Below are 57,671 nucleotides of genomic sequence, written 5' to 3'. Positions count from 1 at the left end.
TGATAGGCTATTGATTCTTTTAAGACCTAGTAATTTAGGTTTTGCGCAGACAATGAAACATACATCAAAACAGCTCATAAGAGAGATTTAGATTGTATGTTTAAACTGCATAATTAAAAAAATATTTCTATCATTGTGCTATAACCAAACATAATTTATCGATGCAAAAAATCGCTCTCAAACTCCTGTTCCTATTGCTATGCGCTGGGTTAAGCAGTAGCTATGCACAAACCAAGAAAACAGTAAAAAAAGAATTTAAATTTGGCAAGGTAGACAATACCGAGTTTGAAACTAAAGCTTCTGGACCAGACTCAGCATCGGCAGCCATAAAACTGTTTGATGTTGGCAATTGCTACTTTGAAATTAATGCATCTACTGGCAGCTTCGTATATGTTTTCGAAAGACATCTTCGCTATAAAATTTTAACAAAAAGTGGTTATGATCTGGCCAACTTTAAGGTTAATTTATTTAAGCAAAGTAACCAGGCCAAGGAGGATCTTAATTACATGGACGCAGCAACCTACAATCTGGTTGATGGCAAAATTGCAGTTAGTAAGCTAAATAAAGATGCAAAGTTCACTGAGGAGTTTAATAAGAATTACGTCATCAAAAAATTTGCCTTACCCAACGTAAAAGAAGGTTCTATTATTGAGTTTAAATACAAAATTAAATCAGACTTTATTTTTACCCTTCGCGGCTGGCAGTTCCAGTCTAACATTCCAACTTTATGGTCGGAATATAATGTAAAGATTCCAGAATATTTTAATTACAAGCATAATACAAGTGGATATTATCCCATTCACCGTCCCATTCACGAATCGGTTAATGCGACATACATCAGTGGTATTTCGTCTACGGCCAATTATGACCAGTACATTGCCGAAAATGTTCCGGCCTTAAAAGAGGAACCCATGATCACTACAATGGATGATTACATTCCAAAGATATCGTTTGAATTAAGGGCAACAAACTTTCCTAATGACGTATATAGAGATTATAACGGGTCTTGGGGTCAGATTATAGCAAACCTTGATGCGGACGAGAACTTTGGGGCTTTCGTGTACCGAAATGCCTATGCCAAATCAGTTCTACCTGGAATCTTAAAAGGGGAAAAAGATTCACTAAGAGTTATTAATCAGGTTTTTGATTATGTAAAGCATAACGTGAAATGGAATGAAGAAAATGCGCTTTATACCACCCAAACAAATCCAAAAAATGTGTTTGAGAAAAAAACCGGTTCTTCTGCAGATATCAACCTTTCTTTGCTCAGTTTGCTTAGAGAAGCCAAAATTGATGCATTCCCCGTTTTGCTGAGTACAAGAAAAAACGGCGAGCACCCTGGATTCCCCGTAATTTCGGGTTTTAATAATGTGGTCCTACTAGCAAAAGTGGGCAACAAGATGTATTTGCTCGACGGCACTGATAAAGATCTTCCGATAGGCATGATCAATGAACAAAGTTTAAGTCATAAAGGATTTCTGATTAACATGAAAGGCCAGATTGGAAACTGGATTTCGACCGAACCGGCTACTCCAAATGAAAAAATATTTTCTTACACCTTGACACTCGATAAAGAAAATAAACTCAAAGGACTAATTAATATGTATTCGAAAGGATATGCAGCACTTGGATTAAGATCACGTTACAGAAAAACAAATAATGACACCGAGTTTATTAAAAACTTTAAGAAAGATAAACCTGGGTTAGAAGTTAAAAATTACACCATCCAAAATCTTGACACTTTAGATGAGCTATTAACAGAATCAATGGATGTGGAGATTGACGATAATGTGGAGGAAACCGGAAATCTAATTTATTTCTCGCCTCTTCTTTATGAACGAACAAAAGAAAATTTATTCAAACATGAGGAAAGAAAATTCCCTGTGGACTTTGCCTTTCCATTTAAAGAAACTTACCGAATTACGTTGATATTTCCTGAAGATTATGACGTAGATAAATTGCCTAAGGGCGGCATTTACAAACTCCCTGAAGACAAGGGAAGTTTTATGATCAATTATGTTGTTGAAGGAAAGACTATTTTGGTTAGAAGTAGCATTAGCATCAATAAATCTATTTACACATCTGAAGAATATTTTGATTTGAAGGAATTATTTAAGGCAATTGTTGAGAAACAGGCCGAACAAATCGTTTTGAAAAAGAAAGCATAATGAAACATCTATTAACACTATCTCTACTGATCTCTAGTGCTACCCAAGTTTTTTCGCAAGGCATTTACGATGTTGCTAAAATACCCGCAACATTAACCAAAGATGCCATTGCCGTTGTTAGAAATGAGACACAATATTTAGATATAAAAAGCCCAAGCGCTGCCCAGTATGATTATAAAGTTGCCATAACCATTTTGAATAAAGCTGGAGATGAATTTGCAGAGATGAATGAAGTGTATGATAAGTTCATGAGCATCAGCAACATTAAAGCAACACTCTACGATGCCTCCGGAAAAAAAGTTAAAGAATATAAATCAGCTGATGTTAAAGATTTTAGCATGATTTCTGATTTTTCAATCTTTGAGGATAACAGGTTAAAGTCGTTAAAATTTGTAAGCTTGGCATACCCCTATACCATTGAATATAGTTTTAGCAAAGATTTTAAGGGGTTATTATATTTCCCTTCCTGGGAAAATTTGAAAAGCTTTGGTGTATCAACAGAAAAATCGACTTACACTATTCAGAAAAATAAAGGTTATCAATTGCGATATTTAACCAGCACCAATCTTAAAACGGATTCCACCCTTGTTGGTGATAAAATCCAGTACAGTTGGAAGAGTGAGCATACCCCTGCAGTAGTGTCGGAACCATTGAGTACAGGCCTGGAAAATGTTTCTAGTTGGGTAAAGGTGTCGCCGAACCAGTTTGAATACGATGGTTCTAAAGGTGATTTTAGCAATTGGAAATCATTTGGCAATTGGATGTATGCCTTAAATGAGGGTGGCAATAAACTTCCGGAAGCAACCAAGGTGCTAGTGCAAAATCTTGTTAAGGATGCAAAAACGCCGCAGGAGAAGATTAAAATTTTATATAGCCATTTGCAACAGAATACCAGATATGTGAGTGTTCAGTTGGGAATAGGCGGCTTTAGACCTATTTTGGCAGAAAAGGTTGCCCAGGTTAATTATGGCGACTGCAAGGCGCTTTCGAACTACATGAAAGCCTTACTTAACGAAGCCGGCATTCCTGCAAATCTAATCGTAATTGGAAATGGCATGCCCAGTTTGAACCCAGATTACGCCAGCATGGGCCAAGCAAACCACATGATTTTATGTGTGCCGCTTAAAAATGATACTACATTTTTAGAATGCACCAGTCAGTACGATCCGATGGGGTTTATTGGCTACAGCAATGCTAACCGGAAGGTATTGATGATCACAGAGCAAGGCGGAAAAGTGATTAGTACGCCAGCGCTAATGCCTAAAGACAACTATCAGCGCAGAAAAACAACCATTAACCTGGCCGAAAACGGTACTGCAGAATTGGCTTTAAAATCCACTTACGGCAATGCGCAATTTGAAGAAAAATTCGGGATTACACTATTAGAACCAATCGACCAACGTAAGCGGATTATCGAAAATGCATCAGTTCCTATTGCCGAACTCACCAACTATAAGTACGTACAGGCTGATAAGGCTTTGCCTGTTATTACTGAAGAAATCAATTGTAAAACCAATCAGCTTTTTACTAAGTCTGGCGATAAAGTGTTTTTAACAGTAAATCAGATCAATAGGAGAGAAAATGTTCCATTAAAAGTAGAAAACAGGAAGACCAATTTTGCTGTTCCATTTGGCTATGATGATGAAGATGAGCTGGCCATTACTCTGCCGAAAGGATATGCCGTTGAATTCTTACCAAAGGATATTGCCGTTACTACAGAATTTGGCACTTACACTGCCAAATTTACTACCAAAGATAATACCATCATCTACACCCGGAAGCAGGTTATGAACAGTAAAAATTATCCCCCGGAGAAGTATAATGACTTTGTAGATTTTTACAAAAAAGTTTACCTGGCTGATAAACAAAAAGCTATATTAACGAAAACTTTATAGAGCAAGGTATACAGAATGATTACAGAAAACCATTATTTTGAAGGAAATGTTAAATCGCTTGGCTATGAAACTAGCGATGGAAGTTCTACTATTGGCGTGATAAATCCAGGCGAATACCAATTCAATACTGCAAAACACGAAATCATGAAAATTATCGAAGGGGAATTAACTGTTTTGCTCCCTGATGAAACAGCGTGGCAAAGTTTTAAAGCTGGAACAGCATTTGAAATTCCGGCTGATGCAACATTCAAGGTCAAAGCATCTGCGCAAGTAGCCTATTTGTGTCAATACAGGTAATAAAAATCTTATCTAGAAAGCTTATTGTGCAACAAATAAGTGTTTGCGCACAATAGGCTCTTCATAACTAACTACTTCTTCCCTACTACTACTTCAATAAAGTTTTCGGTAGTTAAATATTTGTTTGCCAAAGCCAAAATTTCCTCGGCACTAATATTTTTAACTTTCTCGATATAACGATCATAATAGTCGTAACCGAGGCCAAAAAAATGAATATTTTTAAATTTGTCGGCATGTGAAAACACATTCTCTAAACTTCCCAACATTGCACCCAGCATGTAATTTTTAACCAGTGCTAACTCTTCTTCACCAACCAACTCATTTTTTAACAATTCAACCTCTTTGTAAATTTCAGTTAAGGCTGCACTGCAAACCTCTGCTCCTACTTCTGTAGAAATAAAGAGGTAACCGGCGTCTTCTAATGAGGAAATTCCTGAACCAATACCGTAAGTATACCCTTTATCTTCGCGGATATTATTCATTAACCTAGAACCGAAATAACCGCCAAGAACTGTATTTAAGATCTGTAGCCCTGGAAAGTCTTCGTGCTTACGGTTAACGGCTATTTTGCCAATTCTGATGGCAGATTGCAAAGCATCGGCACGCTCATTAAAAACAATTTCCTTTGTTCCAATATCGAAAGTGAAACTATTTTTAGTGCAATTACTGTGTTCCCAATCCTTTCCAAAGTTGTCGTTCAACTGCTTGAAACCAGGCTCATCGAATTTGCCTGATACAACAATTGTACAATTGTTTGGCGCATAAGCCGCTTTAAAATAATTAACTAAATCAGCTCGATTAAGCTCGTCATAATGTCTTGCCTGAATATCTACCCCGTAAGCAGTATCGCCGAAGAGGGCATTAGAGAAAGCTTTACGGGCAAGTATATCATTTTTTTGCAGGTTAACCTGAAGCTTTTGTTTTTGGTTCTGTACGTAAATGTCTAGCTCTTGTTGCGGAAACTGGCTATCAGACAAGACGTCTTTAACCACTGGTAGCACCGCTGTTAGGTGTTTATTTAACGTGTAAAGTGTTACAGAAGATTGATCTTGAACATACTCGGTTTGAAAAAATGCACCATAGAAGTCTATCTTCTCGGCAATTTCTCTTGATGTAAGTTTACTTGTTCCATTGTTAAGCATGGCACTAACTGCTATAGCTTGCAAAGGTTTAGTTAAGTCCCAATTAACGTTGCTAAAGATAAATTCGATCCTCACCAAATCCTGTTCACCAGAATAAATGGTGTAAACCGGAACCCCATTATCAAGTTCACGTTTAGTAGGTTGGATAAAGTTTATCGTTGATACCTGCTTAAAATCAGGTGCCTGTTGTCTGTTAAGCATGTTCTTCTGTTAAATAATATAAAATTGATGAATTAGCTTTCTGGAAGGTTTCATTTGAAATTCTTTTGATATCTTCAGCAGTTACGGCTAAAAACTGATCTGTTTCCTTGTTAAGGATTTCTGCATCGCCCAGCAATTCGTAATAGGCCAGATTCATGGCTTTATCGAGCAAGCTCATTTCTGAGAATACCAACACCGATTCTACCTTATTTTTCACTTTCGTGAGTTCCATCTCTGAAACCAGATCTACCTTAAGTTTATTTAATTCTACCCAGATTGCTTCTTCTGCTGTCTCTATACTTACGCCTTCTACGAGTTTACCTTCTACAATAAATAATCCAGGATCTAAGCTGCTGGAGATGTACGCATTAATATCGCTAAACAACTGCTTTTCTTTAAGCAAGCTAGTATATAACCTAGCCGATTTTCCACGAGATAAAATATCAGATAGCAGATCAAATGCATAATAGTCCTGACTATGCCTTCCTGGCATTTTGAAGGCAAGATAAATCGCATTTAAGGGTACTTGTGCCTCTACCGTTTCGGTTCTTTGCTCCAGTTGTGGATCTTCCTGAACCAGGTTCCTTACATATTTCTCACCGGCTGGAATAGGCGCAAACCATTTTTCGGCCATCGCTTTCACATCAGCTGTTTTCACATTTCCACCAACTACCAAGATTGCATTCTGCGGCGTATAATGCTTATTAAAGAAAGCTTTAACATCGGCCATGGTTGCATTCTCAATGTGTGAAAGTGATTTACCGATGGTCGCCCAGCGATAGGCATGTTTCTTATAAGCAAGTGGACGAAGTTTTAACCACACATCGCCATATGGTTGATTTAGGTACCGCTGCTTAAATTCCTCACTAACTACGTTTCTCTGTGTTTCCAGGCTTTTCTCAGAGAAGGCAAGGCTCAGCATCCGATCACTTTCTAACCAAAATGCAGTTTCAATGTTTTCTGCTGGTAGGGTAATGTAGTAATTGGTAATATCGTTGCTGGTAAAGGCATTGTTTTCTCCTCCCACACGCTGTAAAGGCTCATCGTAACTTGGAATATTTACCGAACCACCAAACATCAAGTGCTCAAAAAGATGGGCAAAACCTGTTTTTTCAGGATCCTCATCACGAGCGCCAACATCATATAAAATATTTAAAACTGCCATAGGCGTTGTTGGATCTTCGTGAACCAAAACTTTTAAACCATTGGCAAGTGTAAAACGATTAAAATCTACCATATCAATTTTTAGAATCGTAAAGATATTAAAAATGATGGCACTGCAGACCGCGATTAAAGGGATTATCTCATTTAAAATCATCTAACGGTTTTTTTGACAAAGCGCAAACCATAGTGCTAAAACCTTCACGCCCTTTTAACTATCTTTGTACAATGAATACAGCCGATTTATTACAACGGGCCCTACATTTTGATTTTTTAACGCTTGAAGAAGGCATGCACTTATATCATCATGCCGATACGGCGTCGCTGATGTTTATTGCCAATGAGTTGAGAAAAATTCAGGTGCCAAGTGGCAAAGTGACCTGGCAAATAGATCGGAACGTAAATACCACGAATGTATGCATTGCCAATTGTAAATTCTGCAATTTTTTCCGCAGGCCAGGCCACGATGAAAGTTATATCACCGACATTGAAACTTACAAAGTTAAAATCGAGGAAACCTTCCGTTTAGGCGGAGATCAGCTATTGCTTCAGGGCGGGCATCACCCAGATTTGGGCTTAAATTTTTATGCAGATTTATTCAAAAAATTAAAGGAACTCTATCCAGATTTAAAACTTCACGCTTTAGGTCCACCGGAAATAGCTCATGTGGCCAAACTAGAAGGGATTAGCCATACTGAAGTACTCAAAACGCTTAAGGCTGCAGGCATGGATTCGTTACCTGGGGCTGGTGCCGAAATCTTAAACGACCGGGTTCGCAGGTTGATTTCCAAAGGTAAATGCGGCGGACAGGAATGGTTAGACGTGATGCGTGCTTGCCACCAGTTAGATATCACCACGTCGGCAACAATGATGTTTGGTCATGTAGAAACGATAGAAGAGCGTTTCGAACATTTGGTATGGATAAGACAAGTACAAAGTGAAAAACCTGCCGATGCTAATGGTTTCTTGGCATTTATCCCTTGGCCTTTTCAGGATGATGGCACTTTATTAAAAAGACTGAGAGGCATAAGCAATAATGTAACCGCCGACGAGTACATTCGTATGATTGCTTTAAGCAGGATCATGTTGCCAAATATTAAAAACATCCAGGCGAGTTGGCTAACCGTAGGAAAAACAACGGCGCAATTATGTTTGCATGCAGGTGCAAATGATTTTGGTTCGATTATGATTGAAGAAAATGTAGTGTCTGCTGCTGGTGCTCCACACCGTTTTACTGCCAGTGGCATACAGCAATCCATTCGAGATGCCGGTTTCGAACCGCAACTCCGCGGACAAAAATATAACTACCGTGATTTACCAGAGCATCTGGAAGAGCAGGTAATCACCTATTAAATGGCCCAAAAAATTTGTCTAATTGCGAAGATTTGCATGATAGCAAGTGGGTAAAAAAGTATCTATAAAAAGTTTCTGCTTATGCAGGAACTTTTTCCGTTTTTAAAGTATAATAACAACAAATTTAGCAGTTTTAAATTTGATTATCTACTCCGCTACTGTACTAATTCAAGATGTTTTGGGAGGCTTTCTACGGCATCAGCCTTTCCAGCCTCAACCTTTTTGCCTATCTTTGCGGCTTATTTATTTTACAGTATGATTTCAGTTTCTAATTTATCTTTACGATACGGCAAGCGCACTTTATTTGAGGATGTTAACCTAAAATTTACCCAGGGTAATTGTTATGGCGTTATTGGCGCCAACGGTGCAGGAAAATCAACCTTCCTGAAAATTTTATCTGGTGAGGTTAACCAAACTTCCGGAAGTGTAGCTTTTACTCCAGGCGAAAGAATGGCGGTTTTAAAACAAAACCACTATGAATTTGATGAGTTTACTGTATTAGAAACGGTGATGATGGGTCATAAGGAACTTTATTCCATTATGAAGGAAAAAGATGCCATCTACATGAAAGAAGATTTTACGGAGAAAGATGGCGAGCGTGCGGGAGAACTGGAAAATATTTTTGCAGAAATGGACGGCTGGAACATGGAAAGCAATGCAGCAACCATGTTAAGTAATCTGGGGATTACAGAAGACAATCATTATAAGTTGCTAAAAGAATTAGATAATACACAAAAAGTTAGGGTATTGTTAGCGCAGGCATTGTTTGGTAATCCGGATATTTTATTGCTGGATGAGCCTACCAACGATTTAGATATCGAAACCATTGCTTGGTTAGAAAACTTCCTTGCCGATTACCAAAATATCGTTTTAGTGGTTTCTCACGACAGGCACTTTTTAGACGCCGTGTGTACGCACATTGTAGATATCGATTTCGCTAAAATGAGCATCTATACCGGTAATTACACTTTCTGGTACGAATCTAGTCAGCTGGCACTGAAACAGCGCAGCGACCAGAACAAGAAAATGGAAGATAAGGTGAAGGAATTGCAGGAATTTATCCGCAGGTTTAGTGCCAATGCATCCAAATCTAAACAGGCAACTTCACGTAAAAAAGCGCTCGATAAAATTGATATCACCGAAATTAAGGCTTCAAGTAGAAAATACCCCGCTATTATTTTTAACAATACAGGACGTGATGCCGGAGATCAAATCTTACAGGTAGAAAACCTAGGTAAGAGCGGCAACGATGGCATTTTGTTCGATAAGGTAACTTTTATGGTTAACAAGGGTGATAAAATTGCCGTGCTTTCCCAAAACAGTTTGGCAACTGCAGCCTTTTACGATGTGCTTACCGGAAGAGATACCGACCATAAAGGAGAATTCAAATGGGGTGTTACCATTAGTACCGCAGATATACCCAATGATAATTCTGAATACTTTGCTGATAAAGATGAAAACCTTGTAGACTGGTTGCGTGAATACTCGGGTACCGATGCAGATGAGCAGTTTGTAAGGAGTTTTCTAGGAAGGATGTTGTTCTCTGGTGAGGAGGTGCTAAAAAATGTAAAGGTATTATCTGGAGGAGAGAAAATGCGCTGCATGTTCTCGAGAATGATGTTACAACAAGCCAACCTGTTGATGTTTGATGAACCGACCAATCACCTGGATTTAGAATCGATAGAGGCTCTAAACAATGGAATGAAGGATTTTAAAGGTACTGTGCTATTTACCTCACGAGATCATCAATTAACAGAAACTGTAGCGAATAGAATTATTGAGATTACGCCAAAAGGCACAATTGATAAATTAATGACCTACGATGAATACATAAATAACCCTGAAGTAGCCAAACTTCGCGAGGAAATGTATGCTTAATTAAATCTTTTTTTATAAAGTTAAAAGAGTTTTGATTTCATATCAAAACTCTTTTTCTTTATGTAGCTAATAAATAATTTTATGAGATGGTGGTACACATGCCTGATTTTTTTACTGCCCTTCTGCAGTTATGCACAAAAGAGCGATAGTACCCATACCCACTACCGCCTAATCAGGGGCGGCTTTGTGGAACATGTCACGAGTTTAAAATCGAATATCAGGGTGAAAAATGGCATGGCAAGAATCCAGTCGGGCAAGAAAATAATTGCTAGCGGATTGTATAAGGATAATGAGCGATACGGACGGTGGAGTTTTTATAACCAATTAGATTCTTTGGCACAGATATATAACTACACTACCAAGAAAGTTGAGTACAACCCGCCCAGCAGTACCATATATTTCGAAATTGATTCTTTGAAGCCAGGCGATAAAGTTATTCGAGCGATGAGGATCGGTGGGGATGATTATGGTTTATTTTTTTAAAAAAACAATTTAGCCCACCACAAGAGTTTGGAAAGTACCCCGGGGTGCATGAAGTATTGCTGGTTTTCTACGTAAATCAGGCTGGCAAGCTTACAAAATATGAGGCTGAGGTGGGTGCAGGTGATCTTAAGAAAATAATTTCGATGGACCTGAAAATCAAGGAGGAAGACTTCGCTTTTAAGCCGGCTCGATTAAATGGCAAATCGGTTCCAAGCAAATTAATTTATAAGAGTACGCTTACTGTAAATTAATTTTCAATTGTAGTGTAGCGTTTCGCTTTTGTTAATCGTTTTACAAGAAAAAAGAGTTAATGGCCATTAACCAATTTTGTTTATAAAATTGATTTAACTACACATGGAAACTAAAAATTATTTTGCCTCTACTACTAAATTTATATGCGCTTTCTTTGCCCTTACACTTCTCTTATCTGCCTGCAAAAAAGATTGGAATGATGATCCGATCGAAGCTGCAGGAATTGGATTTGTACATGCATCGCCTGGTACAGGCCCTTTGGATTTTGTATTAGACAATCAGAAAATCGGCACCTTTACCTTTAATAACGATCGCGGTTATTATGCAGCATATCCAGGAACCCGGCTAGTGGGCGTAGCAAAAAAAGATTCTCTTAAATATCTTACCAACGCCAACGCAACTTTTAAACAAGGCGGCTTCTATTCTATTTTTGTTGTAGATACACTAAAATCGACAAAACTATTAGTGGTTGAAGATGATTTAAAGGCACCAGAAACCGACAAAGCAAATGTGCGTTTTATTAATTTAAGTCCAGGCTCACCATCGTTAGACTTAGCAATTGAAGGCACGGCAACCCCATTATTCACAGCAAAAGCATTTAAGACCTTTACGCCATTTACCGGCATAATGCCTGCTGAAAGCTATACTTTTCAGGTTAAGGAAGGCAATACGGTTAGGGCTACCCTCCCAGGGGTGAAGATTGAAAAAGGGAAAATTTATACCATTTGGGCGAAAGGCTTAAGCAGTACAACAGATAGTACAAAATTTGCACTAGCCATCATGAATAATAAATAACAACCATCTACCTATTGATTATAGCACCATTCTGGAAACGGATGGTGTTATTTTCTTTAATTTTGTGCAATTAAGAATTGAAGATATTGGTTATAAGCTGATGACAAATTCGAGTAAATAGGCCTTCATCGCGTGATAAAAAAAATACTCAAATTTGAGGAAATTTTAAAGGGCTGCGTAAAAAACGATAAAAGCTGTAAAGAAATGATGTATAAATCATTCTATGGCTATCTAATGGGCATTATTTTAAGGTATACGAAGAATCTTTCAGATAGTGAAGAACTTGTGAATGATACTTTCATCAAAGTGTTTAAAAATATACACACCTTCAGGCATCCCAAAAATCCAGAAGAACTTCAAAAGTCGTTTAAAGGATGGATTGCCCAAATTGGTTGTCGCACAGCGATAGATAAAATTAGAGGTAACAAAATACAATTTTATGTAGACGACCTAGCGGAAGATGAACATCCGGCGAGTCAAGTTTCCGTAACTTCAGATTTGCATGTTAATGATATTATGAAACTACTTGATCAGCTGCCAGATAATCAGCGACTGGTATTTAACTTATACGAGATCGAAGGCTTTGCCCACGAGGAGATTTCCAGAATGCTCAATATCCCTGAAAGCTCTAGTAGGGTTTACCTAACAAGATCGAAAAGTAAATTAAGGAGCCTTTACCTTAACACAATGGTTTGTACATACAAAAAAAATGGATAAAGAATTAATTGAACATATCACCACACAACTTCAAAACCATGAGGAACCATATCCTCAAGGGGCATGGGAGCGTTTTTCTGAAAAAAAAGATGACAAACGCAGGGGATTTGTTTTATGGCCACTGTGGACGGCGGCTGCAATTCTGTTGATTTTTTCAGGAATATTTTTCTACAACAGCGATAACCAAGTGCCCAGCGTTGAGCTTGTAAAGAATGTGGGTAAAAAACCTACAAATGGAGAAATCCCCGTGGAAGGCGCCAAAGTTATCGAGAAAAGTGCCGCTGTTAAAATGGAGAACAGGATTGAAAGACAAGCTAATACCAAGAAACCGCTCGACGCTAATTACAATACGGAATCTCCTGGTACTATAGAAACAAAAATGAATGCAACAGAAGGCAATTTGCCAGATGCATTTGCATCCGTTTCAAGCAAATTTAACCTGGATAACAACATCACGAACATTGATCTGGCTAAACCTTTAAGTGCTAAAAGCATTGAACCGATGCTGCAGCATAACGAGCAAGCAAAACCACGTGTGCGTACGTTTGAAGACCTGTTAGCGATGGATAGTAAGCAAAATGAACAAAAAGGACAATTACCGAAACCGAGCAAAAATCAAAAATGGGAACAAGATGTTTATGTAGCGCCTGCTATGGGTAACGACAACAAGGTGAATATGAATTATGGCTTTTCACTATCTTATGCTATTGCCAACAAATTATCAATAAGTTCTGGGGTTTCTTATGCCTCGTTAAGTGCTACTCAATCTCAAAATGCATCGGCGCCGCAAAGCTTATCTGGCAGAAACCTCGAATCGGTTGATGCAAAGGTACGCGGCGTAAATATCCCATTAGAATTAAAATACAATATAAGTGATAAACTTTATACTGGCGTAGGGGTTTCTGCATTGGCAGTAATCAACAATGCGCAACAAAACACCTATCTGGCTAACGAAGTACAAACGTTCTCTTCGCCTACAACCAATGGCACGGCCGATCTAAAAAGTTATATCGTAACCGCCAAAACAACCGAAACACAGCCCGAATCGGCGATTGATCCTGACAAGTACATAGGCTTCTACAACTTTTCGCTAGGCTATAAACAGAAAATCTCCAAGAAAAATAATATTGCTATTGAGCCTTTTTTAAGGTTGCCGATGAAAACTTTTTCGAAGGATAATTTAAACCTAACGAATGGCGGTTTACGGTTGAAAATTGAATTCTAGCAATTGTAACAATTCTTTAACGAATGGCAACAGCCTATTTTAGTACCTTTGTAATTTACAAGACATACTGAAATGAAACAACTGGCTTTCCTTTTTTTAATATTTGTGGGATTTGCATCCCGGGCGCAAGAGCACGATCCGAGCGACCAGATGGACTCTCCAAACTGGGATGTTATTGGTGGCGTAAAAATTAAGACCGTAAAACCGACAGAAACCTACGCAATTTATAATCCAAATATTCAGAAATACGAAAACAAACCTTTTGAACTTTCTGGATACATTGTACCCATTAAAGATGGAATGAAGCAGACTAAGTTTATGCTTTCTACACTTCCGATTAACCAATGCTTTTACTGTGGTAAAAATGGTATCCCAATTATGGTGCTAGTAGAAATGGCAGAACCAATTAAATTTACCTACCTCCCCATCAGGGTGAAGGGCGTTTTAAAACTGAATAAGGGAAACGCCATGAATAACCCGCCTGTTGAACTAAATGCGGCAAAAATGTTATAAAACAAAAAATCCCGATAATGCATCGGGATTTTTTATATCAAATTATATAAATATGTCTTAGTGACCAGAATGCCCATCAGCACCATGCGCATGTCCGTGAGATAACTCATCTTGCGTCGCTTCGCGAACATTCAAAATTGATCCGCTGAACAACAAATTTTTACCTGCCATTGGATGATTTAAATCTACAGCAACATTTTCATCATGTACTGCAGTTACACCAGCCCTAAACTGGTTACCTTGGTTATCTTGTAGTGGAATAACATCACCCACGTTAGGCACTTCGCCACCAGCATCTGTAAACATCGATTTTGGAAGATCTGCAAAAGCACCCGGATCAATTTCTCCGTAACCGTCTGCAGCAGATAATTCAAAACTATATTCATCACCGGTTTTTAAACCTGTTAAATGTTCTTCAAATTTAGGCAACATCATGCCAACTCCATATAAAAATACTAAAGGGTTTTGCTCATCAGCTTTTTCAACAAAAACTTGCTGACCTTCTTCGTTAGTAGTGTGCAGTTCATAAGTTAATGCTACTACTGAGTTTGGTGAAATATTCATTCAAATTGTTTTAATGTAAATACGCTAATGCTTCCTCAACAGTGTTAACCGGTAACTGGCATACTTTATTTCGGCAAATATAAACTTTTGTTTCATTGCTTTGCTTACCTTTTAACAGCGGAAGGTTACTTTTTGTTCCGCCCAATGTAATCTTATTTGGAATATAGTGGCTACTTAGCTCTTGCTTTACCTTTGTACTTGCCTCTCCAGCAATGGCAATCTCGTTGATCCCATAAACTTCATTTAACAAGAGAATTGCCCAATTTGAATAGGCAGACCCATAGGCTTTTATTTTTGGATGAACGGCAGCTAACATTTCACTTGCCTTCTCGCTATAGCTGTCGATATCGAACAACAAGCCTAGTTTCTTTAAGTTAAGGGCCATGGTAGAGTTTGCCGCCGGAATAACATTATCCATAACTTCGTGTTTTCGTGCGATCAAATCTACGCTTTCGGCAGACGTGTAAAATAACATTGGCGATGCCTCATCAGAAAAATTCGCCAAAACATAATCTGTTAATGCTTTGGCTTCTTCAAGCCATTGCTCATTAAAATCGTATTCGTAAAGCGCAATTAAGGCCTCAATGTAAAAGGCGTAATCGTCTAAAAAAGCAGTAATAGAAGCTTTTGCATTTTTATAATTACGATACAAGCCACCATTAGGTTTGGTGAGATTTGATCCGATCAATTGAGCTGCAATCACTGCCTTTTCATAATATTCGGGAATATTAAGTACTTGTGCAGCATCGATCAAAGCTTTAATCATCATTCCATTCCATGCAGTTAGGCATTTATCGTCTAAACCCGGACGAACACGTCGATTACGAGCGGTTAATAATTGTTGATTGGCCTCAGCAACCCGATTGGCGAGCGTATTTGCGTCAATATTATATTTCCCCATTAAATCTGCATCCTCAACGGTTTTACGCAAAATATTGCTTTGCTCCTCCTCCCAATTTCCACTCTCCGTAACGTTGTAGTATTCACCAATTAAAGGTGCATTGCTTCCCAATATCTGATCGAATTCAGATTTATCCCAGATGTAAAATTTTCCTTCCACGCCCTCGCTGTCCGCATCCAATGCCGAATAAAATAATCCCTCTGTTGAAGTCATTTCCCTAAAAACCCAATCGATACTTTCGATAACAGTTTGTTTAAACGATTCGAATTTAGTGCATTGATAGGCTTCGGCATAAAGACTAATCAGTTGAGCGTTGTCGTAGAGCATTTTTTCAAAATGCGGGACATGCCACTTATCATCTACCGAATAGCGGGCAAAACCTCCACCAATCTGATCGTAAATACCACCGCGTCTCATTTCTTCCAAGGTATGGCATACTGCGGTGAATACTGAATCATCATCACTTAAAAAGGCATAGCGCAATAAAAATACCCAGTTGTTGGGCAGGGGAAATTTTGGTGCCCGGTTATAGCCCCCATAACCAATATCAAAATGTCTTTTCCAAGGGGTGATGATTTCTGTTAGGTGAGCCTGTGTATAGGTTTCTTGCGTAGCTGATGCAATTATGGTTTCGCTATCGCGGATACCAGCAGTTAATCGTTCGGCGTATTGAATGGCCTTATCTGGTTCGTTAGCCCAAAGTGCCGCTACATTTTCTAAAATATTAATCCAATCGTTTTTGCGAAAATAGGTACCGCCATAGATGGGCCGTTGATCTGGAAGGCAGATACAATTTAACGGCCAACCTCCGCTACCCGTCATCAGCTGAATGGCGTACATGTAAATTTGATCGATATCCGGGCGTTCCTCCCGGTCTACCTTGATGCATACGAAATGCTTGTTCATCACTTCTGCCACCTCAAAATTTTCAAAACTTTCCCGTTCCATTACATGACACCAATGACATGCGGAATAACCAATGCTCACAAGAATCAGTTTCTGCTCTGCTTTAGCTTTTTCTAAAGCTGCAGGGCCCCATTCGTACCATTCTACCGGGTTGTGTGCGTGCTGGAGTAAATACGGAGACGAGGCGTGAATTAAACTATTGGGTATGTTTTCCATAATGGTAAAGGTAAAAGGTTTAGCTGGTAAGCCATACTTTTTTCCAAAAGTTTAGAGATAATGCTAAATTAGCGCCAAAAGCCTTATAACTTTATCCGGCCACATTTATCATTTAATATGAAAATTACACATACCGAAATATACCGTTTTAGTATTCCGATGGAACCTTTCGTAATTGCCACAGGGACCATGCATTTTGCGCAGAACGTACTCATTAGAATTTACACCGATGCAGGCATCCATGGCATTGGCGAATGCTCTGCCTTTCCAATGATTGTTGGCGAAACGCAAGAAACCTGCATTGCCATGGCCAAAGATTTCGCCGCCATTTTGAAAGGTAAGGATCCAGTTGCTATTCCTGAACGGATGGGCGATTTGTTAGCCTATGCAGACCACAACCACACCATCAAAAGTGCTTTTGATATGGCGCTTTTCGATATCGCTGCCAAAAATGCTGGCTTACCACTTTACCAATTTTTAGGTGGAAGTAAAAGGACCATAGAAACCGATATGACTATCGGAATTGACAGTCCGGACGGAATGGCTGCTACCGCATTAAAATATCAACAGAACGGATGCCGGATAGTAAAAATCAAGTTAGGCAAAAATGTACATGACGATATCCAACGCGTTAAATGCATTCGCGAAGCATTAGGACCAGAAACTACCTTGCGACTAGACGCTAACCAGGGCTGGAGTTTTGATGATGCCTTATTTGCATTGGGCGAGCTGGAACAATATAACATTGAGTTTTGCGAACAGCCTATGCGTACCTGGTATGATGATGAGCTGCCAGCGCTAAATCTTAACTCACCAATAAAGTTAATGGCCGACGAAAGTTGCTATAACCATCATGATGCGAGGAAATTAATCAACAGCCAATCTACTACATACCTTAACATTAAATTTTCTAAATCTGGTGGGATTTTGGGAGCCCAAAAAATTCACGAGGAAGCATTGAAAACAGGTGTAAAATGTATGATTGGCAGCATGTTAGAGAGCAGAATTGCGCTAAGTGCCAATCTGCATTTCGCGCTGGCGAGCCCTAATGTGGCATTTTTTGATTTGGATACGGCGCTGTTAGGTCATTTGGTTGACCCTGTAGTTGGTGGGCTTACCTATAACGGTTATTTCTTGGATGTACCTGACGAGGTAGGAATTGGTGCTGAGGCCGATGAATTTTTCTTGGAAACTTGCGAAAGTTGGACGGTTTAGTCACCTAGCCTTTACCTCATCTTTTAATAAAGACATACGTTGTAAATGTACTTAAACAATAGTATTTCGCTATTTCACCAGGAGTTCCGCTAGCGCCGTACTGTCGCCATTAAAAGCATTGAAATCTACTACATGCCCAACGCCGTTGATTTTTGCCTTATCAGAATGTTGCCAAAACTTCCATTTGCTTTTGTCTAGCCGCAATTTAGGTTTGTAGTAATGGGCAATCCACAAAGGATAATCATCTAATTTCCCTTCGAGGTTATCTTCATAAAACTTTAATCCGGTATAGATAATTGGCCGCACCTGGGTTTTCATTTCAACATAGGTCAAAAAATCTGAAAGCTCCAGGCGCATTCTAAGAGGCGATACGCCATCTAAGGTTTCGATATCTACCACCGGTGGAAGATCTCCTTTTTCGATATTAACTACCTGGAGAAAAAATTTAGCTTGAGCCTTGCCACTTTTCTTTGGTCTGAAAAAATGGTATGCACCGCATACAATCCCAGCCTTTGGTGCCTCCCGCCAATTGCGCTGAAAGTATGGGTCTACCTGTAAGATGCCTTCAGTAGCCTTAATAAAGGCAAAACGCACCTTAACATCATCCTCTTCCATTAGCTTTACCTTTTGCCAGTTGATTTTACCTTGGTAATAAGACACATCAATTCCATGAATGCTGTAGTTTTTAGGGATCTTGATGTTGAAGCTTTCGTAACTTCGGTAGTTTGGGTCCTGGCCCCAATCTTTGATCCATCGCCAACCTGATACAAATGCACTCACCACATAACCATAATAAAATGGTGATAGCAGAATCAAAAGTAAACCTGCAATGGCGACTTTCCATTGCATGGGAAAAGGCTTCCTTTTCTTTTTACGAGTATTGGGCTTTCTTGCAGCAGGTTTCCGATTGCTGGCTATTTTTCTCTCTGGCGGCATAAAGTATTAGATTCCGCTAAGTTGGGTAAAATGTGGGTAAATAAGAAAATGAAGATACTGCCCAACTTACCAAAGTGTTGGGCAGAAATATGCCTGAACAGTTACCTTAGAGATAAACACCCTCCCATATCGCAATAAAACCGGGAAAAAGCATGTTTAGGGTAACAAGAAGCCATCCTCAAACGATCAGGCTAAGCCTGCTCAATTTCCTTCAAACTATTCATCTTCTTATACGCCAAAAAACCTTTTATATCTTCGAAGTGCTCGCGAACACGTTTATTGCCGAACTCGAAAACTTTCTGTGCCAAACCATCAAGAAAATCTCTATCGTGTGAAACCAAAATCAGGGTGCCATCGAAATCTCTTAAGGCTTCTTTGATGATATCTTTTGTTTTCATATCAAGGTGATTGGTAGGCTCATCCAGTATCAATACATTTACCGGTTCGAGTAAAAGCTTAATCATCGCCAAACGGGTTTTCTCACCTCCGGAAAGGACTTTTACTTTTTTTGTAGTGTCATCGCCACTAAACATGAAAGCACCCAGTAAATCTTTAATCTTAATGGTGCCATCGCTCAGCGGAATTTGATCTATCGTTTCGAATACTGTTAAATTTTCATCAAGCAAAGCGGCCTGGTTTTGAGCAAAATAACCAATTTTGGCATTGTGGCCCACCTTTAAACTACCTTCGAACTCGATCTCCCCCATTATCGCTTTGATCATGGTTGATTTACCCTCACCGTTTTTACCTACAAAGGCAACCTTTTCACCACGCTCAATAACCATGTTCGCTTTCTGGAAAACAACATGTTCGCCGTAAGCTTTCGTTAATTCTTCCACCATCACTGGATACTGTCCCGAGCGTGGAGAAGGCGGGAACTTTAAGCGCAAGGCAGAGGTATCGACCTCATCTATTTCAATGATCTCTAATTTTTCGAGCATTTTAACCCTCGACTGCACCTGTAATGTTTTAGAATAAGTACCCCTGAAACGATCTATAAATTCTTGATTGTCTGCAATAAAGCGCTGTTGCTCCTCATAGGCCTTCAATTGATGTAAACGTCTGTCGGCACGAAGTTGCAGATAATGGGAATACTTGGCTTTGTAATCGTAAATTTTCCCCATCGTAACTTCAATGGTTCGATTGGTGATATTGTCAACAAATGTACGATCGTGTGAGATGACCATAACAGCTTTGGCAGAATTTACAAGAAAATCTTCTAACCATTGAATACTTTCAATATCCATGTGGTTGGTCGGCTCATCTAGTAGTATTAAATCAGGCTTTTTCAATAATATCTTCGCCAATTCAATGCGCATGCGCCATCCGCCAGAGAATTCGGCTGTTTGACGCGAAAAGTCTTTCCTTTCAAAACCCAAACCTTTAAGCACTTTTTCAACTTCAGCATCGTAATTTACTTCTTCAATAGAATAAAATTTCTCGCTTAATTCAGATACACGCTCAATAAGCTTCATGTAATCATCACTATCGTAATCGGTGCGGATGGTAAGCTGCTCGTTAAGTTCATCCAGCTCCTGCTGCATGTGATTTACTTCTGCAAAAGCTTTCATGGTTTCTTCGAAAACCGTTACACGATCTTCTGTAAGTAAATGTTGTGGTAAGTAGGCAATTACAGCCTCTTTTGGTCCGGTTACACTTCCAGATGTAGGCTTTGACTGGCCCGCAATGATCTTCAGAATGGTTGATTTCCCCGCACCATTTTTGCCCATAAGGGCAATTTTGTCGTTTTCGTTGATAGAAAAAGTTACGTCGCTAAATAGCGTAGTTCCGCCAAAAGAAACGGAGATATTATTTACATTAATCACAGTGCTAATATTGAATTCGGCGCAAAGATAAGTCAAAGACTTAACAATAGCGACATGAAAACCAATGAACTACAATTATTGGCTTTGCCTATCTACCGTCATCCGATAAGGTATCGTTGTAAGGATTTGCGTGTGCATAATCGATTGCAGAAACCTTATAATCGGTTGGTGCAAAGCTTTTTGAAGTGCTCAATGCCATACCTAATTCGAAACGTGTTGGGTAAGGCGTTTGAAGCAAACTACCTGCCGGGATATAAGGAAAAGTTTCGAGGTAACTTTGCATTACATTTTGACTCACCCTCCTATTGATATATGCTCGGTTGAGTTGCGAAGTTTCGCGAAGACCCGCAGCGCCAAGTAACTCTACAGCACTGGCAACGGTTAAGTTGTGGAAGTTTTTAACCCTCACTTTTTTGTCTTCTACCACCAAACCTTTCATTAAACTTTGATCCTGTGTAGCTACACCTGTAGGGCAGGTATTGCTATTACACTCCAAAGCCTGGATGCAACCCAATGCGAACATCATTCCGCGTGCAGCATTGCACATATCGGCTCCTAAAGCAATATTCTTAATTAAATCGAATCCTGTAGCAACCTTGCCGGACGCAATGATTTTAATGTGTTGCTTCAGGTTGAAACCATTTAAAACGTCGTATACGAAAGCAACACCCTCACGCAATGGCATCCCAACAGAATTAGAAAATTCTTGAGGTGCCGCACCCGTACCACCCTCACCACCATCAACAGTAATAAAATCTGGGTAGATACCGGTTTCAATCATGGCCTTGCAAATGGCGTAAAACTCACTTTTCCTGCCGATACACAGTTTAAAGCCGACGGGTTTCCCCTCAGATAAGTCTCTAAGTTTTTGTACAAATTCCAACAATTCTATTGGTGTTGTAAATGCCGAGTGCGAAGGCGGCGACAGTACATCTTTTCCTTCGGGCACCAAACGGATTCGGGCTACTTCTGCTGTTACTTTTTTTGCAGGTAGCATGCCTCCGTGTCCGGGTTTTGCACCCTGTGATAATTTAATTTCGATCATTTTAACCTGATCTGCTTTGGCTCTTTCGGCATAGGCATCGTAATTAAATGTGCCATCATTGTTTCTACAACCAAAATACCCTGTTCCAATTTGCCATATTAAATCGCCATCAGGTTGACGATGATAATCGCTAATTCCCCCTTCACCAGTATTATGTGCGAATTTTCCCAGCTTTGCACCACCATTTAAGGCAAGAATAGCATTCTGACTAAGGGAACCAAAACTCATGGCCGATATATTATAAATGCTTGCTGAATATGGTTTTTTACAATCAGGGCCTCCAACTAATACCCTTGGGTCTGCATTGAGCTCGTGGTGTGAAATTGCGGCGATACTATGGCTTAACCATTCATATCCATTTTCATAAACGTTCAATTGAGTTCCAAAAGGAATAGTATCATTATCTTTTTTTGCCCTTTGGTAAATTAAAGAGCGGTTTAAACGATTGTAAGGGGTACCATTGGTGTCACTCTCTACAAAATATTGATAAACTTTTGGCCTGAGCTCTTCCATAAAATACCGCAGTCTGCCGAAAACGGGATAATTTCTCACAATACTATGCTTGGGTTGATAAAGATCGTAAATGCCCAGAATCACAAATGGCCCTGTGAAGAGAAAAGTCCACCACAAGAATGGATGATACAGCCCGAGCATAATGGTGAGGGCAATTAAAAAAGCAGCAATTGCTACGAAAGCTTTTCTCATAATCGATGTTTAGCGCATGTGAATGATGGCAAAGATATTAGTAATATTAAACAACTGGCACCATTAAATTGTTATTTTTACGCTATGCTTATCAAAATTTATCCAGAAAACCCGAATGAAAAAGCCATTGAGCAGGTGGTTGAAGTACTAAGAAAAGGTGGGTTAATCATCTACCCAACTGATACAGTTTATGGATTGGGCTGTGATATCACCAATCCGAAGGCAATAGAAAAGATTGCGAGAATAAGGGGAATCAAACCCGAGAAGGCCAACTTTTCTTTTATTTGCCATGACCTAAAGCACATTTCCGATTACATCAAACCTATAGACAATACGACTTTCAGGGTGCTAAAAAAAGCACTACCTGGTCCTTTCACATTCATTTTTAATGCCAACAATAATGTTCCCAAGTTATTAAGTTCGAATAAAAAGACAGTGGGTATTCGTGTTCCTGATAACAACATTGCCCGTTGCATTGTTAAAGAGTTGGGCAATCCTATCTTATCTACATCTATAAAGGATGATGATGATGTAATTGAGTATTCAACAGATCCGGAGCTTATCCACGAGAAATATGAACAACTTGTTGATTTGGTAATTGATGGCGGGTATGGCGATAATGAGGCCTCAACTGTAATTGATTGCACCAATAGTGAGTTCGAGATAATACGTGAAGGCAAAGGGAATATCGAAGATTTCTTGTAGCAGCAGTCGATCGTAGAAGATGATGAACGAAAATTCCGTATAAAAATTACGATTGACCAGATTTATTTTTCCACATTTAACTTAATTAACACTAAGTTAATCTAAGATTAAGGCTTTTGCACATACATTTGTTGTAAACAAAACAAATTATATGAAAAGACCTTTACTTCTCTTCTTATTTTCCCTATTTACGACCTATTTGTTTGCGCAGGTTACACTAACTACCTCGCCCTACAGACAGGAATTTAGTGATATAGGAACAACCGGACTTCCAATCGGATTCTCCGTGAGACTTGGCTCAAGTGCTAGCGCTCTGGGCACTTCGGCCACTTTTACAAACGCAACTGCTACCTGGAGTGCAACAGGTGCAGGATACAAGAATTTAGCTTCAGCAACTGCTGGAAATGCAGCAAGCACTACCGTCCAGGCTGCATCAGCTGATAGGGCCTTGGGTCTAAGGCAAACTTCTGCCACAGGATACGATCCTGGGAGTGCATTTCTCTTTCAAATTGCAAACACAACCGGAAAATCGGGCTTCAAACTAAGCTTTGATCTCCAGTCTCTAGATGCCAGTTCTACCAGAACAACCACGTGGGCAGTAGAATATGCTTTTGGTGACACACCAACGAGCTTTAATACAGCACCAACAACCGGAACTTTAACAACTGGCAACAGCACTTTTTCAAACAATGCCATCAATGTAGATTTTGGTGCAGCACTTGATAATAATGCAGGTTCGGTTTGGATTAGGATTGTAGCTCTTACTCCATCAACTGGCAGTGGCAATAGAGCCAGTACCGCTATAGACAACTTTAATCTTAGCTTCACCTCAGGTAGCGCAACGGTTCCAACTCTTGCAGCAAACCCCAACGCCATTGCATTTGGCAACCAAAATGCAGGCGCCAATTCTGCATCACAATCATATACCTTAAGCGGCTCAAATCTATCTGCAGGTGTGAGTGTTAACAGTACAGCTCCCTTTTTCATTTCGAAAGATAATACCAGCTTTTCCACATCGCTAACATATACTCCAGGTGAGGTAACCAGCGCCCCTTCAGTTTATGTGCGGTACAGCCCAACATTTGGCGGTGCATCTACCGGCAATATCATCAATACCAGTACAGGTGCCAACACGGTGAACGTTGGTGTTTCTGGCACAGGTTTATCAGCGATCTTAACGCTTGATAAATCCACACTAGACTTTGGTTCCCAAAACTCAGGAACAAACTCAGCGGCGCAAAGCTTTATGCTAAGTGCAACAGGTTTGACCTCAGATGTAAACCTAAGCTCGACCGCCCCGTTTTTCATTTCGAAAGATAACGTTACATTCACCAACACCCTAAGCTACACTACAGCAGAATTAGCTTCGGCCAAAACAGTATTTGCCCGTTTCACCCCTACAGCAGCGGTAACTTCAACTGAAAACATTAGTGTTACCAGTACAGGTGCAGCAAGCCTAAACATCTCAGCTACAGGAATAGGCACAAACCCACCTGCAGCGCCGGTGCATGTAGTTATTTCAGAAGTTTATGGCGGCGGAGGAAATACCGGAGCGAGCTATAAAAACGACTTTATAGAGTTATATAACCCAGCAAATACAGCTGTAGACTTAAGCGGTTGGAGTGTTCAATACTCGAGTGCTACAGGCACCGGTACATGGCAAAAGACAGATTTAACAGGCAGTATTCCAGCCAAAGGCTTTTTCCTAATTCAAGCTGCTGCAGGCACAGGAGGTACGGTAAACCTACCCACTCCTGACATCATCGGTACCTTAGCATTATCAGGTTCTACCGGAAAAGTAATTCTAAGCAGTGGAAATACCGCCTTAACAGGTGCAAATCCAACTGGCGCTACTATTATTGATAAAGTAGGTTTTGGGCCTACCGCTACCGGTTTCGAGACAACTCCTACACCAGTCATCTCCAATACCACTTCTATAGAACGTAAAGCCAGTTCGACATCTACCGCAGCAACGTTGGCACTTGGCGGAGCCGAAGAATTTAATGGCAATGGGTTTGATAGCGACAATAACAATGCAGATTTCGTTGTTACAACACCAAATCCTCAAAACAGCCTTGTAAAAGAACCAGTTGGTGCTAACCATCTCGTAATTTCTGAAGTATACGGTGGCGGTGGAAACTCAGGTTCAGTATATAAAAATGATTTTATAGAGCTATATAACCCAACACTTAGTGCAGTAGATTTATCCAACTGGTCTGTACAATATGCATCGGCAACAGGCACATCTTGGCAAGTAACCACTTTAAGCGGCACTATTGCACCAAAAAGCTTCTACCTTATTCAGCAAGCTGCAGGTACCGCAGGCACCACTAACCTACCAACTCCAGATAAAACAGGTAATATCGCTATGGCAGCAGGAGCTGGAAAAGTTTTATTGGCTAATGTTACAAGCGCACAAACTGGAACGCTTCCAACCGGAAGCCAAGTGATCGACTTAGTAGGTTACGGAACTACAGCAGTAGGTTTCGAAGGTACTGGACCAACCGCTGCACCAAGTGCGACTTTATCTGTTGAGCGTAAAGCATCCGCAGGCTCTACAGCCGTGACCTTGAGCATTGGGGGAAGCGAAGAATTTGCAGGTAATGGTTATGATAGCGATGATAACGCCATCGACTTCGTGATCAAAACAGCTAATCCACAAAATTCTACGGTAACAGAACCAGCTTCAACCTCAGGCCCTTATTTAAAGGCAACTCCGGCCAGCTTGGTTTTCAGCAACCAGGCGATTAATACTGTTTCCAGCGCAAAAAGCTACATACTATCGGCTGGAAATCTAACCAATACCACAACATTAACGGTAACAGGTCCGTTCTCAGTGTCGAAAGACAATACCATTTTTACCACGACAATTAATTATACCGTGGCAGAACTCTCAACAAACCAAACTGTATACGTGAAGTTTAATCCTGTGGTTACGGGTAATGCAATCGGTGCGATACAACATGCAAGTGCTGGTGCAACTACGGTAACATTGGCACTAAGCGGGCCAGCTATAGACCCTAACCAAACTGCTTTCAACTTTGAAAATTGCACAACTGTTGGAAGCCCGGCACTATCTGACGGATTCTACCAATATAGTGTTAACGGACCACAAACCTGGGGTTGCACAACCACCTTTGGTCATGATGCTAATGACCCTACAGGCACAGCCAGTACAGGCAATGCACTGCAAATTAATGGTTTCTCAAGTGGAAATATATTAAATGAAGATTGGTTGATTTCTCCAAAATTAAACCTCGCTACATTCAACTATGCAATTTTGTCTTTCTGGACTAGATCGGCATTTGCAGGGGATAAATTGCAACTGAAAATCTCTACAAATTATAGCGGTACTAGCGATCCATCCCTGGCAACATGGATAAACATTGATGGGAAATTTCCGGAAACAGCAACAGACAAGTGGACAAAATCTGACAATATCGACTTGACAGCTTATAAATCACTGCCAGTGTACGTTGCTATGGTGTATAATTCGACTACATCATCTGCAAGCAGGTGGACAGTTGATGATTTCGCTGTGATTAATTCCAGCACGCCACCTGCAGTTGATATTACGTTATCGCCTTCAAGCATCAATTTTGGTTTTCAGGCGCCGGGAACTACCTCAGCTGCAAATACTTTCAGCTTCTCTGCAGGGAATTTAACCGGCGATGTTACCCTAACCGCTCCAGCAAATTTCACGTTATCAAAGACGAGTGCTGGAACTTACAACAGCTCAATCACTTACGCTAGAGCAGATATTAACAATACGTCTCCAACTGTTTATGCTAAGTTTTCGCCAACAGCAGTAAATACCAGTTACACAGGAAATGTGTTAATAGCAACTACAGGTTCAGCAAATAAAATAGTTGCTTTCTCTGGAAATACTTTTGACGTTGCCAACACTTTAGAAGTTGTAAACTGGAACATTGAATGGTTTGGAAGCCCAGCGCAAGACCCATCAAATGATGTATTGCAAGCGGCGAATGTGAAAACCATCGTAAATAGTTTAAATGCCGATGTATATGGCTTCGCCGAAGTAGTGGATACTACGCTTTTCAAAAATACCGTGCTACCGGCTGGGTATGGTGTTGTATTTAGCGAGTTTGGTTCTTATGCCGATGATAAAAATGATGCTGATTATCCACTAGCACAAAAATTAGCTTTCATGTATCGAAGCGATCAAATAAAGCCAATTTCTACCTTGGGAATTCTACGCGATACCTACAACCCTAATGTTCCCTCTACCAGCGCTGATGGTTCAGCTTATAAAAATTGGTCGTCTGGTCGTTTTCCTTACATGATGCAGGCACAAGTAAAAATTAATAATAAGGTTGATACAGTGTACTTCATCGAAATTCACGCTAAAGCCAATACTGGAACAACCGCAGATCAAATCGACTCTTATTATAGACGAAAAAACGGAAATAAGCAATTGAAGGATTGGATCGATGCAAATCTAGCAGGTAAAAAAGTAATCATCTTAGGCGATTTCAACGATGTCCTGGAAGCTGATAAAACCATTGCGCCAATGCCGGGAACAGGAACCTCCTATGTTGATTTTACCCAAGATGGAGCTAATTATTTCCCAATTACGTTACCACTAAGCTTAGCTGGCAAACAATCAACCGCTGGTTTCCCTACAGTAATCGATAATGTAATCATTAGTAAAGATTTAAACAAAAACTATATTCCTGCTTCTGCAGAAGTGCTGGATGCAGTTAAAAATCTGGTGACGAATTACGCGAATACAACCACAGACCACTATCCTATCAAATCGCGATATTTGTTTGGGAATGGTATTCCCACAGTAGGCGCCATCGCTAACCAGGCCATTTGTTACACTCCAGTAAACCAAACAATTGCCATTACTGGAATTTCTGCTGGTCCGGAAACTAATCAAACCACTACAATTTCGGTTACAAGTGATAATGCAAATCTTTTTGATCTACTAACCGTATCTCCAAACGGAAACGATAAAGCAACAGTTACCTATCATTTAAAAGGTAATGTAAGTGGCAGCGCAAATATTACGGTAACTATAACAGACAATGGAGGAACTGATTTCGGTGGAGTGGATAGAATTTCCAAAACATTCAAACTTACCGTTACATCTACCGCCACAGCTACGATAGCTGGTTCAACAGCGGTTTGTTTGAATGGTACCAGGCCAACAATTACTTTCACTGGTGCCAACGGCACCGCACCCTATACTTTTACCTACAACATAAATGGTGGTGCAAACCAAACTGTTACGAGCACAAATGCAAGTGTAACCATTCTTGCCCCAGTTAATATTGCCGGGACATTCGCATACAATTTAGTAAATGTGAAGGATGCTAATTGCGGCCAAAACCAAACCGGAACAGCAACCGTAACCGTTAATGCTTTGCCGAGCATTTCTATTACCAATAACAAAGACCTAACTATTTCTAAGGGTGATGTAATTACCTTAACAGCTACTGGCGGCGTTCAGTACAGCTGGGTTGGCGCAGACATTACTTCGGGTCAGAATACTTCGGCAGCAACGATCAGACCTAAACAGAGCGGTATTTACAAAGTAATTGTAACGAATACTAGCGGCTGTACGGCAGAACAAAGTATTGCCATTACGGTAGTTGATGATTACAAATTAGAAGCCAGTACGCTTGTAACGCCGAACGGCGATGGCTACAACGATAAGTTTGTAGTTAAGAACATCGATTACTATCCGAACAATGTACTCAAGATTTTTGATAAAGCTGGCAGAATCCTTTACACCAAGCAAGCCTACAACAACGACTGGGATGGTACAATTAACGGCAGTCCGCTCGCCGAAGGAACCTATTATTACATTATTGATTTGGGCAGTGGCATAGGTACATTTAAAGGATTTGTAAACATTATTAGAGACTAATTACGGGAATGAAAGCAATTACAAGAAAGATAAAGCAAATAAGTCGTTTAGCGTTTCTATTTGCAGCGAGTATGCTTATTACGAGCACTGTTCAGGGGCAAATTTTACCTTTAAATGCGCAGTATTTTCAAAATAGATACTTGGTTAATCCGTCTATGGCTGGATTTAATGAAGGTTTAAATATCAATGGGAGTTTTCGCAAGCAATGGTCGAATATTCCAGGTGCCCCCCTAACCCAAAGCGTTACGGCCGATCAGCAGGTGGGCAAGGTTGGCTGGGGAATAAATGTTTACAACGAAAAATCTGGTGGTTTACAGCGAACCAAAATGGTAGGAACTTTTGCCTACCACCTTCCCTTAAATAGCGACGATCAGAAACTGAACTTTGGGATCTCATTTGGTGGAAGCCAGGACAGGTTAGATTTAGGAAGTATTCGCAACAGCGACATTAACGATCCTTCGGTTGCCCGTTTCAACGATCGGGGTTATTATTTCGATGGTGATTTTGGCGTATCTTATACCTCAAAAGGATTAACGGTTGAAGGAGCTGTGCCTAACATGCGTTCTGTATTTAGAAATGACGACTTAAATTTTGCAGACAAGCCAACTTTCTATTCTGCTATTGGATATAGATTTAGTTTAGGAACAGGAATCAATGGCGTAAGCCTGGAGCCAAAAGGTGTTTTTAGGGGAATTAAAAACTATAAAAACTTATGGGATGCCGGTTTAAACGCCAATTTCGCAAATGATAAATTATACGTAATGGCTATGTACCATAATACGCAAAACGCAACAGTTGGTTTCGGAATGAATTACAAGTCTACCTTGTATTTCATGGCGTACTATAATACGGCGACTTCAGCCATATCTGGTTATACTGATGGAGATTTCGAAATTAACCTCCGGGTAAATATCGGACGAAAAAATCCATAGAGTTTAGGATACGGGTTACACTGATTTTGGTCAATTCCACAGCATGCAAGCTTTAGCTTGCATGCTGTGGAATTTTTTTTAAAATTTTATTTTTTTGGAATAACAGGAAGTTATTTCTGCCCCAATCCTTATGTTTTTGCTATTTTTGGAACAATGGCAAAAATCATCAACCTCGAAGTATTTAAACGTTTTTTTAGATCCGGCCAAGTTGGCGGAATCATCTTATTGGTTTGCGTAGCAATTTCGCTACTCATTGCCAATACCTCATCGAAAGAAAGCTTCGAAACCTTTCTCGAAGTAAAATTGGGTTTCGGAACCGTGAATTACAGTATTCTTGCCTGGATAAATGATGCTTTAATGGCCATATTTTTTTTACTGGTTGGCTTAGAGATTAAGCGGGAATTGGTAGAAGGGGAACTGTCGTCTGTAAAAAGTGCCTCACTTCCCGTAATTGCAGCTTTAGGCGGAATGTTTATTCCGGCTCTTATTTATGCCTCATTTAACCGTGGAACCGCTAGTGCCAATGGTTGGGGAATTCCTATGGCAACAGACATTGCATTTGCATTAGCTATTATTGCTATGCTAGGCAAGAGCGTTCCTACAAGTTTAAAGATATTTTTAGCAGCTTTAGCCATTGTAGATGATTTAGGTGCAATCCTGGTTATTGCCATTTTTTATACCAACCAAATCCATTTTGAATATTTAGCGATGGCCGGGGGGATTTTAGTTTTATTGGTTGCAATGAACTATTTTGGCGTTAAGAAATTAGTATTTTATTTATTACCTGGAATTTTTCTTTGGTATTTCATCCATCATTCCGGCATCCATGCAACTATTGCCGGCGTGCTATTGGCATTTACTATACCAACCAACGAAAGTGATGAACTCTCTCCGTTAGAAAAATTGGAGCACGCACTTACCACACCAGTTAACTACCTAATAATGCCCATTTTTGCCCTGGCAAATACGAACATCACGTTTGAAAAAGAAATGCTCGCAGGATTAATATCGCCATTAGGTTTAGGAATTATAGTAGGATTATTTGCCGGAAAAACGCTTGGCGTAACCTTATTTAGTTGGCTGGCTGTTAAGCTAAAGTGGGCAGATTTACCAACGGGTGCAGGATGGAAACACATTGTTGGCCTGGGAATGTTAGCCGGTATAGGTTTTACGATGTCGATATTTATCGCCCTGCTCTCATTTAATGATTTGTTATTTGTATCTGAAGCAAAATTTGCAATATTAACTGCCTCCGTTCTATCAGGTGTAATTGGTTTCGTATTCTTGAAATCAGTTCCAGCTAAAGATGAGCAAGGTTTACCATCAACTGATTAAATAGGTATAGTTCATCGCCTTTGAGAATCACCAAGTGGTTTCAAAAAAGGGCGGCTTAGTTTTGATCCACGATCCGGCAACATTGTTCGCACTTATATCAACTTTAAAAAGAAAAAAATCAATGGAGGTAGCCAAACTTAAAGTTTATCCACTCCATTGATCTAAATTGAATTTCTAATCTATAATCAACTTTTAAACTCGCTCATAAAACGGCTTACATTTTCATCAATGTCACCATCTGCAATAGATTTTACAAACGCGGTTCCAATAATGGCGCCATCTGCGTAACTACACGCTTTGTCGAAAGTTCTCTTATCACTAATACCGAATCCAATCATGGTGGGATTTTTCAAATTCATATTCTTGATTCTGCTGAAATACGCTTCGGTTGTATCTCCAACCTCCAGATTTTTTCCTGTGGTAGCTGATGATGACAGCAGATAGATGAATCCATTGGTAAGGCTGTCAATTTTATGGATACGAGCTTCAGCAGTTTGTGGTGTAATTAGAAATACGTTGCTTAAATTGTGTTTTTCGAAACAATCCTGATAAAATTCTTCGTACTCGACCATGGGCAGATCTGGTACAATGCATCCATCAACCCCTACTTCAGCACAGGCTTTACAAAAGTTTTCTACACCAAATTGCAATACGGGATTAACATAACCCATTAACAATACGGGAATAGTAACATTTTTACGCAACTCTTTCAGTTGATCAAAGAGCAATTGAAGTGTCATGCCCTGATCTAAGGATTGCTTGCTACTTGCCTGGATCACCGGTCCGTCGGCAACAGGATCTGAATAAGGAAAACCAATCTCGAGCATGTCGGCTCCAGATCTTTCTAAAGCTTCTGCAATCTTTATCGTGTCTCCGGTATTTGGATAACCGGCTGTATAATAAATAGACAATATATTTTTTTTCTCTTTGAAGAGCTGTTTAATTCTGTTCATTGTTTTGCACAATATTTAATGTCACATTAGGCAGGATCACAATTCATCGAATTACCTGCCTTAAAGTCGAAATCTATAAATTAAAATATTTGATGTAGGTGTCTAAATCTTTGTCGCCCCTACCGGAAAGACAAACTACCACAACTTCGCCACCTTTAAAGGTCATTTTCTCGAGATATGCTAATGCATGTGCACTTTCTATGGCGGGAATGATGCCTTCAAGTTGAGTGCAGCGTAAACCCGCTTCCAAACTTTCTTCATCTGTTATAGAAACATACTGCCCTCGTCCAGTTTTGAATAAATGGGCATGTTGCGGCCCAATACCAGGATAATCTAAACCTGCAGAAACAGAGTGAGGTTCTACTACCTGCCCATCTATGGTTTGCATCAGGATGCTTCTACTGCCGTGTAATACCCCTTCTTTACCCAGAAAAGTTGTTGCTGCAGAAAAGCCGCTAGAAACCCCTTTACCTGCTGCTTCCACTGCAATTAACTTTACGTTTTCATCATCCATAAAATGATAAAACATACCTATAGCATTACTTCCACCACCAACACAGGCCAAAACATAGTCTGGCTGTGCGTTTCCTGTTTGCTCCAATAATTGTTTCTTAGTTTCTTCAGAAATAATTGATTGGAAAATAGCCACCATATCAGGGTAAGGATGTGGACCTACGGCCGAACCAATGATGTAATGGGTATCAACCGGATTATTAATCCAATCCCTCATGGCTTCATTGGTAGCATCTTTAAGGGTTTTGCTACCAGAACTTGCAGGGACAACCTTTGCACCGAGCATTTTCATACGAGCAACATTTGGTGCCTGACGTTCGATGTCTACTTCGCCCATATAAATTACACATTCCAAGTTCCGCAAAGCACATACGGTAGCAGTTGCAACACCGTGCTGACCGGCACCTGTTTCCGCAATAATCCGTTTTTTGCCCAACTTTTCGGCCAGTAGAATTTGTCCGATGGTATTGTTAATTTTATGTGCACCGGTATGGTTCAAGTCTTCCCGCTTGAGGAAAATGTTGGCCCCCAAACGTTCAGAATATCGTTTGGCCAAATATAATGGCGATGGACGACCTACATAATCTTTCATTAACTGATGGAATTCCTTCTTAAAATCAGCATCGTCAATAATTTTCAGATAGTTTTGACGTAATTCTTCTACGTTTGGATATAGCATTTCGGGAATGTATGCACCTCCAAAATCTCCGTAATATCCTTTTTCGTTTACTTTGTATTTCATATTTATATCAATAATCCACCTGTATAAACTGGTGCTAATGAACTGTAATTATATATTAGGCGGGAAGAAAGTTGTGCGCTTAGTTCCCAAATTGATCAATAATGCATAAACCTCAATTTGCTTGCAGGTTATCTACTTAAGAAAAGCTTCTTATAAATTGCTTAATCCGCTCAACGTCTTTCTGTCCTGGTTCAATTTCAAACCTACTGTTAATATCTAAGCCGAAAAGGCGCTCATCAGTAATTTGTTTGATCGATGCCGCATGTTGTAAATCTATTCCCCCACTCAAAAAATAAGGTTTTTCAAGTGTGTATCGACTCAAAATTCCCCAATCGAAGGTCTTGCCAGAACCACCATGGGTTTTTGTCTTGGTGTCGAAAAGGAAATAATCTACGTTATCTTCATAAACTGCTAGTTTAGCGAAGTCAAAATCTTCGGCTATCCCGAAAGCCTTAAATATTTCCAGTTGGCTAAAAGTATTTTTAAGATCTTGTACATCTTCAACGGTTTCGTTTCCATGTAATTGAACAGCCTTTAACTGATAAAGTTTAACTTTTTCCTTTATGGAACTTAATGCTTCATCAACAAAAACTCCAACCGTTTTTATTTCCTGCGGGATATATCTAATCAATTCTGCAGATACATTGCTGATAAATCTAGGCGATTTTTCATAAAAAATAAACCCCAAATAATCAGGTTTCAGCGCCGCAACTGATGCAATATTTGCCGCCAATGTCATCCCACACACCTTCAATTTCAGATTTTCCATCAGGCAACCAATTTTTTAAAACAGTTTAATGCCTTTTTACTGTTCAGGGATTCTTCTGCCTCATAGAAGCAATCTGCAAATGACGCATCTGGCTTAATGGTTTTGATGGCAAGCGCAGCATTGCAAAGTACTACATTATTTTGCACATCAGTAGCGCTTCCATCTAGCACATCCATAAAAATCTTCGCAGAAGACTCAACCGTATTGCCACCTTTAATATCGCTAACGGCAACCTTTTCAAAGCCCATATCGTTGAGGGTTAAAATTCCCTCGCCCTTGTTATTGAAGGTCTTTACATCGCAGGTAAGCGAAATTTCATCGTAGCCTTCTAAAGCATGCACAATGGTATAGCTTTTTGTGGTATCCTGATAAAGATAATTGTACAATCGAGCCAACTCTAAACTAAACACGCCAACCATTTGATATTTTGGCTGCGCCGGATTAACCATTGGGCCCAGCATATTAAAAAAAGTTTTGATACCCAGATCTTTACGTATTGGCGCAACAATTTTCATTGCCGGATTAAACAATGGCGCATGCAAAAAGCAAATGCCAGCATGATCTAAATTTCGTTTCAACACATCTTCATCGTTAGTAAACTGGTAGCCTAAATGTTCCATTACATTTGATGAACCACAGCCAGAAGAAACGCCATAATTACCATGTTTAGCGACCTTGTGTCCGGCGCCGGCTACTACAAAAGAAGAGAGTGTGGAAATGTTAAAAGTATCTTTTCCATCTCCCCCTGTTCCGCACAAATCAATCAGCTCGTAATCAGAAAAATTTGTTTTTACGCCTAAATCCAACATCGCATCTCTAAAGCCTTGTAGTTCATCAACAGTTATATTTCGCATAGCGTAAGCCGTAATAAAAGCTGCTATTTGTGATGAGTTGAACTCACCCTGCGAAATTGAAATCAATATATTTTTGGCTTCTGCTCTACTAAAGCTCTTGTTCTCGAATAAATGGTTTAAAATTTTTTTCATGTAAATTTTCACTTTGCTGTTGCGATAACATTTGGCTAACAGCGGCCAATAAAAAAAGGATTGCTTTTGGGGCAATCCTCTTAGTTGGTATAAAATATTTTTAAATATATAACAATAGAATTTGCCTAACGATTTACGTTATGCCACCACCAATTGTTATTTAAGTTTTTAATTATCATGTTTGTACAGAACAAATATTGATATACTTTTTTATAATTCCAAAATCTTTTATAAAATATATGGCTTTTTTCAGGAGAAAAGTACAGTTTAATGATGATTTGGGTTTCGGCTCTGCACCCGTGTTGAAAAACCAGCGAGTATTAAATATTGATGGAACACCTAATATTGAACGAACTGGCCTACCATGGTTTAAATTAGATGATACTTATACCCGCTTGGTAACCATGAGCTGGTCGCGTTTTTTCATCGTAATTTTAGTCGCTTATCTTATTGTTAATACTGCTTTTGCCATTACTTACAATTTAATTGGCATCGAAAACTTAAATGGCGCAAATGGTACAACTGCCCGCGATCATTTCTTTGATGCATTCTTTTTTTCCGCTCAAACCATTTCTACCGTAGGCTATGGGCATATTGCGCCGCAAGGCTTTCTAACCAGCATTGTGGCAGCTTTTGAGAGCATGCTTGGCTTACTGGCATTTGCATTGGCTACAGGTTTACTGTACGGACGCTTTAGCAGACCAACCTCCAAGATTTCTTTTTCCAGGAAAATGGTTGTTTCGCCCTTTCACGATCACACTGGGTTAATGTGCCGACTCGTAAATCTTCGAAGGAATGCTTTGATAGATGTAGAGGCCCAGATGTTTATTAGTTTTAACGAAACGGTTGACGGAAAGCTTAAACGTAGTTTCTACCCCTTACAACTAGAGCGTAAAAGCATAAGCATTTTACCTTTGAATTGGACATTGGTACATCCAATTACCGAAGATAGCCCTATTTATGATAAAACGCAGCTTGAGTTATCGGCTGCAGAGGTTGAGATTTTTATCATTATTAAAGCCTTCGATGAAACTTTTTCTCAAACCGTTCATAGCCGCACCAGCTACCAAGACGAGGATATCGAATGGAACGCAAAATTTAAGGTAATGAACTATCACAATGCTACAGGTAAAACGGTTATCGATTTCAGTTTATTCGATGCGATAGAAAAAACCACTATCGATGTATAATTCTTAAATAAGTGGAATATTTTAGGTGCCAGTTGTACGTTTAGGTAGCATTACAAACCTAGCGCAACTTTTAATTTGGTGTAACCGGTTTTACTAACTGGCAACCAAATATCCGATTTGAGCAATACAACGTAGCTATCTTTTTCTTTCAGCTCAATTTTTGTTACCTGAGCCAGGTTGATGATGTAAGATCTATGTATACGAATAAATTGTCCTGAATCTAGGGTCTGTTCGAAATAAGACATGGTTTTATTTTTGTAGAACACACCATCCACGGCATTTAACTTAACGTAATCATCATCGGCTTCTAAATAATCAATATCTCCGGTAGGAATAATTTTAATTACGCCATCTTTTTTTACTACTACCCTATTATTTTGTGCGGGTGTTAGTGCCGCTGCTTCTAAAACTGCTTCGGTGTTATCACTTCTTGTTATCCTCCCGGGAATTTTGTTCATTGCCAGATCAAACCTCGCCTTATCGATCGGTTTCAACAAATAATCCACGGCATTAACTTCAAAAGCCTTAATCGCGTATTCATCAAAAGCAGTTGTGAAAATCACAGCGGGCTTGTCCTCTACCAGTTCCAGCATTTCAAAACCACTAATTTTAGGCATTTGAATATCAAGAAAAATAAGATCTGGCTTATGTTGGGTAATGGCTTTTAATCCCTCGAAACCATCACAACATTCAGCAATAATCTCAACCTCAGGATGATCGGTTAGGTAAAACTTAACAATATCTCTCGCTAAAGGTTCATCATCAATGAGGATTGTTCTGATCATTTTTCTGTGGAATTTTTAAGGTGGTAATATATAAATTATTTGCTTCAATTTCTGTCTGCAATAACTGTGGATTGGCAAATAAAAGGTATAACCTGCGTTTAATAGCACTTAAGCCAAAACCTGTTCCCCCGGTTGCTTTCATTTCCGGGTCGAAAGGATTCTGTACCCTAACAGCTAATAAATGGTTTTCTACCGTGACGTCTATCTTGATGGTAATGCCTGAAGAAGTATTGTATAGACCAAACTTAATGGCATTTTCGATGATGGGTTGTAAAAGTGTGCCAGGCAAACAAAGGGTCAGCGTGTCATCAGCAACATTTACTTCAATATTCAAACGGTGGCTAAAGCGCACTTTTTCAATATCTAAATAAAGCTGAATGTATTCCATTTCTTCGGCAACGCTTACCCACACTTCATCGTCGCGCTTGAGCGTTCCACGTAAAAAAGATGCAAGTTTGGTAATCATCACCCCCGCTTCTTTGGGGTTAATCATTGTTAGCGCAAAAACCGAATTCAAACTATTAAAAAGAAAGTGAGGTTGTAGCTGATGTCTTAATTTATTTAGCTCTGCTTCTTTTGCCAGCGTCTTTGCTGCTGTTAAACGTTCGTGAGTTTCAGATTGTTCTTCTAACCTATACCACAATATATTGGCCAAGGCACACCATGCCAGACACATAAAAGAAATCAATCCACGAAAAGAAAAACTAAAGTTGTAAAAATCCTTATACTCCTTATAATCGTAGAAAATTGCTAGTAACGTATATTTACCAATAAAAATAATAACAAGCGTTAAGGCAAGGGTAATGACCAAAAAATACAAAATACGTTCGTTTTTTGGCTGATAGTATCCAAGCATATTGCTAATGCCAATACATGCTCCAGCAAGCAACAAATTACTAAATGCACTGTCTACAGCCGATATTAACCAAGAAAAGTTAATGACGTAATGCATGCCAACGGCACATAAGACAGTCCATGCTAGTGCGAAGGCAAGCGAGACTTTTTGTATTTGCGGAACAGATAATGGTCTTGTTGTCACAATGGCGAAGTTTAGTGTTGGTTAATGATATAAGCAGTTGGTGTGATGCACCAACCGCCTGATAATATACAAGCTTAGAAGCTTTTAATTTCTATACCCCCAAACATTGCAGTACCTACTAGCACGAGGGTTTTCTGCCTTTCTCCTATTGGCATAAAATGGGACCTTTTGTCTTCGACACTTCCAAAAATCGCTGTAACATTAGATTTAATAGCCCAGTCTTGTGGAACAATCAATTTGATGCCACCGAAAATAGCGGTTACATCTAGTAATGCGGTTTCTTCAAAATCGGCCTGCGTTAATATGATATCCGTTCCACCAAAAACAGCTGTTATATCTCCACCTTTAAAATTTTTGGAGTAAACCGTTTGATTATTGCCTCCAAAAACAGCAGTAACATCAATAACATCATTCGTATTTGCTTTTCTACTTTGTGCCTGCCCGCTTTCTATAGCAGTTTGTGTTGAGAAATCAGTTGGTGATGATTGATCTACAAAACTATTTTTGAACCCATTTTTCGGTCTTAATATTAGAAAACCACCAACAATCACCAATCCGAAACCCAATGCATATTTTGAAATATCAAAATCGAATCCCATTCTATCGATGGTGTTGTATACGCCAATTAAAACGATAACCAACCAACCAATGCCTTTAAAGTTTTTTCTAAAGCCCAAAAACAAGCCCAAAACAATTAGAAATGTCCAAAAACTAAAAATCCAATTGGGAATATCCAACCCAACATTATTTAATAAAAAACCCATCCCCACAAGTATGATGATGAGACCGCTCCAAACCCGTCCGCTGTTTTTGATACCGTTATTATTTAAATTTTCCATCTCTATTAAATTTAATAACCAAAAGTATTTATAATACCCTATGTTGCCCATATCAAGGAGGCATAATTTAGGTTAAACACGGTGAATCCAATCATTTTGTCGGTGAAATATTTTTCTTTATTTTGAGGAATGAAATGTTGTATTATTATTTGCTCATTATTGTTATCTATTGGCCTAAAAGCGCAGGATATAAACAAGCGTTATAAAATTTACGACGTAAGAAAGCAGCAAATGGTTACGATTGATGATATCGTTACCGACATGAAAAATGTTGATGTACTATTTTTCGGAGAAGAACACAATGATGCCGTAGGGCACCAACTGGAATTGGAAATTTTTAAAAAATTGAATGAAAAGTATCCATATAAAGTTGCGGCCAGTATGGAAATGTTCCAAACGGATGTGCAAGGAGTTGTCGATGAGTATTTAGCCGGCGTAATCTCTAAAGCAAATTTAATCAAGGAAGGTCGGGCGTGGTCAAATTACCAGGATTATAGCGATGTGGTAGAATACGCTAAAACCAATAAATTACCTGTTATTGCTGCCAATGGCGCCGGTAGGTATAGCAATGCAGTAACTAAGGGCGGATTAGGGGCATTAAAGGACTTCCCAAAATCATCTCATGCAAATTTGCCGCCTCTCCCTATTGATACCGCTACCGGGCGCTACTATGAAAAGTTTAACAGCCTGCTGGGTGGGCATGGTATGGGTACCATGAAAGTTTACCAGGCACAAAATTTCTGGGATGCGAGTATGGCTTGGTCTATCGCTAAATTTTTAACCGCTCATAAAGGTGTGAAGGTGTTTCAACTTAATGGGCGTTTCCATAGCGATGAAAAACTTGGCACGTTAGCTAAATTGAAACAATATCTGCCAAAAACCAGCATACTTAATATTTCTACTTTTTATGATGAGCAATTTGAAAAACCTGATTGGACGAAATTCATTGCATTGGGCGATTATATAATTATCACCGACCCTAGGGTTAAAAGAAGTTATTAAATAAAAAATCCGCAATAAATTGCGGATTTTTTATTTCTTATGCTCTTGCTTTTAGCAGATCTCTGATTTCTGATAACAGTATTTCTTCTTTGGTTGGTGGTGCAGGTGGCGCAGGAGCCGCAACTTCCTTTTTCTTTAAATTATTGGCACCCTTTATTATAAGGAATAGAACAAATGCAACAATAGCAAAGGATATTACTTGTGATAAAAAATTGCCATATTTAATTGCAGTGCCTGCAATAGTAAGCTTACTCAAATCTTCCAGACCAGCAGCCTTTAATGCTGGACCAAGCACGGCCGGCGTAATGATATCTTCTACCAGTGAACTTACGATTTTACCGAAAGCGGCACCAATAATTACACCCACAGCCAAATCGAGAACATTCCCCTTGACTGCGAAATCCTTAAATTCCTTAATAAAGCCCATAATTTTAAGTTTAGTTTATTTGTTTACGAAAATAACAAACATTAGAGTTAATACAAACGTTTAGCAAATAATTTAAACGGCAAGTAAATTCCATTTAACGGTATTCTAGCGATATCTGAAATGATTTGTTTATTTTTGCTTCAATTCTTGATATCATACTATGCTAAAGCAACATTTACAACAAAAACTACTGCAGAAATTATCTCCTCAGCAGATTCAATTTATAAAGTTGTTGCAAGTGCCTACCGTTGCTTTAGATACCCGCATTAAAGAAGAGCTAGAAGATAATCCCGCTTTGGAAGATCCCAGCTTGATGACTCAAGAAGAACCAAAAGGTGAATATGACGATCTAAACGAAGGACCTGAAGAATTTGAAGGCCCCTCTGAAGATACCAGTATGGATGAGTTTAACGTGGATGATTACCTCCAGGACGACAATACTAACGACTACAGCACAAATTATAATAACGGCGATGATGATGAGGAGAAGAAGGAAACCCCGATTGCGATAGAAAGTACTTTCTTCGAGAGCTTACAAGAGCAGTTGGATCTGGTTCCCCTCTCCGACCAGGATTTCATTGTGGGCAAACAGATTATTGGCAGTTTAGATGACGATGGTTATTTACGCCGTCCGCTAGGATCTATGATTGATGATTTGGCTTTCTCTCAAAATGTAATGGTTGAGGAGGAAGATGTTTTGGAGATGTTAAAATTGATCCAAAGTTTTGATCCTCCAGGCATCGGCGCACGCGATCTAAAGGAATGTCTTCTGATTCAACTGAAAAGAAAAGATCCTAACAACCCTATTATTGTAAAGGCAATGAACGTGGTTGAAAATTTTCTGGATGAATTTACCAGGAAGCATTATGATAAGCTGGAGAAAAGTTTAGGACTCGATAGCGAAGAGCTAAAAGAAGTTGTCAACGAGATTCTCCGCCTGAATCCCAAACCAGGAGATGCCAATCAGGTAACAACCAAACAAATGCAAATTATTCCTGATTTTCACATCAGCAATAATGATGGTGTTCTAATTCTGACATTGAATTCTAAAAATGCCCCGGAATTAAAGGTTAGCCGTTCGTACCAGGAAATGTTCGAACACTATGACAAAGCCTCATCAAAAGACAAAAAACTTAAAGAAGCGGTACAATTTGTTAAGCAAAAACTCGATTCTGCAAAGTGGTTTATAGATGCCATTAAACAAAGGCAACAAACCCTTTTAAAAACCATGAATGCTATTATGCATTATCAGTATGAGTATTTTTTAACAGCCGATGAGCGAAAAATGCGCCCGATGATTTTGAAGGATATTGCTGACAGAATTGACATGGACATCTCTACCGTTTCCAGAGTCGCTAATTCTAAATACGTACAAACCGAATTTGGTACTTTTTTGCTTAAATCATTTTTCTCGGAAGCAATCCAAACAGAGAATGGAGAAGAAGTATCTAACAAAGAAGTAAAGAAAATTCTGGAAGATTGTATTGGGAATGAGGATAAACGCAAACCACTGGCAGATGAGAAATTGACCGAAATTTTGAAAGACAGGGGATACAACATTGCCAGGAGAACCGTAGCTAAATACCGGGAGCAAATGAATATTCCGGTAGCTCGTTTGAGAAAAGAGCTTTAAACGCTTCGCAAATTTTTAACCCCTGTAATTGGCCTTCCTACCACATCTTAATATACGAAGGTACTTTGTAGATGTTATTAAGCAATAAACCCAAAACTATTTCGTGGCTACCATTACTTACCTGATTGAGCGTTGAGGTGGTAAAATCGTAAGAATAGGTTAAGTTAACAACCTTGCCGATATTGAAGCCTGCCATTGCCGAAAAGGAATCGTCTTTGCGGTAGCTTCCACCCAGCCATACCTTATCCTTAAAAGCAACTTTCATATTTAAATCTACCGATACCGGTGATGGTTCTACATACTTAACCATAACAGAAGGTATAGCGGCAATTTCATCATCAATAAAAAACTTATAACCCGCGGTGGCAAAGAAATGAGGAACTTGTTTTCCTTTGTTATAGCTTTCGTCTGCAGAGAAGCTTAATGTTTGAGGAAGGATTTGCTGTGCCGATACACCCGCAAACACACGTGCGCCATAAAGCCAAAGTCCTACACTCAAATCTGGCTTCACCTGGTTTATTAAAGCCCTGCTAAGTGCGGGGTCTGAAGGCGTATCGAACGTTAGTGCATTAACATCTAAAGAGATGCTCGAGATGCCTGCTGCTATACCTGCCGAAAGGTTAAAAGTATTGCTAAGTTGTATGTGGTATGCATAGGTAAGGTTCGCATCCAAACGCTTAATTGGCCCAGTTTTATCAAGCACTGCGGTTACGCCCATGCCATGGTGTGGTGGCGATGAGGTGTAATTTTGCATATAATTCCTATCCATAGGATTACCTGTTTGTTCTGGAAATGCGGTTAAGGCATTACTCCAAAGCTGATTATCGCCAAGCGCCCAGTTTGCAGAAACGAAAGATGTTTGTGGTGCATCCGTTATGCCAGACCATTGTTTACGATACCCTGTTTTAAAATCGATATAATTCTCTATACCCGAAAGTGCTGGATTAAGTAGGTATTGATTAAAAATATACTGCGTATACTGAGGTTTCTGCTGTGAAAATACAGACGTAGAAATTATTATTAACAATATAAGGATGTAATTTTTCAAGAGTTATCTGATTATGGTGAGTGGGCCAGTTACTTTTTTTCTTCCGTTTTTTGGATCGATAATATAATAATAAACGCCCACAGGTAGTGGCTCGTTTTGAAAATTACCGTCGAAAGGATTTTTGTAGCCATTGCTATAAAAAACCCTGTTTCCATTTCGGTTGAAAATTTCTACCGTAGCATTTGGATAAGTGTCTAAATATTTGATGTTCCAAACATCATTAAAATTGTCGCCATTTGGTGTAAAGGTGTTTGGAGGATTAAGCACCTCCAAAACCTTAACCATTACCGTAGAAACCGCCTGACAACCATCAGGATTGGTTGTTACGGTAAGTGTGTATTGGGTGTCTTGGTCTGGGCTTGCTATAGGATTTAAAACTTTATCGCTACTTAAACTTATAGAAGGTGTCCACTGATAGGATAATCCATTTCCTTCAGCAACAGCAGGAATTGTTACTTCCCCACCAGCAAGCATATAAACAACAGTACCTGCATCCACTATGGGTGATTGATTAACCAAAATGGTTTTAGTAATAGAAGCTGTACAACCATTATCTGCATTAAATGTATAGGTAATAGTGTGCGTACCAACGCCTGCTGCTTTTGGGTTAAAGATGCCGCTTTGCCCCATGCCTGCGCCATCACTTGTATATAAATCCGTACCTGGAATACCTGATGTTTCCCTAAACTGATTCAATTGAACGGTACCATCATTCTGGCAAACAGGCAATATTTCATCAGCTACTAAACTTGGTGAAGCTTCTACCGTTACCGTTTTCACGATAAAATCGACACATTTACTGCCAGAATAAGCTACAATTTTTACCTGAAAATCTTTTGTAGCAGGTAGGCCAAATGGTGTGTAAACCAAATCTATTTGATCGGGAATGGGATATTCGAAAGTCTGGAAGTTTTCTGGCTCGTTCAATAAGTCTTTGTAGACTTCAATCTTGACTACTTTACCAAAGTCTACTATAGAGGTATTTTTGATACTCACAGCGGCACTGCTACAAAGGGTATTTCCTGCTATTACCTCGAAATTTGCCTTAGGTACCGAACCATTTACAGTAAAAGTTTTTTGAATGAATGCGACACATCCATTCGCATTGGTAATTGTTAGCTTTACCTGGTAGTTGTCTGCAACGGTATAGGTATGGACACCGTTCACATCAGTAGAAGTGTTTTTACTTAAGTTTGCGCCAGAAAGATACCTATCGCCAAAATCCCATAAGTATGTTAACCCTGCAGTACCTCCAGAAACATCCTTCGCGGTGTTGGTGAAGGTGGCTACTGCATCTGTTAAACAAATATCCGGAAGCGTAAAATTGGCCGTTGGCAATTCGGTTACCACAATATCAAAAGTTTTTTCTTTACTTACACAATCACGGCTGGAAGTGGTTACTAACTTAATGGTATAAGTGCCTGCTTTGCTATAGGTATGTTTGGGGTTTTGCTCATTCGATGCGGGTGTACCATCACCAAATTCCCATCTCCAAGCCTTTATACTGTTTACTGATAAATTGTTGCTTATGGTAGATAGATCTTTTAAGTCAAATTCAGTATTGACACATGTTTCTTTTGGCGCAAAGAAATTCGAAACCGGAAGTGGATAAATTTCTATTTCTTTTTCTACAACTTCTGAATAACAGCCTGTGCCCGCTTTTACAAACAGAGCAACTTTGTAAATTCCTTCCTCTTTAAACTGATGCTTTGGTGCTTCTTCGGCAGAAGTAGTGCCATCTTTAAAGTCCCAAAACCAATCGGTAATAGAAAATTCGCTTGTTTTTGGGTCGCTATTATCGGTGAAAAGAACTTCAGATTCTGCACAACTATTTAATTGAGCTTTAAAATCGGCGACTGGCAATTCAAAAATATTGAACACATAATTGGTAGTCAAATCGCCGGTTGTGCAGTTGGTTGCGCTTGCTGGTACATGTGCAACAACTTCCAAATGATATTCGCCCGTAACAGTATAAGTCTTCTTAACAGGATAGCTATATACGTAAATGGTTTGACCATTATTATTCTTCACTTCCGGAACAGGATTGTTCACAACCTCTGGCACACCGCCGTCTAGCGTCCAGATGATACGATCTGGCTGATATGGCAAGTTTATCTTAAAGTCAAGCGCCTGTCCGATGCAACCGTTAGGGCTTTCTTCATTTCTTACTTCATTTACAACCGTTAAATAATTGTTCGATGACAAATTTGTCCCTGCGGAGTAAGCATAAGACTCAACCGAACCAAATCCATATGCAGTAGCATTAAACCCATCATCTGCTGTCAATGTTAAGCTTTTATCAAACACCTGTATTTGTGCGTAAGAATAGGTGCTATTACCCACGAGGGGCGTCCATGTTACCGACGGAGTGATGTTATTAATCTTAAAAGTACTGGCTTTATTTGTACGGATTAATACGTTAATGTACTTTACAGCAATAGACTCAAGGTCTGAAGAAAAGACCGTAACCGATTTTATACTAAATTCAACCGGATTTAAAATTACCATCTCCGGATCGCCGATGACTGTACCTCCGCTAGCAGATGAGCAAGCTTGCGTTAGAGAAAACTGTGCCACACTGATTAGTTTATCGGCAGTTATAAAAGTAGATAGTGTTATGAAGCCACTTTCGTGATATTCTCCTTTGTTAAGCGTAAATGTAAGACCATTGTATGTAACCTTAGTATTATTTTCCTGGGCAACAATACGAATGATACAACGCCGATCTTTAATGGGTACAACGCCATAGTTTCTTCCCCAGCTCACGGTTGGATAAAGTTGCTGATAAAGTGGGTCTAGCGATGTTAAGCATCCGATACTGATGGTAGACGAACCTGAAAAAGCCGAAAACCTTTTACAGGATGATTTAGCGGGATCGGTCTCGGCATAAACACCAGTTAAGTCTGATGAACCAGACATATATTCGTATACATCACCTGCTCTATCTAACGTGATTGGAATCACGCCACCGTCTTTCTCATGTATTAAGATACTAGTATTATCTTCTACTGCCATTAACACCATGTAATTTTTACCACCTGGTGTCTGCGTATAATTCATGGAATAATACGTCTGACCTAAAGTTTCGAATGGTAGAATTAATGAAGCCGCAGAACGGGCTCGGCCAAAAATATGTGCGTAAGCCGAAACTTTGGGCATACCATCTGTTACTTTGATGTGAATACCTCTATTGCTCAATAATTGGTTTGATTCGGCATCTTCGATATGGGCATTCGCCCGGGGAATATCAAACTGCACTGCAGTATTAGCCGGAATTGCCTTCATTTGCGAATAAGATCCACAGCTAACTGTAACTTCAGTATTAAATTTTGAAGTAACAAAAACGGCAAGCTGTGCCAAGTTATTTTGGCTTGGAACATGGGTCGGAAAAACTGCCCAGAAGTTTGTACCTTCATTAGATACATTCTGTGAATAAGCACGCAAAAAAAAGGAGAAAAAAATGATCGCAGCTATTAAAAAACCCCTTTTCATTATTTTGCGCCTAATTTAAACTGACCGTTCATTTCCCATTAAAATTGGTATGCAATATACTATTAAAAGCACACAACGAAAACTGATTTGCAAAAATTAGCAAATTGTATCAATAGAAATACCGACTTTCGTGTAATATAATGGGTACTTGATGTAAAGAATTACACAAAATAAAATATCTTGATATACATTTGAACGATTGCGAACTTTCGGAAGCTGCCATCGAACCTAAAAAACTTAATGGGCTATTTTTTAGCTTAAAACGGCACATTAATGTGCAACTAATTCACTTTCAGCAACAATCTCGATCTTAAACGCAATGTAGGCTAGACCAGTTTAAGTTGTTGATATAATTGAGATCAATATTTAAAAAACTGATCAGATCGATCTGGAAATTAACGGAGTAAAAACTTAGGATACTTAATATTCTTAGATCACATAGTTAATATGCAAAATATCGGTAAGTGATGTAATCAAATTCCGTCAGCGTATAAAAATCAATCTCCCTTCTCCTCTGAGGTATCTTCACCGTCCAAATGCTCTGAAAAATTTTTAGCTTTTTTATCTGCTAACGGATCATTCTGATCTTTCTCTTCCAAATTTTCATCCAGGCGATTATTCCAGTTATCCATTCCATCTACTGATTTTTCCTGATCTAATTTGCGGTTGTTGTTTTCCTGGGGCTGTGGCATAACGTTATCTTTATAGAATAACAAAACCCGCTATAAAAAGTTTAGGGCATGCCTACCATCAGGATCATTGAACAGTTTGAACTTATTTCTTTACAGGCTCATCCTTAGCCTCTTTAAATTCTTTTACACTTCGTCCTATTCCACGCATTAATTCTGGCAGCTTTTTCCCTCCAAAAATTAATAATATAACAACTCCTATTAAAATAATTTCTATTGCAGACATCTCTATATTTATTTTAAACAATATACATCAATAAATACAATTAAGTTTAGTAAAGATGAATAAGTTGTGTTTTATTTAAACAACCAATGCTTTAAGCGACCGAGTTTTGATCTTTGGAACAACCCCAAAACGCATGTAATTTGCAAAACCTTTAAGCTGTTTTATAGACTTAATTGCCTCATAACCTGCATATGTGGTTCTGATTTTGTTCAACAATAAAGTATCTGTTTTTAACATATCGCTTTCTTCCAGTAAACCTTTTGCCAAAAAATTCCTAATAAGTTCAGCCATTTGTCCGTTAGCATATAAATGTAACGGAAGTTTGAAGACTTCTTTATTTAATTTCTGGAATACCATATTAATCCAGTCGGCATCTGCTGTGCTATTTACCGCGATTATGCCGTTGTTTAGCACAACCGAATTTAAAAATTCCCGGGCTTTTTGCCGCGTAATAATCCCAGCATGTATACCGTCTCTCAGTGTATAATCTAATCTATCTGCACATAAAGACGGGATTGGCTGTTCTAAGATTTTGAAATTGCCATAAAGGATTTGATTGACATCGTAACCGTATCGGAGCAAAACATTTGGAATTTCTGAATTGTAGATTACCTCGGCAAAAATTTTCTCGTGATAATCTTCACCATCGTAATCAAACACATAATCGCCTACATGAGAAAAAGCCGTATGTGAGATATCATGCACTAATCCAGCAATCTGTTCTAGTTCCGAACCACCAAGTTTTTTGATTAGCATCGTTACGCCAATTGCATGCTCTAGTCTTGAATGGCAAAGATCGGGGTTTACAAGATAGATAGCGCCACTCTGATGAATGCCAGCTAAACGTTTCAATGCATCAGTCTCCAAAAGTTCTTCGAAAACTTTAGGGAATACCATATTACCATATAAAAAATCGTTTAGCTGAATCATAAGTGACGGGATTAATGAATCACAATAATACTAATTTTTTTAGTTTTAGCTATTAAAATAGTTGAATATCTTCATTGCAATAACTAAATATTTTAGGCAATAAAGTAACTTTCAAATATTATGAAAGCATTTATTACAAAATTGTGATTAAGAATTAAATGATTATAGAACAATGAAATCAATTATACGTTACTATTGTAAAAAGTAATTATATATGGCCACTGCTCAACAAATTAGAAAAGCTTATATCGATTATGTTTTAACACACGATGAAAGACCAAAGTCGGTATATAGCTTTGTGAAAAAACTTAAAATTACCGAAGCTGATTTCTATCAGTTTTTCTCATCATTCGAGCGTATCGAAAAAACCATCTGGTTTGAACTTACCTTCGAAACGATTTCCAGAATTAAAGATCAGGAGGTTTGGCTTCAATATTCATCGAGAGAAAAAATGCTTTCGTTTTTCTACAGCTACTTAGAGCATTTGAAGAGCGAGCGCAGTTTCGTTATTTATAGCTTGAAGAAAGAACAAGGAAAATTTTCTATGCCCAGTGTCCTTTCTGGCGTAAAGCCAATATTCGAAAACTTTTCACAAGAAATAATTGATGAAGGTTTAGAGAATGGAGAATTGGCTGATAGGAAATTTCTTACCAAACGGTATAAAGATGCACTTTGGATTCAGTTTGCATTCATCTTAAATTTTTGGGTGAATGATGAGAGTGAAGCGTTTGAAAAAAGTGATGAAGCCATTGAAAAAGGCATTAATGTAACCTTTGATCTTTTTCAGCACTCTCCATTAGACAATTTAATTGATTACGGGAAGTTTTTATCAAGAAACGGAAAGTTTAAAGAAAAGATGGGATTTTAATCATCTATGAAAGCACAAGAAAGTATTCCAACTACAAAAGTTGAGCGCTCTGCAAAATTTGTTAAAACAGGTTTTCAAATTGGCGGCAACTATATTAAACACTATTCAAAAAAGTTGTTCAACCCTGAAATGGATCGGGCACAACTTAATGAAGATAATGCTACAGATATTTACAAATCGCTAAGCGAACTTAAGGGTAGTGCCTTAAAAATTGCTCAGATGCTTAGCATGGATAAAAATATTTTGCCAAAATCTTATGTAGATAAATTTAGTCAATCGCAATATAATGCGCCACCGCTTTCGGGTCCACTTATTGTAAGAACGTTTACCAAGAATTTTGGCAAAACGCCAGAACAGATTTTTGATACTTTTAATTTAACATCCAGCAACGCCGCATCTATCGGACAGGTTCACCAGGCAACTTTAGATGGAAAAAAATTGGCTATTAAAATTCAATACCCTGGTGTTGGCGATAGTATTTCTTCTGATCTAAAGTTAGTAAAGCCTTTTGCATTTCGGTTACTGGGGATGAGTGAGCGAGAATTAAATATTTACATTAAGGAAGTTGAAGAACGTTTACTGGAAGAAACCGATTATGAACTTGAAGTAAAAAGATCTATCCAGTTTTCTGAGGATTGCAAAAACCTAGACCATGTTGTTTTCCCGAAATACTACCCGGAATTGTCTGGCAAGCGGATTATAACAATGGACTGGCTGGAGGGGCTACACCTGAAAGAATTTTTAAAGACTAATCCATCCCAGGAACTCCGTAATAAAATTGGTCAGGCACTTTGGGATTTCTACAATTTCCAACAGCACGAGCTAAGGGCTGTACATGCTGACCCACATCCTGGCAATTTTATGGTTACCCCTAATGAGGATTTGGGCGTTATCGATTTTGGTTGTATTAAAGAGATGCCGAATGATTTTTACTATCCATTCTTCTCGTTAATTTCTACCGACGTGGTAAATGATAAAACCAAAACCATAGATGCTTTTAGAAAGCTCGATATGATTCATGCAGATGATACCGAAGAACAGATTGAGTTTTATTATAAGGCATATAAAGAAATGATTAGCCTTTTTGCCAAACCATATACCAGTAAAGTTTTCGATTTTTCCAAGCCAGAATTTTTCGAGCAATTATATGCTTATGGTGAGAAAATTTCGAAAATGCCTGAATTTAAACAAGCCAGGGGTGTAAAACATTTTATTTATGTAAACCGCACAAATTTTGGCTTGTATCAAATTTTGCACGAACTAAAGGCTACCGTAAATACAGATACTTACGAACCTACTTTAAACAGGTAGTTAGGCATTCTTCTTAACTACCTCTACCATGTGGTCGATATCGAATGGTTTTTCGATATAATCATCGGCTTTGCAATCTTTAGCCTGCTCTGGCAGTTTATTAGATGTAGAGGTTAATACCGCGGCAACATCTTCAGTTTCCGGATCGGATTTTAATTCTTTTATAACTTCAGAACCCTTTTTCGATCCTTTAATGTGATCATCAACAATCACTACGTCGGGATCAATTTCATCGATTTTTTCGATAGGCTCGGTTGTTAGTGACGCAGTAACGTCAAATCCTTCATCCTCTAATACTTGATCCATTATATCTAGGATATCCTTATTATCCTGAACAAGTACGACCTTTTTCTTCATAAAATATTTCGAAATAAGTTTTAAATATAATAAAAAGAACAATTTTAATATCTAAGCTTGATTTATTTTACACAACGCTTAAAAAGTTTCATCTGTTTGTCTTGGTCTTTCCGCTGTTTGTCGAGTAAGATATCAAGATGGTATAAAAGCGGGTAACTCGCTGCAACGTTTTCTGCATGCCGTCGTCTTACTTAAAAAACAAAATCAATTAAACTGATTGTCAATTAGTTTGATAATTAAAACCGAAAACATTATGAAAACCTCAATCAAAACCCTAATCGCAACATCTCTTACTGCAATTGTATTGGCCACCTCATCGCTGTGTTCTTCTGCTTCTACGCTGCAACCTGAACCGGTTAAAACATCTGCGGTGAACAACTTTAGAAGAATCACCATCAAAGGAAATATAGAAGTAACTCTGATTCAGCGATCGACACCGGGGGTTACCTACGCGGAAGACAATTTTGGAACAGCGAGAATTATGCAAGATGGCGATTTACTCAAAATTACCTCATTAGATAATGAAATAACTAAGGTTGTGATTTACGTGAATGATATCTACAGAATTGAAGCATCAGATAATGCTGTGGTTAATACAGCGGGAAGATTGAACGCTAAATACCTACAGCTATTTTTAAAAGGTAATGCACACGCTGCTATAAATTGCAGTACTGAAGGCCTGTATACTGTAATTAAAGATCACGCCGATCTGAAACTTAGCGGTTCTACAGATAGCCATACCTTAATTATGAGCTCGACACCCAAGTTAACTATTGAGCGGTTTGCTGCGTTAAAGACTAACATCAGTTCCATAGAAACTTTAGCGCTCGAGGAGGAAATCGCAGCCAGAAAATAGGAAAAGCTTGCGCATACAAATGAAACTAAGCTTCTCAAATTCATGAGGAGCTTTTTTTATTGGTTTTATTTTTACGCGGTAGCGCACAAGTTCAGCATTTCTTCAGATTTGAATCATACATTTGCTACAATAAATCTAATCAAATGCGCAATGTTTTTTATAGCAGGTATGCTATTCTTTTCAGCTTTATTGTCTATTTCTTAATCGCTTCTTTTTTAGTAAGGTCGGCACTTTTTGCTTTGTCATTGCAACATGCCAGTTTTAGCATGATAGAGATCTTCAGATTTTATGGCATTGGATTTTTGTTTGATCTCGGTACAGCTTTGCTGTTAACTTCTATATATGCCGTATATTTATTATTGTTACCTGCAAAAGCAAATCGAAGTAAATGGAATAACGGAATAACCAAAGCACTGTTTTTTTTCTTCGTTTTAATTACCCTGTTTTCATTTTTTGCTGAAATTACATTTTGGCAGGAATTTGAGAGTAGATTCAATTTTATCGCTGTTGATTATTTAATCTATACTTATGAGGTAATCCACAATATCAATGAATCTTATCCGCTGCCAATTTTAATTGCAGTAATGCTATTAATTGCATTTGGCGTTAGTTTCGTGTTCATCAAATTACAATATTTTCGAAACAGTTTTCATGCTAATACAAGTTTTAAAAATCGGCTAACAACTTCACTATCGATCGTCGTTATTGCTTTATGTTTTGTGGCATTTATCAAAAATAATTTAGCAGAACAAGGAAATAACCGTTATGCAAATGAGCTTGGCAAGGCTGGCATTTATTCCTTTTTTGCTGCTTTTAAAAATAATGAGCTTAATTACCATGAGTTTTACAAACTTATTGATAATGATGATGCCTTTACAATTGTAAAAAGACAGCTAAATGAACCTGGAACAATGTTTAAAACTGGTTCTACCATTTTGCGAGATATTAAAAGTACAGAAATCCCTTACAAGCCCAACGTAATTATGGTTACGGTAGAAAGTTTAAGTGCCGACTTTTTAGCTCACTATGGAAACAAACAACAAATTACCCCACAATTAGATTCGCTTGCAGAGGAAGGTATTTTTTTTAGTAATATGTATGCCACGGGAACGAGAACCGTACGCGGCATGGAGGCACTTACACTTGCCGTTCCGCCTACGCCAGGCAGCAGCATTGTGCGCCGAATGGATAATGAAGGGCTATTTACTGTTGGCCATGTATTCTTAGACAAAGGATATACCAATACCTTTTTTTATGGTGGGGATGGGTATTTTGATAACATGAATCATTTTTTCGGGAACAACAGCTATAACATTGTAGATCGAGGGAGGAAACTGTTAAACGAAACGTATACCGGCACAAGAACATTGATAGCCGACCAAAATGTGACTTTCGAAAACGCCTGGGGCATTTGCGATGAAGATATTTTCAACGTAGTTATCAAAGATGCCGATGAGAAGTATAAAAACAAGCAATTGTTTAACGATTTCATCATGACTACCTCAAATCACAGGCCTTATACTTTCCCTGGAAATAAAATAGATTTACCACCCGGGTCTAGGGAAGCTGCTGTAAAATATACTGACTACGCCATTGGTAAGTTCATCGAGAAGATAAAAAACAAGCCCTGGTTTGAAAACACGGTTGTAATAATTGTTGCAGATCATTGCGCCAGCAGTGCGGGCAAAAATGAAATCGACATAGCGAAATACCAAATTCCATGCATGATTTTGAATTTGAGAGATAAGCCTGTAATGGAAATTTCGAAGATGACATCGCAGGTAGATTTGTTTCCAACGCTCTGGCACCTATTGGGATGGAATTACGAAAGTGAATTCTACGGTAAAAATGTTTTAGATAATAGCTATCAACCTCGTGTATTCTTAGGAACGTATCAGAAGTTAGGCTATTTGAAAGGTGATAGTTTGGTAATGCTTAGTCCGCAGCGGAAAGTAGAAACTTACCTATACAATAAGGCCAAAAATGAGCAGAAGCCTGCAAAATTCCCAAAATCTACTACAGATGAGGCAATCGCAAACTATCAAACTGCATTTGATTTGTTTAAGGATGGTAAGTTGAAAATAAAATAGGTGTTTTCGCTGAATCAAGCTATTTGTGCGCCGATATGGAATAGGAAAATCTTTTTAATGGAAGAAAAAAAAGCGATGGAGCCTATACCCCATCGCCTTAGTTAATTTTGTAGCATTTTAGCAATTTCTTTCTCGATTGACTGCAGTTCACCAGGTTTTAGTTTTTTATCAGCATCAATTTTATTTTCGAGATAACGAACGCCTACTCGAAGCGCTTTCAATCCTGAAACACCTTGCAATTCATCCAGTTCAAGTTGCTCCAGGTCATCATTCAACAAGCCTTGTACTTGCAAGTATTTGATGTACTCCATGTACTCTTTCGCCTCTTCGGGATTGAAGTACACCATCGAAATTTTATTTGGCTGCGTCAAACGCTCCTCAGTTCCTTTAATTAAAACCTTATCTATACGTTTCTTAACAACTTCATAGCGGATGTTATAGGCACCTTCTACGTCGAAACGGCGTTCATCATTTCTAAAACTAATGTCTATGGCATTAGAATGGATAAATATTAGCTGTGTGGTTTCCAGTGGCCTTGGCATCTCGCCAATTAAACTTTGCGATAAGCGGGCAATTTCGACCATTGATGTAAGCTGCCATAACCTGATGTTCTTGAGGTACAGCAAATCAAATGGCTTGTCTGGTGCTATCTCTTGTCCGATGTAGATATCATACTCTACTCCATCTGTTCTAAATTTCGCAAAATAGCATGGATACGAAGCCTGTAAGTTAAGCTGTGCTTTTTCCAAATACTGGCTCACTTCTGTGTTAATTAACTGCATGGACACTTCCAGCTGGCGACGATTGGCATAAGCCGCACCCGTTTCTGGAACAACTACCTCGAAATACTGATCTACAATAGGTGCAGTTTCTGGATAGTTACCTTTAATAATCGATAAAAATGGGTATACCTCGACCTCTAAAAATTCTTTTAACTGGTTTTCTTCGTTTGATGAAGCAAAGCTGCCAATTCTCTTAATCCAATCTTTGCAATTGAACAATAATTTACTTGTCAATTCTAAATTAACCGATTTTCGAATTGCTTTCAAAGCATCAATCAGACTTTTCAACATCACATTCAAATCGTCTTTAAGAGCCCTATTCCGTTCTGTTGTAGAATTACGAATATCAATGGCCCCGAACAACGGGTACATGTGTTTGAAGGTGACTGTTTCAATGTCTTTGAGCTTATTTTTGCTGGTGCTTTTTTGCAGAAAACGCCAAACAGCTTCATTAAATTTCCATTGAACCGATGGCTGCAGCGCTGTAAATTTGTCCATCAGCACTTCATCCATTTTCGCATCAAATTCTTCTATGCTGTATTGGAAAAGCTGTCCTATTAAAGGCATTGCGGGGCGCAACCTCGATAATACCTTATCATCAACAACTACTTCCTTGCTGGAATAAACCTCTAAAACACCAGCCAATTGCATGTTGTAGTAAATAGGCAAAACCGAATAAGAACAAACGCCTGCGGCTTTCAAAACCCGCAAAAAGGGATCTTTACTTATTTGATCATCATTGATCGAACTCACAAAAATTGCCCTGGGATTCTCTTTATACTTATCGACCAAAGAATAAAAGACCTCTTCTTCGAGGTTAGATTCCTTTGCCGAGTTGATGAGCATGCTCTGTGAAAACTCCTTATTATCGAAAACCAACTTGTTATTAACGGTAAGAAAAGGCATTAAACCAAATTCTAAGTTTCCATTTCCACTTAAGCTTTTTAGTGCCTGAATGACGTGGGCATAAGCCTCTGTTTGGTAATTATGGTTAACGAGTGCATCCCTTATACCATCAATAGCATGGTGTAAAGTTACATCAGTAATGGAGATGATGCTGAAACCTTCGAACTGGAAATTGTTTAAAGGCAAATTTTCAATGAGGTATTCCAGTTCATTATCGTCCTGAAAGTACTGACCAAGCTCTTCAAAATTAAGTTCAGGCAAATCTCCCTTATGCTTAATCTCGACAAATTTAGTATCGGTTTGGATGTTGTAATATTGAATGAGTTTAGTTTGCTCATCAACATGTCCATATATAATTTCATTTCTTAAAACAGACTTAAAATTATAAAACCGATCGAGAATGATGTTATAAATAAATTTAAGCTGTTTTTTCTCTACAGGCTCTGCATCTTTCGTTACTTTATTTTTAGGATCGTGATCTTTAAAAAATTTATAGAAGGCATTGGTACTAAAAAAGATCTGATCTGGGATAGGCGTACTTAAAGCCCAATAAAGATCATCCTCATCACCCATTAAAGGCGTTAAGATGGTAAAAATAAGCTCTAATGTATCTTTATACTTCGATAGCTCTTCAGCACTGATGCTATTCAAAAGAGCATCGTCTTTTTCGATTTTCTGCAATAAAAACCTGTAAAATTCAGACTTGACAGATTTTTCGGTTTTTAACCTATCTTTTAAATAGGCAACAAGTGGACTAAAAGATAAGAAAGATTCTACCTGGCAACCTATACATTCGTTTTTATGTATTTGTATTACGTTGGTATTCATTTGTATACGTTTTCTATAGGATAAAATTTAATGGTTAATATTTTAACACTTAATGATCAGGCAAAGATACTAACTCATTAAACCAACAATGGTCTGCTTAAGGTAAATCTTAAGCAGCCATCTTATATACTGTACAAATTTAGTACCTAAAATTTAGTGAGAGGTACGGATACCAGCCATCTGATGAATGTCCCATTACAAATCGAACAACTGTAAGTGATGCCGGCGCAAAATACACACCTCCACCAACGCCATGGTGCCAGGTTTGTGAAGCTTCGTCTCTTTTCCAAACCCGCCCAACATCGTAAAATCCAAGTAAACCCACTTGCCCCGGCAGTACATAGCTTACCAGGTCGCCAAGCCTTGCCCTAAGTTCTAGGTTATTGTAAAACATATGCTCGCCTGCAAATCTAAACTGGCGATAGCCCTGCAAATTCCCTTGTCCGCCAAGGTATAACGCCTGGTAAAATGCCGGTTTACCAATGGTTACACCACCTCCAAAACGATCGGCAAGGACAAAGTTTTTGCGTCCATCTAAATTTTTATAAAGCGATACGCTTCCGGTAAACTGGGCAATATCATTAGCATATTTATTTAAACCTTTGTATGCAAGCACTTTAAAATCGACGTAGCTACCTAACGTTGGTAATAAATCATTATCACGTGTATTGTTGGTAAAATTGATAATTCCACCGGCAAACATCTTTTCGTTATCTATTGTCAAACTATCAGATGAATGCAACAGGTCTGTTCTTCTAATAAATCTTCCATCATTATCATCGGCATCTAACTTATAGTATTGAAAAGACGGACCAAATGAGAAAGTCGATTTTGGTTTACGCCACCTGATGGCAGCATCTACCTGGTAAATGTTAAAGCGGGTTCTGTAATAGCGAATTTCATCACCACGTTCACTAAAACGGGTATCGTTTCCTAAACCGAAGAAATTTTGGGTATTGTTGGGTGCATAGGCATCGGCCTTTACCAAAATGTCTCCTTTACCCAACGCTTTTAACCACTCGCCCCTGTAGGCAAACCTAAATGCGCTTGTAGAAAATGAGTGTAGAAAAGAAACCGTTTGCGAATTGCCCCATGGCTGCTTCCGAAAACCAGGATTGGTCTGCTTATAAACCAAGCCCAATAAAATC

General features: G+C 38.8%; 46 protein-coding genes (1 of these 46 cut by a window edge). 23 read left to right on the top strand and 23 right to left on the bottom strand.

Annotation, left to right across the window (positions count from 1 at the left end):
* Positions 1 to 161 precede the first annotated feature (161 nt).
* Genes OQ268_RS10830 through ppnP form a run of 3 tightly spaced genes read left to right on the top strand, consistent with a single transcriptional unit; the run spans position 162 to position 4,360 of the window.
* A complete protein-coding gene (locus tag OQ268_RS10830; RefSeq protein WP_265856144.1) occupies positions 162 to 2,168 on the top strand; it encodes a DUF3857 domain-containing protein in 2,007 nt (668 codons plus the stop codon).
* Positions 2,168 to 4,063 (top strand): DUF3857 and transglutaminase domain-containing protein, encoded by a 1,896-nt coding sequence (locus OQ268_RS10825; RefSeq protein WP_265856143.1) that lies wholly within the window; start codon positions 2,168 to 2,170, stop codon positions 4,061 to 4,063. Before OQ268_RS10830 ends, OQ268_RS10825 begins: the two co-directional genes overlap by 1 nt.
* A 15-nt stretch (positions 4,064 to 4,078) precedes the next feature.
* On the top strand, positions 4,079 to 4,360 hold the full coding sequence (gene ppnP, locus OQ268_RS10820) for a pyrimidine/purine nucleoside phosphorylase (RefSeq protein WP_265856142.1): 282 nt from the start codon (positions 4,079 to 4,081) through the stop codon (positions 4,358 to 4,360).
* Between the two features lie 71 nt (positions 4,361 to 4,431).
* Here the strand turns inward: ppnP and OQ268_RS10815 are convergent, their stop codons facing one another.
* Both OQ268_RS10815 and OQ268_RS10810 read right to left on the bottom strand, forming a co-directional pair.
* On the bottom strand, positions 4,432 to 5,703 hold the full coding sequence (locus tag OQ268_RS10815) for a M16 family metallopeptidase (RefSeq protein WP_265856141.1): 1,272 nt from the start codon (positions 5,701 to 5,703) through the stop codon (positions 4,432 to 4,434).
* Complete coding sequence (locus tag OQ268_RS10810) at positions 5,696 to 6,940, bottom strand: M16 family metallopeptidase (protein ID WP_265856140.1); 1,245 nt, start codon at positions 6,938 to 6,940, stop codon at positions 5,696 to 5,698. The genes OQ268_RS10815 and OQ268_RS10810 overlap by 8 nt, the downstream gene beginning before the upstream one ends.
* A 152-nt stretch (positions 6,941 to 7,092) precedes the next feature.
* Here OQ268_RS10810 and OQ268_RS10805 point away from each other — a divergent pair, with 152 nt between their 5' ends.
* From OQ268_RS10805 to OQ268_RS10770, 8 genes are all read left to right on the top strand, one after another.
* The gene (locus OQ268_RS10805) at positions 7,093 to 8,217 is read left to right on the top strand and encodes a CofH family radical SAM protein (protein ID WP_265856139.1); all 1,125 of its coding nucleotides are present in this window, start codon (positions 7,093 to 7,095) and stop codon (positions 8,215 to 8,217) included.
* 255 nt (positions 8,218 to 8,472) lie between these two features.
* The gene (locus tag OQ268_RS10800) at positions 8,473 to 10,095 is read left to right on the top strand and encodes an ABC-F family ATP-binding cassette domain-containing protein (protein ID WP_265856138.1); all 1,623 of its coding nucleotides are present in this window, start codon (positions 8,473 to 8,475) and stop codon (positions 10,093 to 10,095) included.
* A gap of 81 nt (positions 10,096 to 10,176) precedes the next feature.
* Complete coding sequence (locus OQ268_RS10795) at positions 10,177 to 10,578, top strand: hypothetical protein (RefSeq protein WP_265856137.1); 402 nt, start codon at positions 10,177 to 10,179, stop codon at positions 10,576 to 10,578.
* A 44-nt stretch (positions 10,579 to 10,622) separates the two neighbouring features.
* The gene (locus tag OQ268_RS10790) at positions 10,623 to 10,829 is read left to right on the top strand and encodes a hypothetical protein (RefSeq protein ID WP_265856136.1); all 207 of its coding nucleotides are present in this window, start codon (positions 10,623 to 10,625) and stop codon (positions 10,827 to 10,829) included.
* A gap of 103 nt (positions 10,830 to 10,932) precedes the next feature.
* On the top strand, positions 10,933 to 11,625 hold the full coding sequence (locus OQ268_RS10785) for a DUF4397 domain-containing protein (protein WP_265856135.1): 693 nt from the start codon (positions 10,933 to 10,935) through the stop codon (positions 11,623 to 11,625).
* Positions 11,626 to 11,829: 204 nt separating this feature from the next.
* Entirely contained in the window at positions 11,830 to 12,342 is a 513-nt protein-coding gene (locus tag OQ268_RS10780; protein ID WP_265856134.1) for an RNA polymerase sigma factor, read from the top strand.
* Entirely contained in the window at positions 12,335 to 13,567 is a 1,233-nt protein-coding gene (locus tag OQ268_RS10775; RefSeq protein WP_265856133.1) for a hypothetical protein, read from the top strand. The genes OQ268_RS10780 and OQ268_RS10775 overlap by 8 nt, the downstream gene beginning before the upstream one ends.
* 72 nt (positions 13,568 to 13,639) lie before the next feature.
* A complete protein-coding gene (locus OQ268_RS10770; protein ID WP_265856132.1) occupies positions 13,640 to 14,080 on the top strand; it encodes a hypothetical protein in 441 nt (146 codons plus the stop codon).
* A 57-nt stretch (positions 14,081 to 14,137) separates the two neighbouring features.
* Here OQ268_RS10770 and OQ268_RS10765 read toward each other — a convergent pair whose 3' ends face one another.
* On the bottom strand, positions 14,138 to 14,644 hold the full coding sequence (locus OQ268_RS10765; RefSeq protein WP_265856131.1) for an FKBP-type peptidyl-prolyl cis-trans isomerase: 507 nt from the start codon (positions 14,642 to 14,644) through the stop codon (positions 14,138 to 14,140).
* A 10-nt stretch (positions 14,645 to 14,654) separates the two neighbouring features.
* Positions 14,655 to 16,667 (bottom strand): thioredoxin domain-containing protein, encoded by a 2,013-nt coding sequence (locus tag OQ268_RS10760; RefSeq protein WP_265856130.1) that lies wholly within the window; start codon positions 16,665 to 16,667, stop codon positions 14,655 to 14,657.
* 117 nt (positions 16,668 to 16,784) lie between these two features.
* Between OQ268_RS10760 and OQ268_RS10755 the strand changes: the two genes are divergently transcribed.
* A complete protein-coding gene (locus OQ268_RS10755; protein WP_265856129.1) occupies positions 16,785 to 17,882 on the top strand; it encodes a mandelate racemase/muconate lactonizing enzyme family protein in 1,098 nt (365 codons plus the stop codon).
* 69 nt (positions 17,883 to 17,951) lie between these two features.
* On the opposite strand, the gene OQ268_RS10750 is transcribed toward OQ268_RS10755, so the two are convergent.
* The 3 genes from OQ268_RS10750 to OQ268_RS10740 form a co-directional block, all read right to left on the bottom strand.
* Entirely contained in the window at positions 17,952 to 18,818 is an 867-nt protein-coding gene (locus tag OQ268_RS10750) for a glycoside hydrolase family 25 protein (protein WP_265856128.1), read from the bottom strand.
* 191 nt (positions 18,819 to 19,009) lie between these two features.
* Positions 19,010 to 20,644: an ABC-F family ATP-binding cassette domain-containing protein gene (locus tag OQ268_RS10745; RefSeq protein ID WP_265856126.1), complete on the bottom strand. Its 1,635-nt coding sequence runs from the start codon at positions 20,642 to 20,644 to the stop codon at positions 19,010 to 19,012.
* A gap of 88 nt (positions 20,645 to 20,732) precedes the next feature.
* Entirely contained in the window at positions 20,733 to 22,394 is a 1,662-nt protein-coding gene (locus OQ268_RS10740) for an FMN-binding glutamate synthase family protein (protein WP_265856125.1), read from the bottom strand.
* Between the two features lie 84 nt (positions 22,395 to 22,478).
* Here OQ268_RS10740 and OQ268_RS10735 point away from each other — a divergent pair, with 84 nt between their 5' ends.
* The 4 genes from OQ268_RS10735 (at position 22,479) to nhaA (ending at position 31,262) form a co-directional block, all read left to right on the top strand.
* Positions 22,479 to 23,099 (top strand): L-threonylcarbamoyladenylate synthase, encoded by a 621-nt coding sequence (locus OQ268_RS10735; RefSeq protein ID WP_265856124.1) that lies wholly within the window; start codon positions 22,479 to 22,481, stop codon positions 23,097 to 23,099.
* Between the two features lie 151 nt (positions 23,100 to 23,250).
* Positions 23,251 to 28,995 carry a lamin tail domain-containing protein gene (locus tag OQ268_RS10730; RefSeq protein WP_265856123.1) on the top strand — a complete coding sequence of 1,915 codons (5,745 nt, stop codon included), beginning with the start codon at positions 23,251 to 23,253 and terminating at the stop codon, positions 28,993 to 28,995.
* Positions 28,996 to 29,003: 8 nt separating this feature from the next.
* Positions 29,004 to 29,927, top strand: a complete 924-nt coding sequence (locus OQ268_RS10725) for a PorP/SprF family type IX secretion system membrane protein (protein WP_265856122.1) — start codon at positions 29,004 to 29,006, stop codon at positions 29,925 to 29,927.
* A 153-nt stretch (positions 29,928 to 30,080) separates the two neighbouring features.
* Positions 30,081 to 31,262 (top strand): Na+/H+ antiporter NhaA, encoded by a 1,182-nt coding sequence (gene nhaA / locus OQ268_RS10720; protein ID WP_265856121.1) that lies wholly within the window; start codon positions 30,081 to 30,083, stop codon positions 31,260 to 31,262.
* A gap of 185 nt (positions 31,263 to 31,447) precedes the next feature.
* On the opposite strand, the gene trpA is transcribed toward nhaA, so the two are convergent.
* The 4 genes from trpA to trpD form a co-directional block, all read right to left on the bottom strand.
* On the bottom strand, positions 31,448 to 32,215 hold the full coding sequence (trpA, locus tag OQ268_RS10715; protein ID WP_265856120.1) for a tryptophan synthase subunit alpha: 768 nt from the start codon (positions 32,213 to 32,215) through the stop codon (positions 31,448 to 31,450).
* A 73-nt stretch (positions 32,216 to 32,288) separates the two neighbouring features.
* Positions 32,289 to 33,470, bottom strand: coding sequence for a tryptophan synthase subunit beta (gene trpB, locus OQ268_RS10710; RefSeq protein WP_265856119.1), 1,182 nt, complete (start codon positions 33,468 to 33,470; stop codon positions 32,289 to 32,291).
* Between the two features lie 136 nt (positions 33,471 to 33,606).
* Positions 33,607 to 34,239, bottom strand: coding sequence for a phosphoribosylanthranilate isomerase (locus OQ268_RS10705; RefSeq protein WP_265856118.1), 633 nt, complete (start codon positions 34,237 to 34,239; stop codon positions 33,607 to 33,609).
* On the bottom strand, positions 34,239 to 35,225 hold the full coding sequence (gene trpD, locus OQ268_RS10700) for an anthranilate phosphoribosyltransferase (protein WP_265856117.1): 987 nt from the start codon (positions 35,223 to 35,225) through the stop codon (positions 34,239 to 34,241). Before trpD ends, OQ268_RS10705 begins: the two co-directional genes overlap by 1 nt.
* A 239-nt stretch (positions 35,226 to 35,464) precedes the next feature.
* Between trpD and OQ268_RS10695 the strand changes: the two genes are divergently transcribed.
* Positions 35,465 to 36,415 carry an ion channel gene (locus OQ268_RS10695; RefSeq protein WP_265856116.1) on the top strand — a complete coding sequence of 317 codons (951 nt, stop codon included), beginning with the start codon at positions 35,465 to 35,467 and terminating at the stop codon, positions 36,413 to 36,415.
* Positions 36,416 to 36,465: 50 nt separating this feature from the next.
* On the opposite strand, the gene OQ268_RS10690 is transcribed toward OQ268_RS10695, so the two are convergent.
* The 3 genes from OQ268_RS10690 to OQ268_RS10680 all read right to left on the bottom strand — a co-directional run bounded on the left by OQ268_RS10690 (position 36,466) and on the right by OQ268_RS10680 (position 39,078).
* Positions 36,466 to 37,200, bottom strand: a complete 735-nt coding sequence (locus tag OQ268_RS10690) for a LytR/AlgR family response regulator transcription factor (RefSeq protein WP_265856115.1) — start codon at positions 37,198 to 37,200, stop codon at positions 36,466 to 36,468.
* The gene (locus OQ268_RS10685; protein WP_265856114.1) at positions 37,178 to 38,239 is read right to left on the bottom strand and encodes a sensor histidine kinase; all 1,062 of its coding nucleotides are present in this window, start codon (positions 38,237 to 38,239) and stop codon (positions 37,178 to 37,180) included. The genes OQ268_RS10690 and OQ268_RS10685 overlap by 23 nt, the downstream gene beginning before the upstream one ends.
* A gap of 74 nt (positions 38,240 to 38,313) precedes the next feature.
* Entirely contained in the window at positions 38,314 to 39,078 is a 765-nt protein-coding gene (locus tag OQ268_RS10680) for a LiaF transmembrane domain-containing protein (RefSeq protein WP_265856113.1), read from the bottom strand.
* A 129-nt stretch (positions 39,079 to 39,207) separates the two neighbouring features.
* Between OQ268_RS10680 and OQ268_RS10675 the strand changes: the two genes are divergently transcribed.
* The gene (locus OQ268_RS10675; RefSeq protein WP_265856112.1) at positions 39,208 to 40,080 is read left to right on the top strand and encodes a ChaN family lipoprotein; all 873 of its coding nucleotides are present in this window, start codon (positions 39,208 to 39,210) and stop codon (positions 40,078 to 40,080) included.
* A gap of 37 nt (positions 40,081 to 40,117) precedes the next feature.
* Here OQ268_RS10675 and mscL read toward each other — a convergent pair whose 3' ends face one another.
* Positions 40,118 to 40,507 carry a large-conductance mechanosensitive channel protein MscL gene (gene mscL / locus OQ268_RS10670; protein WP_265856111.1) on the bottom strand — a complete coding sequence of 130 codons (390 nt, stop codon included), beginning with the start codon at positions 40,505 to 40,507 and terminating at the stop codon, positions 40,118 to 40,120.
* Positions 40,508 to 40,667: 160 nt separating this feature from the next.
* Here mscL and rpoN point away from each other — a divergent pair, with 160 nt between their 5' ends.
* The gene (gene rpoN, locus OQ268_RS10665; protein WP_265856110.1) at positions 40,668 to 42,140 is read left to right on the top strand and encodes an RNA polymerase factor sigma-54; all 1,473 of its coding nucleotides are present in this window, start codon (positions 40,668 to 40,670) and stop codon (positions 42,138 to 42,140) included.
* A 37-nt stretch (positions 42,141 to 42,177) separates the two neighbouring features.
* On the opposite strand, the gene OQ268_RS10660 is transcribed toward rpoN, so the two are convergent.
* The 5 genes from OQ268_RS10660 to OQ268_RS10640 all read right to left on the bottom strand — a co-directional run bounded on the left by OQ268_RS10660 (position 42,178) and on the right by OQ268_RS10640 (position 48,525).
* Positions 42,178 to 43,188: a PorP/SprF family type IX secretion system membrane protein gene (locus OQ268_RS10660; protein ID WP_265856109.1), complete on the bottom strand. Its 1,011-nt coding sequence runs from the start codon at positions 43,186 to 43,188 to the stop codon at positions 42,178 to 42,180.
* 3 nt (positions 43,189 to 43,191) lie between these two features.
* Complete coding sequence (locus OQ268_RS10655; protein ID WP_322973986.1) at positions 43,192 to 46,680, bottom strand: PKD domain-containing protein; 3,489 nt, start codon at positions 46,678 to 46,680, stop codon at positions 43,192 to 43,194.
* 497 nt (positions 46,681 to 47,177) lie between these two features.
* A complete protein-coding gene (locus OQ268_RS10650; protein ID WP_265856108.1) occupies positions 47,178 to 47,372 on the bottom strand; it encodes a hypothetical protein in 195 nt (64 codons plus the stop codon).
* A gap of 82 nt (positions 47,373 to 47,454) precedes the next feature.
* The gene (tatA, locus tag OQ268_RS10645) at positions 47,455 to 47,595 is read right to left on the bottom strand and encodes a twin-arginine translocase TatA/TatE family subunit (protein ID WP_154281610.1); all 141 of its coding nucleotides are present in this window, start codon (positions 47,593 to 47,595) and stop codon (positions 47,455 to 47,457) included.
* A gap of 75 nt (positions 47,596 to 47,670) precedes the next feature.
* A complete protein-coding gene (locus OQ268_RS10640) occupies positions 47,671 to 48,525 on the bottom strand; it encodes an HD domain-containing protein (protein WP_265856107.1) in 855 nt (284 codons plus the stop codon).
* Positions 48,526 to 48,739: 214 nt separating this feature from the next.
* On the opposite strand from OQ268_RS10640, the gene OQ268_RS10635 reads away from it, so the two are divergent.
* Positions 48,740 to 49,393 (top strand): TetR family transcriptional regulator C-terminal domain-containing protein, encoded by a 654-nt coding sequence (locus OQ268_RS10635; RefSeq protein WP_265856106.1) that lies wholly within the window; start codon positions 48,740 to 48,742, stop codon positions 49,391 to 49,393.
* A gap of 6 nt (positions 49,394 to 49,399) precedes the next feature.
* The gene (locus tag OQ268_RS10630; RefSeq protein WP_265856105.1) at positions 49,400 to 50,704 is read left to right on the top strand and encodes an ABC1 kinase family protein; all 1,305 of its coding nucleotides are present in this window, start codon (positions 49,400 to 49,402) and stop codon (positions 50,702 to 50,704) included.
* Here OQ268_RS10630 and OQ268_RS10625 read toward each other — a convergent pair whose 3' ends face one another.
* The gene (locus tag OQ268_RS10625) at positions 50,705 to 51,061 is read right to left on the bottom strand and encodes a response regulator (protein WP_265856104.1); all 357 of its coding nucleotides are present in this window, start codon (positions 51,059 to 51,061) and stop codon (positions 50,705 to 50,707) included.
* Positions 51,062 to 51,314: 253 nt separating this feature from the next.
* On the opposite strand from OQ268_RS10625, the gene OQ268_RS10620 reads away from it, so the two are divergent.
* Positions 51,315 to 51,917: a GIN domain-containing protein gene (locus OQ268_RS10620; RefSeq protein WP_265856103.1), complete on the top strand. Its 603-nt coding sequence runs from the start codon at positions 51,315 to 51,317 to the stop codon at positions 51,915 to 51,917.
* A gap of 143 nt (positions 51,918 to 52,060) precedes the next feature.
* Positions 52,061 to 54,007 carry an LTA synthase family protein gene (locus tag OQ268_RS10615; protein WP_265856102.1) on the top strand — a complete coding sequence of 649 codons (1,947 nt, stop codon included), beginning with the start codon at positions 52,061 to 52,063 and terminating at the stop codon, positions 54,005 to 54,007.
* A gap of 101 nt (positions 54,008 to 54,108) precedes the next feature.
* Here OQ268_RS10615 and OQ268_RS10610 read toward each other — a convergent pair whose 3' ends face one another.
* Both OQ268_RS10610 and OQ268_RS10605 read right to left on the bottom strand, forming a co-directional pair.
* The gene (locus OQ268_RS10610) at positions 54,109 to 56,523 is read right to left on the bottom strand and encodes a GAF domain-containing protein (protein ID WP_265856101.1); all 2,415 of its coding nucleotides are present in this window, start codon (positions 56,521 to 56,523) and stop codon (positions 54,109 to 54,111) included.
* A 139-nt stretch (positions 56,524 to 56,662) separates the two neighbouring features.
* A protein-coding gene (locus tag OQ268_RS10605) for a BamA/TamA family outer membrane protein (protein WP_265856100.1) crosses the window boundary here: on the bottom strand, positions 56,663 to 57,671 show its final stretch. The gene runs 2,597 nt beyond the window's last position; the window shows 1,009 of its 3,606 coding nt (coding positions 2,598–3,606); its start codon lies beyond the right edge, outside the window; it ends in the stop codon at positions 56,663 to 56,665.

It is taken from the genome of Pedobacter sandarakinus, assembly GCF_026240095.1.
Lineage (GTDB): Bacteria > Bacteroidota > Bacteroidia > Sphingobacteriales > Sphingobacteriaceae > Pedobacter > Pedobacter sandarakinus.
This window is presented reverse-complemented; position numbering and strand designations above follow the sequence as displayed.

Excerpts from the sequence above, each read along its gene's own strand:
- OQ268_RS10675 (WP_265856112.1), top strand. The coding sequence starts at position 39,208 with ATGAAATGTTGTATTATTATTTGCTCATTATTGTTATCTATTGGCCTA.
- OQ268_RS10775 (WP_265856133.1), top strand. The coding sequence starts at position 12,335 with ATGGATAAAGAATTAATTGAACATATCACCACACAACTTCAAAACCAT.
- trpD (WP_265856117.1), bottom strand. The coding sequence starts at position 35,225 with ATGAAAAAAATTTTAAACCATTTATTCGAGAACAAGAGCTTTAGTAGA.
- OQ268_RS10655 (WP_322973986.1), bottom strand. The coding sequence starts at position 46,680 with ATGAAAAGGGGTTTTTTAATAGCTGCGATCATTTTTTTCTCCTTTTTT.
- OQ268_RS10750 (WP_265856128.1), bottom strand. The coding sequence starts at position 18,818 with ATGCCGCCAGAGAGAAAAATAGCCAGCAATCGGAAACCTGCTGCAAGA.
- mscL (WP_265856111.1), bottom strand. The coding sequence starts at position 40,507 with ATGGGCTTTATTAAGGAATTTAAGGATTTCGCAGTCAAGGGGAATGTT.
- OQ268_RS10770 (WP_265856132.1), top strand. The coding sequence starts at position 13,640 with ATGAAACAACTGGCTTTCCTTTTTTTAATATTTGTGGGATTTGCATCC.
- OQ268_RS10780 (WP_265856134.1), top strand. The coding sequence starts at position 11,830 with ATGATGTATAAATCATTCTATGGCTATCTAATGGGCATTATTTTAAGG.
- OQ268_RS10695 (WP_265856116.1), top strand. The coding sequence starts at position 35,465 with ATGGCTTTTTTCAGGAGAAAAGTACAGTTTAATGATGATTTGGGTTTC.
- nhaA (WP_265856121.1), top strand. The coding sequence starts at position 30,081 with ATGGCAAAAATCATCAACCTCGAAGTATTTAAACGTTTTTTTAGATCC.
- OQ268_RS10730 (WP_265856123.1), top strand. The coding sequence starts at position 23,251 with ATGAAAAGACCTTTACTTCTCTTCTTATTTTCCCTATTTACGACCTAT.
- OQ268_RS10690 (WP_265856115.1), bottom strand. The coding sequence starts at position 37,200 with ATGATCAGAACAATCCTCATTGATGATGAACCTTTAGCGAGAGATATT.
- OQ268_RS10800 (WP_265856138.1), top strand. The coding sequence starts at position 8,473 with ATGATTTCAGTTTCTAATTTATCTTTACGATACGGCAAGCGCACTTTA.
- tatA (WP_154281610.1), bottom strand. The coding sequence starts at position 47,595 with ATGTCTGCAATAGAAATTATTTTAATAGGAGTTGTTATATTATTAATT.
- OQ268_RS10725 (WP_265856122.1), top strand. The coding sequence starts at position 29,004 with ATGAAAGCAATTACAAGAAAGATAAAGCAAATAAGTCGTTTAGCGTTT.
- OQ268_RS10810 (WP_265856140.1), bottom strand. The coding sequence starts at position 6,940 with ATGGTAGATTTTAATCGTTTTACACTTGCCAATGGTTTAAAAGTTTTG.
- OQ268_RS10795 (WP_265856137.1), top strand. The coding sequence starts at position 10,177 with ATGAGATGGTGGTACACATGCCTGATTTTTTTACTGCCCTTCTGCAGT.
- trpB (WP_265856119.1), bottom strand. The coding sequence starts at position 33,470 with ATGAAATACAAAGTAAACGAAAAAGGATATTACGGAGATTTTGGAGGT.
- OQ268_RS10760 (WP_265856130.1), bottom strand. The coding sequence starts at position 16,667 with ATGGAAAACATACCCAATAGTTTAATTCACGCCTCGTCTCCGTATTTA.
- OQ268_RS10650 (WP_265856108.1), bottom strand. The coding sequence starts at position 47,372 with ATGCCACAGCCCCAGGAAAACAACAACCGCAAATTAGATCAGGAAAAA.
- trpA (WP_265856120.1), bottom strand. The coding sequence starts at position 32,215 with ATGAACAGAATTAAACAGCTCTTCAAAGAGAAAAAAAATATATTGTCT.
- OQ268_RS10625 (WP_265856104.1), bottom strand. The coding sequence starts at position 51,061 with ATGAAGAAAAAGGTCGTACTTGTTCAGGATAATAAGGATATCCTAGAT.
- OQ268_RS10755 (WP_265856129.1), top strand. The coding sequence starts at position 16,785 with ATGAAAATTACACATACCGAAATATACCGTTTTAGTATTCCGATGGAA.
- OQ268_RS10815 (WP_265856141.1), bottom strand. The coding sequence starts at position 5,703 with ATGCTTAACAGACAACAGGCACCTGATTTTAAGCAGGTATCAACGATA.
- OQ268_RS10740 (WP_265856125.1), bottom strand. The coding sequence starts at position 22,394 with ATGAGAAAAGCTTTCGTAGCAATTGCTGCTTTTTTAATTGCCCTCACC.
- rpoN (WP_265856110.1), top strand. The coding sequence starts at position 40,668 with ATGCTAAAGCAACATTTACAACAAAAACTACTGCAGAAATTATCTCCT.
- OQ268_RS10640 (WP_265856107.1), bottom strand. The coding sequence starts at position 48,525 with ATGATTCAGCTAAACGATTTTTTATATGGTAATATGGTATTCCCTAAA.
- ppnP (WP_265856142.1), top strand. The coding sequence starts at position 4,079 with ATGATTACAGAAAACCATTATTTTGAAGGAAATGTTAAATCGCTTGGC.
- OQ268_RS10705 (WP_265856118.1), bottom strand. The coding sequence starts at position 34,239 with ATGGAAAATCTGAAATTGAAGGTGTGTGGGATGACATTGGCGGCAAAT.
- OQ268_RS10635 (WP_265856106.1), top strand. The coding sequence starts at position 48,740 with ATGGCCACTGCTCAACAAATTAGAAAAGCTTATATCGATTATGTTTTA.
- OQ268_RS10785 (WP_265856135.1), top strand. The coding sequence starts at position 10,933 with ATGGAAACTAAAAATTATTTTGCCTCTACTACTAAATTTATATGCGCT.
- OQ268_RS10830 (WP_265856144.1), top strand. The coding sequence starts at position 162 with ATGCAAAAAATCGCTCTCAAACTCCTGTTCCTATTGCTATGCGCTGGG.
- OQ268_RS10615 (WP_265856102.1), top strand. The coding sequence starts at position 52,061 with ATGCGCAATGTTTTTTATAGCAGGTATGCTATTCTTTTCAGCTTTATT.
- OQ268_RS10680 (WP_265856113.1), bottom strand. The coding sequence starts at position 39,078 with ATGGAAAATTTAAATAATAACGGTATCAAAAACAGCGGACGGGTTTGG.
- OQ268_RS10610 (WP_265856101.1), bottom strand. The coding sequence starts at position 56,523 with ATGAATACCAACGTAATACAAATACATAAAAACGAATGTATAGGTTGC.
- OQ268_RS10805 (WP_265856139.1), top strand. The coding sequence starts at position 7,093 with ATGAATACAGCCGATTTATTACAACGGGCCCTACATTTTGATTTTTTA.
- OQ268_RS10765 (WP_265856131.1), bottom strand. The coding sequence starts at position 14,644 with ATGAATATTTCACCAAACTCAGTAGTAGCATTAACTTATGAACTGCAC.
- OQ268_RS10825 (WP_265856143.1), top strand. The coding sequence starts at position 2,168 with ATGAAACATCTATTAACACTATCTCTACTGATCTCTAGTGCTACCCAA.
- OQ268_RS10630 (WP_265856105.1), top strand. The coding sequence starts at position 49,400 with ATGAAAGCACAAGAAAGTATTCCAACTACAAAAGTTGAGCGCTCTGCA.
- OQ268_RS10735 (WP_265856124.1), top strand. The coding sequence starts at position 22,479 with ATGCTTATCAAAATTTATCCAGAAAACCCGAATGAAAAAGCCATTGAG.
- OQ268_RS10620 (WP_265856103.1), top strand. The coding sequence starts at position 51,315 with ATGAAAACCTCAATCAAAACCCTAATCGCAACATCTCTTACTGCAATT.